This is a genomic window from Massilia agilis, assembly GCF_024756255.1.
Classification (GTDB): Bacteria; Pseudomonadota; Gammaproteobacteria; order Burkholderiales; family Burkholderiaceae_D; genus Telluria; species Telluria agilis.
This window is the reverse complement of record NZ_JANUHB010000004.1, coordinates 281514-336776: the sequence shown is the minus strand read 5'-3', so window position 1 is coordinate 336776 and position 55263 is coordinate 281514. Positions and strand designations below refer to the sequence as shown.

The following is a 55263-nucleotide window of genomic DNA, read 5'->3' as shown; positions in this document are numbered from 1 at the left end:
CAGCAAGCCCAGCAGGGTGTTGGCGGTATCGTCTTCCCACTTCTTCTCGCTGCGGCCGCGCGGCATGAACAGGCTCTGCGCTTCATCCAGGAAGATGATGCAGCGGCCCTTGGCGGCGGCCTTGCGGTACAGCGCGTTGAGCGCTTTCGAGCCGCCACCCACGTAGCCCGATTCCAGCGCCGAACCGGAGGCCGAGATCATCGGGATGTCGAGGCGCTTGGCCAGGTAGCCCACCAGCTTGGTCTTGCCGGTGCCCGCGGGGCCGGTCAGCATCACGTTGAAGGGCTTGTCGATGTTGTGCTGCTGGTAGAGCTCGCGGTTGCGGATCATGTCTTCCAGGTGCAGCACTTCCTGCTTGATGTCGTCCATGCCGATCAGGTCGTCCAGGCTGCCCTTGAGCTTGTCAGGGGTAATCATCGAGGCGCTGGTGCCCATGCCGGGGATGCCGAACTTCAGGCTGTACAGGATCAGCAGCACGATGGCGATGTTCAGGCCGTGCGCCTTGACGAAGTCGAACGCGGCCGAGGCGAAGCCGCCCTCCTCTTCCAGCACTGCCTTGTGCGAGGCCAGGTAGTCATCCTTGGCGATCGAATAGGGAATGGCGTTCTTGAGCAGCACTTCGCGCTCGAGCGACAGGTGCGAGGTGCTCGGCACCTTCACCACGTGCAGCTCGGACGAACCCCTGAATTTAAAGACGTAGCGCGGCGCGTCCGACAGCGGCCGGGCCACCAGCAGGTAGTCGAGGCGGTCCTTTTGCGAGGCCAGCTGGGTAATCTCGGCAATATTCTGGGAATGGATCACCGGGCTCGGATCCTGCGGCACGTTGGACTTGTAGATGAACAAGCCAACGCCGATGCCAAGCAGCACGGCCGTCAGGATGCGGACGTACACGTTCTTGAAGGCAATCTGGAGTCGGGCAAAGTTGGGCATTATCGGTACTCTACAAATGTGGATGCGCGTGATGCGACATTGCAAAACAGCGTTGCCTTCCGTAGGCCTTGGATAAGCTGGAAAGGCGGCGGCGCGGGGCCGCTGGGGCGCGTCAAACTGAGTCGTCTGACATTCTTGTGATGCCCGAAGGCAATGGGGATATGGAGACTATACCCGTAAAGAAAAGCGAGGTGTATACGGCTTTTCCGAAAATATTCTGGCGTGGCGAAATCGGCAAACTTTTCGTTGGCGAGCTGTCAAATTTCGTTATCGCGTCGTCAAAAAAAGCGCGTGGAAATGATCTTTATGCAGGCCGGCGCGGCGTCGTTGGCCAACAATGTGTTGCGTAGATCCACGCGTGTGGCGCGGCGTGCCGGCGGGTTCAATCGGGCGCGACGTGCGCTGGCTTTTTGTTATGCTCTGGCGTGGGTCCGGTAGTGCCGCATCCGCGTGATCCATTCGCTCAGCAGGCAAGGCCTGGCACCAGAAGGGGGAACGACCGTGAACAGATTCGCACTTGCAGCAGCGCTTGCGTTCGGTGTGGGCAGCGCCCACGCCACCGTCGTCGATCTTTTCCCGCAAGAGCCTGCCGCGCAGGCCCAGCCGGTGCGCATGCAGCGCGTGCCCGACCTGGCGCTGGCGCCCGCGGTGCCCACGGTGCTGCCCGCCCCCCGCATGTCCGAGCTGCCCGAGCCAGAGGTATTCGCAATGATGCTGCTTGGCCTGGTGCTGATCGGCTACCGCGCGCGCCGCGACAGCAGCGAAAAATTCAAATAAGAAGCCGTTCGCATCAATTGGCGTGGCTGCTCAGGCGGCAGGTCTTGTCGATGTTGGCGTAGGCCACGCCGCTCTTGAGCGCGCGGGCGATGCACTCCGCCTTTTGCGGCCCCGAGCGCGATCCGAACACGAACGCCAGCGCGACCGCGGCAACGATTCCCGCGACAATCGCCAATCCCTTCAGCAGGTCCTTGTCCATTTTTCCTTCCCGGCATCTTGATGTCCGGGGATTCTAAGGGGCTTCTTGCGCGCACGCACTATGCGCGGCGCATGGGTGTTTCGCCCACGCTACAACTGGGGCCCAGTCTCACGGCACAGGGCGTGCAGTTTGGACAAGGTGGCCCAGTTGCGCGAGGTGGTCTTGTCGCCCAGCAGTTTGCCAACGGCCGCCGCCGCCGCACTGTCCAGCACCCCGTCAGGACACCAGACATAGGCTGCGCGCCGGCCCAGCGCGAGGGCGCCGGGTGCCCACGGCTGCCCGCACAGCGGCTCCAGCAGCGAGCGCAGGCCGGGGTCGGCCAGCACGAAGGCCAGCAGCCGCGACGGGTCGGTAGCCACGCCGACCAGCGGGTTCTCGTCGATCAGCTGGGCCAGCTCGTCGCTGGCCAGCACGGTCACGCGCGAGGCCACGCCCAGGCGCAGCACCAGCTGCTCCTCGATCGCGGCAGCTGCGGCGGCAGGCGTCGCCGGCGCGCCGCTGAAGACCACGTTGCCGCTGTTGAGCACGCTGCGCACGTCGCCGAAGCCCAGGCTGGCGACGAGCTTGCACAGGTCCGCCATCGGGACCCGCTTTGCCCTGCCAACATTAATCCCGCGCAGCAGCGCGATGTAGCGTTTGCCTGCCATGCGGTTAATGGTACTCCAGCCTGGCTCGTGGGGCGAGCATCGGCTTACTTGACCAGGCCTTCGTCGCGCAGCGCCTGCTGCACGGCCGGGCGGGCGCCCACGCGCGCCATGTAGGATTTCAGTGCCGGCCAGTCGTCCAGCGACATGCCGACATAGCCGCACCAGCCCAGCACGGTAAACAAGTAGGCGTCGGCCACCGTGAACTGCGCGCCCATCAGGTAGTCATGGCCGGCGATCTGCTGCTCGATATAGTTCAGGCGGTTGCCCACTGCGGTGCGCGCCGCAGCCTTGGCGTCGTCGCTGGTGCCCGGCATGAACAGCGGGGTGAAACCCTTGTGGACCTCGGCGGCGATGTAGTTCAGCCACTCCATCAGCTGGTAGCGCTCGAAGCTGCCGGCGGCCGGCGCCAGGTGCGACGCCGGCGCCAGGTCGGCGATGTATTGCACGATGGCCGCGCCCTCGGTGAGCACCTTGCCGTCATCCAGCTGCAGGGCGGGCACGTAGCCCTTCGGGCTGATCGTGCGGAAATCTGCGCCGCTCGCGGTCACCTTCTTGCGCACGTCAACTTGCTCGGCCGTGAACGGAATGCCGGCCTCGTTGAGGACGATGCGGGGGGACAGGGAGCAGGCGCCAGGGCTGAAATACAGTTTCATCAGTTCATCCTTCAAGTGAAAACGCGCAGCGCGCGTGCAAGGGGCTCCATGCCGGAGCCGAAGAAATGGCGAGAATACAACAACGCGCCGCTGCGCGCTTGGGGCCGCTCAATTGGCCTCTCTGGACTTTTTCCCACGTCACCATTCTGGCCCCCACTTTGGCGATGCGAGTGATAAGATTGCCTTGAGGTAACTGCGAGGATCAACATGGGCGCTGGATACAAGCTAATCGCGCTGGCCGATGCACGGCCAGGCCAGGTGCTGTCGGACGTGCTGCTCGACCGCGTGGGCCAGGTCCTGCTGCCGAAGGGGGCAGTGCTCAGCGAAGGGAACCTTGCTGCGCTGGAACGACACGGCGTGGCCATGTTGCCGGTGGTGATGGACAAGCTCGGGGCGCCCGACCCGGCACTGGTCAGGGAGCGGCTCGACCGCCTGTTCCGCCACCCTGCCGGCGAGCACGACAGCACGGCGCGCGCGCGGCTGCGGCGCTATGTCGAGGAATACCGGCTTGGATCGGAGGTGGCACCATGAACCAGGACGACCACGATTTCGACAACGCACTCAAGGACCTGCCGACACCGCCGGCGGTCGTGATGGAGCTCTTGACCAGCATCGACCGCGCTGATGCCGACGTGGCAGTGCTGGCCAAGAAGGTGGCCACCGACCAGGCGCTCACCGCCAAGACCTTGCGGCTTGCCAACTCATCGCTGTACAGCCCCGCGGCACCGGTCAACACGATCCAGCAAGCCATCACCTTCCTCGGGTTCCAGACCACGCGCAACCTGATCATTGCAGCCGCGATGACCACCTGCTTTACCACGCGGCGCTGCGCGGGCTTCGACGACAAGCTGTTCTGGCGCCATGGCATCGCGGTGGCAGCCTGCGCGCGCGTGCTGGCGCGCCACCTGCGCGTGAACCAGGACCTCGCTTTCACCACCGGGCTGCTGCACGACATCGGGCGCCTGGTGCTGGTGACGCTGCACCCGCAGCGCTACGCCGAGGTGATCGCCTGGCGCAGCACGCACGACGGCACCGTGCTGGACGCCGAACGCGCGGTGCTGGGCGTGGACCATGTACTGGCCGGCGCCGCGCTGGCCCGCCAATGGCATTTCCCCGAGGCGATCCGCCAGGCGCTGGCAGCCCACCATACGCCCGACAGCCCGGGGGCCGGCGCGCTGGCCGGGCTGATCCACGTGGCGGACGCCGTGGCGCACGCGCTGGACCTGGCCGGCGAACAGAACGAAGTGGTGCCGGCCCTGTCACTGGACGCGTGGAACGCGCTCGGGCTGGATCAAGGGGAATGGCTGCAGGTCTTCCGGGAAACGGAGCTGCAGTTCGAGGAAATTGCCACCATCCTGACGGCGTGACGCCATCGGTGGCATGGGCTGGGCGCGCAGGCAGCGCGCGACGCCGTTCACGGCGCCGTGCGGCTGCCGGGCTGTGCCGCAGGCGTGACAGTTGCGCCTGTCACGCCTGGGGCATTAGTGCGCATAGTTGCCGGACGACGAGGATTGGTCCGACGACGTCGCCTCGGATTCACGCTGCTGCTGTTGCTGTTGCTGGGCCGCAGCGGCAGCGGCCTGCTGGGCAGCCTTTTCTTCAGGCTTCGGGCGGCCCTGGGCGTCGGACAGGCGGTACTTGGTGCGGCGGTCGCCCATCAGGTCGCGCAGGTCGCGGATGCTCATGCCGGTTACCTCGTGCATGCGGATCAGCAGCGATGCCCCCACCGGCAGGCGGTGATGGCGGATCTTGCTGATGACAGGCGGCGCCACCTCGAGCATGCGCGACAGCGCTGCGTCGTTCTTCAGCTGCATTTTGCCCAGCAGGATGTCGAGCAGGTGGTTCGGGTTATAACTTTCCTGTGATGCCAAAGCATGATGTGCCATGATTTACCTCGTCAGTGTGGTTAAATAGTTCCGTTACGAACTTTGTTAAAGACTATCTTTCGTCAACATAAGTTCCCGGAAAACGTTCTTGGCCGATTAAACAGAACAAATCTGATGGCCACCTTAAGAACGTGCCGGATAGCATGCGCCAGCGCTTCCCGCTCCCCCACGACGTGCCTTGTCTTTCGACCAATTATCAGACTCATACGCCTACAGTACAGCCGACCTGAGCACAAAAGATATTGTTCGAAATCAAGCTATCGTTTGGAAAGCTTGTCACAAAAGCATTTCAACATATTGAGACAATTTGTGGCGCACGCAAGAGTTTTCTTGATCTGATTTTGCGCATAAGAATTCTTTCAGAAGCCGTTGATTTACAACAGGAAAGATGCCGCACAAGACGACGGGAATGGTGCAGCGTAGCAGCGCTGGCCCAAAAATCAAGATTTAACAATCTGACCAGTCTGTCAATTCCTGCTGCAAGGGGAAATAGTTGATTCCTTGCGGCATTAAAAATCGGAGCGCCACACGGCTGCGTTTTGGCCCGTGTTTCCGATTTACGGTAAACTGTCCGTCCCCTTGCCAAAGCACTAGCACGCCTTCCACACCAGCACTCCATGCAGAAAAAAGTATTCATCAAGACCTTCGGCTGCCAAATGAACGAGTACGACTCGGACAAGATGGCAGACGTCCTGGGCGCCGCCGATGGCCTGGTGCGCACCGACAAGCCGGAGGACGCCGACGTCATCCTGTTCAACACCTGCTCGGTGCGCGAAAAGGCGCAGGAAAAGGTGTTCTCGGACCTGGGCCGCATCCGCGAACTGAAACGCGACAAGCCCGACCTGGTGATCGGCGTGGGCGGCTGCGTGGCCTCGCAGGAAGGTGCGGCAATCGTCAAGCGCGCGCCGTACGTGGACGTGGTGTTCGGCCCGCAGACGTTGCACCGCCTGCCGCAGCTAATCGCCACGCGCCGCGCCACCGGCGCGGCGCAGGTGGACATCAGCTTTCCCGAGATCGAAAAGTTCGACCACCTGCCGCCCGCCCGGGTCGAAGGCGTGGTGGCCTACGTGTCGATCATGGAAGGCTGCAGCAAGTACTGCAGCTATTGCGTGGTGCCCTACACCCGCGGCGAGGAAGTGTCGCGCCGTTTCGAGGACGTGCTGACCGAAGTGGCGGGCCTGGCCGCGCAGGGCGTCAAGGAGATCACGCTGCTCGGCCAGAACGTGAACGCCTACCGCGGTGCCATGGAGGACGGCCAGGTGGCCGACTTTGCGCTGCTGCTCGAATACGTGGCGGCGGTGCCCGGCATCGAGCGCCTGCGCTTCGTGACCAGCCACCCCAAGGAATTCACCCAGCGCCTGATCGACGCGTACGCGAAGATCCCGCAGCTGGTCAACCACCTGTACCTGCCGGTGCAGCACGGTTCCGACCGCATCCTGCAGGCGATGAAGCGCGGCTATACGGCGCTCGAATACAAGTCGATCATCCGTCGCATGAAGGCGGTGCGCCCGAACATCTCGATCTCGTCGGACTTCATCGTCGGCTTCCCGGGCGAAACCGATGCCGACTTCGAAGCGATGATGAAGCTGGTACAGGACGTGGGCTTTGACAACAGCTTCTCCTTCATCTTCAGCAAGCGCCCGGGCACCCCGGCCGCCAACCTGGAAGACGACACCCCGCACGAGGTCAAGCTCGCGCGCCTGCAGCGCCTGCAGGCCGTGATCGACGAGAACACCCGCAAGACCAGTGCCGCCATGGTCGGCACCGTGCAGCGCCTGATCGTCGAAGGCGTGGCCAAGGCCGGCAATGGCGAACTGACCGGGCGCTCGGAAAACAACCGGGTGGTCGTGTTCGCGCCGGGCGAGGCGGGCGAGTCGCTCACCGGCCAGCTCGTGGACGTGCGCATCACCGAGAGCATGGGCTACACGCTGCGCGGCGAGCTCGTCCCCAACATTGACACGATTGCCAAAGCCAGTTGAAAACACCGACCCCAACACAGCCGTCGTATTTCATTCCCGAGCCGCTCGATAACACGCGCTTGGCCCACCTGTGCGGGCCGCTCGACGAGAACCTGCGCCAGATCTCGGCGGCGCTGGACGTGACCATCTTCCGGCGCGGCGAAAAATTCATCGTCAGCGGCGCCAACGCGGGGCGCGCGGTCGAGCTGCTCGAGCGCTTCTACGCGGTGGCCAACAAGGTCGTGCCGATCGAGGAAGTGCAGCTCGCGCTGGTCGAGCAGCGCTCGGGCCTGAAGCCAGGCGTGCCTGCGGCCGAGCCCGAGGAAGAAGACGAGGAAGGCGAGGAGCCGGCGCCGGAGCATGTCACGCCCACGCTCAAGACCCGCCGCAGCGACCTGCGCGGGCGCACGCCGCACCAGATCCAGTACCTGCGCGCGATTCTTGAACACGACATCAGCTTCGGCATCGGCCCGGCCGGCACCGGCAAGACCTATCTCGCGGTGGCGTGCGCGGTGGACGCGCTCGAGCGCGACGCGGTCAAGCGCATCGTGCTCACGCGCCCGGCCGTGGAAGCGGGCGAGCGGCTCGGCTTTTTGCCGGGCGACCTGACCCAGAAAGTGGACCCGTACCTGCGCCCGCTGTACGACGCGCTGTACGACCTGCTGGGCTTTGACCGCACCCAGAAGCTGTTCGAGAAGCAGGTGATCGAGATCGCGCCGCTGGCCTATATGCGCGGGCGCACGCTCAACCACGCGTTCGTGATCCTGGACGAAGCGCAGAACACGACGGTCGAGCAGATGAAGATGTTCCTGACCCGGATCGGCTTCGGCAGCAAGGCCGTCGTCACCGGCGACGTGACGCAGGTCGACCTGCACAAGACGATGAAGAGCGGCCTGGTCGATGCCATGCACGTGCTCAAGGACGTGCGCGGCATCGCGTTCACGCAGTTCTCGAGCGCGGACGTGGTGCGCCATCCGCTGGTTGCGCGTATCGTGGATGCTTATGCCAAGGCCAGCTCGGTTGACGAGATCGCGGCCTTGCCCAAACCGGTGGCGGTAAAACATGCAAGAAAAAAATCATAAACTGAGCCTGAACGTCCAGTATCCCGACGCGCGCCTGGAGCCGACGGTCACCCGCGCCATGCTGAAGAAGTGGGTGCAGGCCACCCTGCTCGGCCCGGCCGAGCTGACCATCCGTTTTGTCGATGCCGAGGAAGGACTGGCACTGAACCGCGACTACCGCGGCAAGGACTACGCCACCAACGTGCTGACCTTCGCCTACAACGAAGGCGCCGAGCTCGACGACGACGAACCGAGCGAAGCCGACATCATCCTGTGCACCGACGTGCTGATCCGCGAAGCCGAGGAACAGGGCAAGACGGTCGAGGAGCACGCGGCGCACCTGGTGGTGCACGGCGTGCTGCACGCGCAAGGCTTCGACCACGAGCACGACGAGGAAGCGGAAGAGATGGAACAGCTCGAGCGCGACATCCTGGAAGCGCTGGGGTATCCGGATCCGTATCCCGAGAACGACTGAACGGGCACGGCCTGCATCGTAGGGTGGGCAGCTTGCTGCCCACGCGTTCAAGCGGCGGTGCTGCAGACGAGCCGTCCAGCGCAGGCGTGATCTGGACGCGTGGGCGGGAGACCCGCCCACCCTACGGTCCGTTTGCGATCAAGCTTTCTTCAACTGGTCCCCCACCGGCAGCTTCCGAATCCGCTTGCCGGTCGCGGCAAAAATCGCATTGGTCAGCGCCGGCCCCGCGCCCGAGGTGCCCGGCTCGCCGATCCCGCCCGGATCATCGACGCTGTTGACGATGTGAACCTCGATCACCGGCGCCTCGTTGATGCGCATGACGCGGTAGTCGTTGAAGTTCGACTGCTGCACCCTGCCCTTGTCCAGCGTGATCTCGCCCCACAGCGCAGCCGTGAGCCCGAAAATGATGCCGCCTTCCATCTGCGCCACCACCTGGTCCGGGTTGACGGTGTGGCCGCAATCGACCGCGCACACCACCCGGTGCACCTTCACGTCGCCGCCAGGTCCCACCGACACCTCGGCCACCTGCGCCAGGTAGGTCCCGAACGCGAACTGGCACGACACCCCGCGCCCGACGCGCCGCCCGGCGATCTTCGCGACCGGCTTGCCCCAGCCGGCCTTCTGCGCCGCCACATTCAGCACGCCCAGCTTGCGTTTGGAGTCCTTGAGCAGCGCGCGCCGGAACTCGACCGGATCATGCTTGCCCGCGAACGCCAGCTCGTCGATGAAGGTCTCGACCGCCCACACGTTGTGGGTCGGCCCCACGCCGCGCCAGAACGCGGTGGCCACCGGCGGCTCGTGGCGCACGTACTCGACACGGATGTCGGGAATCGCATACTGGATCTCGGCCGCCGCCTCCACCGCGTCCGGGTCCACGCCGTTCTTGACTGCCGGCGGCGCAAAGCGCGACATGATCGACGAGCCGGTGATGCGGTGGAACCAGGCCACCGGCATGCCCTTGTCGTCGAGCTTTGCCGACATGCGGTCCACGTAGTACGGCCGGAACATGTCGTGCTGGACGTCCTCCTCGCGCGTCCACACGACCTTGAGCGGCCCCTTGGCCAGTTTGGCCAGCGCCACCGCCTGCGCCACGTAGTCCACTTCCAGGCGCCGCCCGAAGCCGCCGCCGAGGTAGTGGTTATGCACGCGCACCTTTTCCAGCGGCAGCCCGGTCAGCTTGGCCGCCGCGGCCTGGGCAAAGGCGGGCACCTGGGTGCCGCAGTACACGTCGCAGCCGTCCGGCTTGAGGTCCACCGTGCAGTTCATCGGCTCCATGGTTGCATGCGCAAGGAACGGCACCTCGTAGACGACATCGATGCGCCGGCCATGCTTGTCGCCCAGGCGCTTCAAGGCGTCGCCCTTGTTGGTGGCCACCGCGCCGGCCTGCTCCGACGCCTTCGTCATGTCGGCCACGATGGAAGCGGTGCTCACGTTCACGTTCGGGCCATCGTCCCAGCGCGGCGCGCAGGCGGCCAGTCCCTGCTTGGCGGCCCAGAAGTGGTCGCCCACCACCGCCACCGCGTTGTCGAGCTTGAGCACCTGGCGCACGCCCTTGACCGCGAGCGCCTTCTGCTCGTCCACCCCGGCCAGTTTGCCGCCCGGGACCGGCGCCATGGCCACCGTGGCGACGCCCATGTTAGGCAGGCGCGCGTCGATGCCGAACTGCGCCTGGCCGTTGCACTTGATGTTCGAGTCGAGCCGGTGGTGCGGTCTGCCGAGCAGGGTGAACACGCTGGCGGGCTTCAGGTCCACCTTTTGCGGCAGCGGCAGCTGCGCCGCGGCGTCTGCCACGTCGCCAAAGCCGAGCGACTGTTTGCCGTCCGGGTGCATGATGCGCCCGTCCACCACCTTGCAGCCGCCCGGGTCGGTGTTCCACTGCCTGGCCGCTGCCGCCACCAGCACCGAGCGCACCGTGGCGCCGGCTTCGCGCAGCGGCTTCCATGAGCCGCGCACCGAGGTCGAGCCGCCCGTCACCTGGCCGCCCAGCAGCGGATCGGCATACAGCGCGTTGTTGGCCGGGGCCTGCTCCAGCCTGACCTTGGACGGATCCACGCCCAGCTCTTCGGCCAGCAGCATCGGCATGGCCGTGAAGGTGCCCTGCCCCATCTCGACCTTGGCCACGATGAAGGTGACCAGCCCGTCGCGGTCGATGCGGATGAAGGCGTCGCGCGCCAGGCCCGGCGCCTGGTTGGTGCTGGCGGTGGTGGCCGCGCCTACCGCGCGCTCGGACGGCGGCTCGTTGCGGCTCTCGCCGTCTTTCTTCTGGCAGCCAAACAGCGAAAAGCCGAACAGCATGCCCCCGCCCGCGGCTGCGGACAACTGCATGAAGCGGCGGCGCGACGACGATTGCGGTGTCTTGGTGTCCATGCCGGCCCTCCCTACTTGCCGCCGGCCGCGATCTTGATCGCGTGGCGAATGCGCTGGTAGGTGCCGCAGCGGCAGATGTTGCCGGCCATGGCGCCGTCGATGTCGGCGTCGCTCGGGTGCGGGTTGGACTTGAGCAGGGCAGTGGCCGACATGACCTGGCCGGACTGGCAATAGCCGCACTGGACCACGTCGATCTGGTTCCACGCCGCCTGCACCTTTTGCCCCACCGGGTCGTTGCCGATCGCCTCGATGGTGGTGACCTGCTTGCCGGCCGCGCTTGAGACCGGCGTCACGCACGAGCGCACCGGCTGGCCGTCCAGGTGCACGGTGCAGGCGCCGCACAGGGCAACGCCGCAGCCGAACTTGGTGCCGGTCAGGCCGGCGACGTCGCGCAGGGCCCACAGCAGGGGCATGTCGTCCGGGACGTCCAGGTTGGTGGTGGTGCCGTTGATGTTCAGGGCGGGCATGGCGGCTCCTTCGATGGCAGGTCGCCAACTATAGGCCAAGGCCGCCAGCGGCGGCGCACACCAAGGTACGGCTGGCTCGACGCGCACATGGCAACCTGCCCAAAAAACAGGCAAAACCGCTTTTAGTGTATGCTATCGCCCATCGTAACAACGGCTCTCATGCCAACTATGCCCGAGCACCCTGCGGACGTCCGTTCGGACGCCAAACACCACCGGTCGCTGTTCGAACGGCTGACCGCCCTCATCTCCCCCGAGCCCGAAAACCGCGCCGAGCTGCTCGATGTGCTGCATGACGCCCACGAGCGCAACCTGATCGACGCCGACGCGCTGTCGATGATCGAAGGCGTGTTCCAGGTATCCGACCTGTCGGTGCGCGACATCATGGTGCCGCGCTCGCAAATGGACGTGATCGACATCAGCAAGCCGATCGAGGAATGGATGCCCACCGTGCTGGAAACGGCGCACTCGCGCTTTCCCGCCATCGAGGGCGAGCGCGACAAGGTGGTCGGCATTTTGCTGGCCAAGGACCTGCTGCGCTACTACGCCGAAGAGTCGTTCGACGTGCGCGACATGCTGCGCCCGGCGATCTTTATCCCTGAATCGAAGCGCCTGAACGTGCTGCTGCGCGATTTTCGCGCCAACCACAACCACATGGCCATCGTGGTGGACGAGTACAGCGGCGTGGCCGGGCTGATCACGATCGAGGACGTGCTCGAGCAGATCGTCGGCGACATCGAGGACGAGTACGACTTCGACGAGGAAGAGGACAACATCCTGTCGATCAAGGAAGGCCAGCACGGCCCGCGCTGGCGCGTGAAAGCGCTGACCGAGATCGAGCAGTTCAACGAAGAGATCGGCGCCAGCCTGCCGGCCGACGACGTCGATACCATCGGCGGCCTGGTGGCCAGCCACCTGGGCCGCATGCCGCACAAGGGCGAGGTGTTCGACCTGGACAACCTGCGCTTTGAAGTGCTGCGCGCCGACGCGCGCCAGATCCACGTACTGCTGGTCGAGAAGCTGCCCGTCATCGTCGAACACGAACACGACTGATGCGCTTCCGACGCCAGAACGCCACTTCCCCCAACCCGGCCGCGCGCGGCACCCGACCCAGCCCCAAGGCGCTGGTGGCGGCGGCGCTCGCGGGCGCATCCAGCCTGCTGTCGTTCGCGCCGCTGGGCTGGTGGCCGCTGCAGTTCCTCTCGCTCGCTTACCTGTTCTACCAGGTCGGCGTGGGCAGCTCGGTGCGCCGCGCCACGCTGCTGGGATGGGCGTTCGGCTTTGGCTGGTCGGTGGGCGGCATGCACTGGCTGTACATCGCGCTGAACCGCTTCGGCGGCCTGCCGGCGATCCTGTCGGCGATCGCGATTGCCCTGCTCGGCCTGTACATGGGCCTGTTCGGCGCGTTTGCCGCCGGCGCCGCCGCCTGGCTGCGCAAGCGCTTCACGCTGCAAGTAACGTGGTTCCTGATGGCGGTGCTGCCGGTGACATGGGGCGTGTCGGAATGGCTGCGCGGCTGGGTGTTCACCGGTTTCCCGTGGGCCGCCGCCGGCTACGCGCACAACAGCGCGCCACTGGGCGGCTTCGCCCCCATCGTCGGCGTGTACGGCATCGGCGTGCTGGCCGCGGTGTGTGCCGGCTGCATCGTCATGCTCACCCAGCGCAAGCGCTGGCACGGGGTGGCGCTGTTCGCCGCGCTGATGCTCGCCGGCTGGGGCCTGCGCCAGGTCGACTGGACGCAGCCGGCCGGCAAGCCGATCAGCGTGCGGCTGGTGCAGGGTGACATCGCGCAGGACGAAAAATTCAGCAACGAGCACCTGCTCGGCATCCTCACCCGCTACCGCGACCTGATGACCGCCGCCCCGGCCGACCTGGTGGCCGCGCCCGAAACCGCGATCCCGGTGTTCCCGCACCAGCTGCCGCCGGGCTACCTGGATGACCTGAAGGCCTTCTCCAGCCGCACTGGCAGCTGGCTCATGTTCGGCATTCCGCTGTCGGACGGCCCGGTCACCTACGCCAACAGCGTGGCCGGCATCGGTCCCCAAGGCCAGAGCTACCGCTACGACAAACACCACCTGGTGCCGTTCGGCGAATTCATCCCGACCGGTTTTCGGTGGTTCACCGATTTGATGCAGATCCCGCTGGGCGACTTCACGCGCGGCGCGGCGGTGCAGGCGCCGTTCGCGGTCAAGGACCAGTTCGTGCTGCCCAACGTCTGCTACGAGGACGTGTTCGGCGAAGAGATCGCCAAGCAGCTGCGCGACGCGCCGCAGCCGGCCACCCTGCTGCTGAACGTGTCGAACCTGGCCTGGTATGGCGAGTCGGTGGCGATCCCGCAGCACCTGCAGATCTCGCGCATGCGTTCGCTCGAGACCGGGCGGCCGATGCTGCGCGCGACCAACAACGGCGCCACCGCCGTCATCGACGGCAAGGGCGAGGTGCGCCAGCTCATCCCGTTCTACCAGCAAGGCGTGCTGTCGGCCAAGGTACAGGGCATGACCGGCACCACCCCATATATCCGCTTTGGCAACCTGCTGTTCCTCGCCCTGTCCGGCCTTGCGCTGCTGGGCGCCTGGCTCAGCGGGCGGCGTTATCAGCAGAAAAAGGCTAAAGTTCAGTAAGTTGCCCCAAATCAGGCTCCAGCGGGCCATCAAAAACCGCTAAAATTGGTCATTTAGCAAACCCACCTTGTCGCGGGCCGATGCGCGCGAAGCCTTACAAGATGCTCACATTCCAACAAATCATCCTGACTCTGCAGACCTACTGGGACAAGCAGGGTTGCGCCCTGCTCCAGCCTTACGACATGGAAGTGGGTGCCGGCACCTTCCACACCGCTACTTTCCTGCGCGCGATCGGCCCGGAGCCGTGGCGCGCCGCCTACGTGCAACCGTCGCGCCGCCCCAAGGACGGCCGCTACGGCGAGAACCCGAACCGCCTGCAGCACTACTACCAGTACCAGGTGGTGCTCAAGCCGGCGCCGGAAAACATCCTCGACCTGTACCTCGGCTCGCTCGAGGCGCTGGGCCTGGACCTGAAGAAGAATGACGTGCGCTTCGTCGAGGACGACTGGGAAAGCCCGACCCTGGGCGCCTGGGGCCTGGGCTGGGAGGTCTGGCTCAACGGCATGGAGGTGACCCAGTTCACCTACTTCCAGCAGGTCGGCGGCCTCGACTGCAAGCCGGTGCTGGGCGAGATCACCTACGGCATCGAGCGCCTGGCCATGTACCTGCAGGGCGTGGAAAACGTGTACGACCTGGTGTGGACCGAGTGGGAGGAAAATGGCGAGACGAAACGCCTGACCTACGGCGACGTCTATCACCAGAACGAGGTGGAGCAGTCCACCTACAACTTCGAGCACTCGAACACCGAGCTGCTGTTCCAGGCTTTCGCCAACCACGAGAGCGAAGCCAAGCGCCTGATCGAGCTGCAGCTCACCTTGCCGGCCTACGAACAGATCATGCGCGCATCGCACAGCTTCAACCTGCTGGACGCGCGCGGCGCGATCTCGGTGACCGAGCGCGCGGCCTACATCGGCCGGGTGCGCACCTTGTCGCGCCTGGTCGCGCAGGCCTACTACGACTCGCGCGAGAAGCTCGGCTTCCCGATGCTGCCAGCGGCGGCCAAGACCGCGGCCTGAAGAACGATTAAGAACAGAACCATGAATCAAACACTACTCGTCGAACTGCAGACCGAAGAACTGCCCCCGAAGGCGCTCGTCAAACTGGGCGCCGCTTTTGCCGCCGGTATCGAAAGCGGCCTGAAGGCGCGCGGCTTCCTGGAAAACGACAGCGTGCCAACGCCGTACACCACGCCGCGCCGCCTGGCCGTCTCCATCACCCGCGTGCGTGCCAAGTCGCCGGACAAGACGATCCGCGAAAAGGTGCTGCCGGTCGCAGTGGCCCTGGACAAGGAAGGCAATCCGACGCCGCCGCTGGCCAAGAAGCTGGCCGCGCTGGGCTTCCCCGACCTGACCATCGCCGACCTCGAACGCGCGCAGGACGGCAAGGCCGAGAGCTTCTTCTACACCTACACCGCGCCAGGCATCGAACTGGCCGGCGCGCTGCAGGACGTGCTGCAGGAGACGGTGGCCAAGCTGCCGATCCCGAAGGTGATGAGCTACCAGCGCCCCGACGGCGAGACCGTGCAGTTCGTGCGCCCGGTGCATTCGCTGCTGGCCCTGTTCGGCCAGGACGTGCTGCCGCTGTCGCTGCTGGGCCTGTCGGCCGGCCGCGACACGCTCGGCCACCGCTTCCTGTCGCACGGCGGCCCGATCGCGATCGCCAGCGCCGAAGAGTATGCGCCGGTACTGGAGCGCGAAGGCCGCGTGATCGCCTCCACCGCCGAGCGCAAGGAGTCGATCCGCACCCAGTTGCTGGCCAAGGCCGGCGACGACAAGGTCCTGATGCCGGAATCGCTGCTGGACGAAGTGGCCGCGCTGGTCGAATGGCCGGTGGTGTACGAATGCCGCTTCGAGGATGCCTTCCTGTCGGTGCCGCAGGAATGCCTGATCCTGACGATGCAGACCAACCAGAAGTACTTCGCGCTGACCGACGCCAATGGCAAGCTGCGCTCGCGCTTCCTGATCGTCTCGAACCTGAAGACCGACGACGCCAGCGCCATCATCGGCGGTAACGAGCGCGTGGTGCGCCCGCGCCTGTCCGACGCCAAGTTCTTCTTCGAGCAGGACAAGAAAAAGACGCTGGAATCGCGCCTGCCGCTGCTGGAAAACGTCGTGTACCACAACAAGCTGGGCACGCAGGCCGCGCGCACCGGCCGCGTCACGCGCCTGGCCGGCATGATCGCCAAGCGCCTCGGCTACGACGTGCTGCTGGCCGAGCGCGGCGCACAGCTGGCCAAGGCGGACCTCCTGACCGACATGGTGGGCGAGTTCCCCGAGCTGCAAGGCATCATGGGCACCTACTACGCGCGCCACGACGGCGAGCCGGAAGAAGTGGCGCTGGCCGCGTCCGAACACTACCAGCCGCGCTTTGCCGGCGACGCCCTGCCCTCGACCAACACCGGCACCGCCGTCGCGCTGGCCGACAAGCTCGAGACGCTGGTGGGCATCTGGTCGATCGGCCTGCAACCGACCGGCGAGAAGGACCCGTTCGCGCTGCGCCGCCACGCGCTGGGCGTGATGCGCATGCTGGTGGAAAAACGCCTGCCGCTGGCGGTCTCGGAGCTGCTGCAAGACGCCGCCGCCGTGTTCGAATACCAGAGCGGCTTCAAGGATCCAAGCGTGGAAGTGAAGGAATTCATGCTCGACCGCCTGCGCGGCATGCTGCGCGAGCGCGGCTTCACGCCCAACGAGGTGGAAGCGGTGCTGGCCCAGGACCCGGACCGCGTCGACGACGTGGTGCAGCGCCTGGAAGCGGTGCAGGCGTTCGCCGCGCTGCCGGAGAGCGCCTCGCTGGCCGCGGCCAACAAGCGCATCACCAACATCCTGAAAAAGACCGAGACGCCCAGCGGCGCCGTGCAGGCGAGCCTGCTGCAGGAAGAGGCCGAGAAGAAGCTGGCCGCCGCAATCGAGCGCGTGCGCCCGGACGTGGACGCGGCGTTCGCGCGCGGCGACTTCACCGGCACGCTCAAGACGCTGGCCCAGCTGCGCGACGATGTGGACGCGTTCTTCAACGACGTGATGGTGATGGCCGACGACCTGGCCCTGCGCAACAACCGCCTGGCCCTGCTGTCGCAGCTGCACGGCATGATGAACCGCGTGGCCGACATCTCCAAGCTGGCCGCGTAAGGAAGCGCCATGAAGTTGATCATCCTCGACCGGGACGGCGTCATCAACCACGATTCGCCCGAGTTCATCAAGTCGCCGAGCGAATGGATCCCGATCCCCGGCTCGCTCGAGGCGATCGCTCGGCTCAACCAGGCAGGCTACCGCGTCATCATCGCGTCCAACCAGTCGGGCATCGCGCGTGAGCTGTTCGACATCACCACGCTCAACGCGATCCACCAGAAGATGCACGAGGCCGCGCAGGTGGTGGGCGCGGACATCGACGCGATCTTCTTCTGCCCGCACGCGGCCATCGACAACTGCGACTGCCGCAAGCCCAAGGCCGGCATGTTCGAGGAAATCGCCAAGCGCTTCAAGGTCAGCCTGAAAGGCGTGCCGACGGTGGGCGATTCGCTGCGCGACCTGCAGGCGGGCTTCATCAGCGGCTGCGTGCCCTACCTCGTTTTAACCGGCAAGGGCGAGAAGACCTACGCCACCGGCGGCCTGCCGCCGGGCACGCAGGTGTTCCCGGACCTGGCCGCGGTGGTCAACGCCCTGCTCAAGGCGCCGGCCGCCGCCTGACACCGATTTTATAGAAAGACCCTCCTTGAGACATCCAGTCCTGTTCCTGCGGTCCCTGCTCTTCACGCTCGTGATGCTGGTGGCCACCGTGGTGTGGTCGTGCGTGTGCTTCCTGGCCGCGCCGCTCCCTTACAACAAGCGCTTCTGGGTCACCTCGCGCTGGAACGTTTTCATCATCTGGGCCGCGCGCGCGATCTGCGGTATCCGCTACCAGGTCAAGGGCTACGAGAACCTGCCGGCGCGCCCGGCAATCCTGTTGTCGAAGCACCAGTCGGCGTGGGAGACGATCTTCATGCTGCCCAACATGCGGCGCCCGCTGGTGTACGTGTTCAAAAAAGAGATACTGTATATCCCGTTTTTCGGCTGGGGCATGGCGCTGCTGCGCATGATTCCCATCGACCGCAAGCAGGGCAAGAACGCGTTTGCCCAGGTGGTCCGCCATAGCCGCAGGCGGCTGGCCGACGGCCAGTCGATCATCATGTTCCCGGAAGGGACGCGCATCCCGGTTGGCAAAAAAGGCAAGTACAAGAGCGGTGGCGCACGCTTGGCTGTGGAAACGCAGACTCCGGTTGTGCCAATCGCGCATAATGCAGGTGAATGCTGGCCGCGCGGATCTTTCATCAAGCGGCCAGGGTTGGTGACGGTATCGATTGGCAAACCGATATCGCCGGAAAACCACACTCCTGACAGCCTGATGCATGAGGTCGAAAATTGGATAGAATCGGAAATGCGCGTCATTTCGCCCCACGTCTACAAAGGTGGCTGAGCGAAGTTGGCGCCCTGATCAGAGCATCCTCTCCGCAGCACACCATGACCTCTTCCAAGATCGACGGGCACCAACTGGAACTGTTTGCACAAGATTTTTTCGCTTCACTCGAACCCTCCTCCAAACCGGCCGCGCCGGTGCAGCCGCTATTCAAGGCGCCGCCCGCACCGCCGCGCGTGACCTTCCCGGTGCCGCCGCGCGGCCCCAACGACCCTCCACTGCGCCGCATCGTGCTTGGCGCGCACGCGGTGGAATTCGCGCTGCGCCGCTCGGCGCGCCGCTCGATCGGCTTCATGATCGACGACGACGGCCTGCGCGTGACCGCGCCCAAACGCGTGACGCTGGCCGAGGTGGACAACGCGATCCGCGCCAAACAGCGCTGGATCCTGTCAAAGCTGCACGAACGTGGCGAGCGCCGCGTTCAGCGCCTGCAAAAGCCGCCGCTGGTGTGGGAGGACGGCGCGCAGCTGCCCTACATGGGCGGCGAGCTCACACTGCGCCTTGAGCCAGCGGCGCGCAGCCACTGCCGCTTTGACGAGGACACGCGCGAGCTGTCGCTGGGTGTGGTGCCCGGCTTGTCGGAATGGCAGCTCAAGGAGCGCGTCCGCCTGTGGTACCAGGACGAGGCGCGCCGCGTGTTTGCCGAGCGGCTGGACATGTATGCGGTGCGCATGGAGCTGTCGTACAAGGCGTTCGCGCTGTCGTCGGCCGGCACGCGCTGGGGCTCGTGCACGATCGGCGGCCACATTCGCCTGAACTGGCGGCTCATTCACTACCCGCTCGCGCTGATCGACTACGTGGTGGTGCACGAGCTGGCGCACCTGCGCGAGATGAACCACAGCGCGCGCTTCTGGGAGGTGGTGGGCGCGGTGTACCCGGACTACGACGGCGCGCGCGTGGCGCTGCGCAAGCACTCGCACGAGATGCCGGTGCTGTTCGAGGATTGAACGGCTAGCTTAACCCGCACGTCGTCCCCGCGCAGGCGGGGACCCATGGACCGCTTGAATAGCCAAAGCCGCAATCGGAGCCCGCTCAGCATGGGTCCCCGCCTGCGCGGGGACGACGAGTTCAAGTTCTACTCAGGATTCAGCCTGCAGCGCCTTGCGCCCGTCCGCCAATCGCCGCAGCGCGGCCAGCTGGTTCGCATCCAGGCAACGGAACGGAATGGGCAGCGTGCCGCGACTGAGCACGAACATGATGCCACGCGGGTAGCTGCGCACGGTGATCACGTCGTTCCAGTCGATCAACGTGACGCCGGTACCGGTGTTGCGCAGGATCCCGTGCTCGTCGATGGTGAATTCATACGTGCGGCGCGAACGGCCAAGCAGGATGAAGTGCAGGACCGCGACCGCCGTGCTCTTGACCAGCAGGTACCATCCGGCCGGGAAGCCGACCCGCCGGCGGCGAATGAGAAAGCGCCCGTGCTGCCACATGAAGGCGGCATATTCCCACAAGCGGTAGCGCACCGCGAAATGCAGTTCGCATAAAGGAAGGCTCGGGGATGCCGCCTGCCGCGACGACGGCTCGGAAGCGGCAAACAGCGCTGCCTCGTCGTCGTGCTGGACCAGCGCTCCAGCCGCATCGGCGCTTCCCGCCGACCCTGGGCGATCTGACCACAACATGCGCATCCCCTTCTTTTACCGGACTCAGATGCGCATGGTAGCAAAACCTAATCGATAAGTCGTCGCAAGAATTCAACCGTGCGCACGGTCGCGCCACGATGCCGGTTGGCGAAAGCAAACGCCCGTTCGCCCATCTGTGCGCGCCGTGCCGGATCGGCCAGCAGGGCCGCGCCCTGTGCCAGCAGGTCGGCGCCGTCGCGCACACGCAGCGCCGCGCCCATGGCCACCGCTTCGTCGGTCGCCTGCAGGAAGTTGAATGTGTGCTCGCCCACCAGCACCGGCTTGCCGACGGCCGCGGCCTCGATCAGGTTCTGGCCGCCCAGCGGCAACAGGCTGCCGCCGATGAAGGCGCAGTCGCAGGCCGCGTAGTAGGCGAACATCTCGCCCATCGAGTCGCCCAGCAGCACGTCCGCGTCGACCACGTCGCTCTCGGCCAGCGCCGAGCGGCGCTGCACCGACAGGCCGCGCGCTTCGGCCATGCGCGCCACTTCGTCGAAGCGCTGCGGATGCCTTGGCACGATCGCCAGCAGCATGCCCGCCGGCCGCTCGCGCAGGCCGACCCACGCGTCGAGGATCAGCGCCTCCTCGCCCTCGCGCGTGCTGGCGCACAGCAGCACGGGCCGCTTGCCGATGCGCGCGCGCAGCCACGCGCCTTTTTCCAGCAGCTGCGGCGGCGGTGTCACGTCGAACTTGATGCTGCCGGTGACCTCCACGTCCAGCGCGCCCAGCGCGCGGATACGCTCGGCATCGGCGTCGGTCTGTGCGGCCACGAAAGTGATCGCGCGCGCGGCCTCGCGCATCAGCTCGCCCATGCGCTGGCCGCGCCGCAGCGAGCGCTCCGACAGCCGCGCATTGACCAGAGCCACCGGCACGCCGGCTCTGGCGCAACCGGCAATCAGGTTGGGCCACACTTCGGTCTCCATCAGGATGCACACGCGCGGGCCAAAGTGGCGCAGGAAGCGGCCCACCATGGCGACGGTATCGTAGGGCAGGTACGACTGCACCACGCGCTCGCCGTGGCGCGCGAACAGCGCCTGTCCGGTGGCGCGCCCGGTCGGCGTCATGTGGGTGAGCAGGATGCGGCAGTCCGGCCACTGCGCGAGCAGCGCTTCGACCAGCGGCTCGGCGGCGCGGGTTTCGCCGACCGACACCGCGTGCACCCAGATCGTCAGCTGTTCCGGCAGCGGCTGGCCATACACACCCAGCCGCTCGCCCCAGTGCCGGCGGTAACCGGGCTCCTTGCGCCCGCGCCACCACAGCCGGCCCAGCACCGCCGGCAGCGCCAGCCACCACAGCGCCGAGTAAGTGGAGCGTTTCATGCGCTGGCGAGCAGGGCGCGCGCGGCGGCCACCACGTCGTCGGCCGACGGTGGGGTTCCGGTGTCGCCCAGGTTGACGATGCGCGGCGACCAGTTGCCCTCGGTCTTCCAGCGCGGCGAATCGCAGTAGATCTCCACCGTGGGCCGCACGAAGGCCGCCGCAATGTGGGTCAGGCCGGTATCCACGCCGACCGCGAGCGCGCAATCGCGCGCCAGCTCCACCGCGTCCATCATCGACAGCTTGGGCAGCACGCGCGCGTTGGGCAGGCTGGCGCCGATCTGCTCGGCCTCGTTTTTCTCTTCCTGCGAGCCCCAGGGCAGCAGCACCGGCATGGGCGCGAGCGCGTCCCCGAGCGCGATCCAGTTCGCGGTGGCCCATTTCTTCGCTGCCCGCGCGGTCCCGTGGAAGAACACCGCGTAGTCCTCGCGCGGCATCCATGCGGGGCGCGCCGCCAGGTTCGACGGCGCCGGCAGGCCGAAGTCCGGCGGCGTGTCGATCGCATAGCCCAGCGCATTGGCCGCCACCTCGCGCCCGCGCGCGACCGCGTGCGCGCGCCGCGCGACCTTGACGCTGTCGGTGTGGAAGATCCGCGAGACCGGCTCGTAGCCCGAGCCCTCGGTGCCGTTGGCCAGCCCCACCTTGCGCCCGCCCGGCTTGACGCGCGCGGCGCCCATGATGATGCCGGTCTTGATCAGGCCCTGCGTGTCGAGCACGAGGTCATACGGCTCCTCGCGCAGCGTGCGGAAGAACGCGCGCATCTCGGCGCGCACCTCGGGCTTGAACAGGCCGCGGCGCCAGCGCCGCAGCGCAAACGGGATCACGCGCCGCACGTGCGGGTTCAGGCGCACCAGGCTGACATAGCCTTCCTCGACCACCCAGTCGATCTGTGCATCGGGATAGTGGCGCCGGATGTCGGCCACGACCGGCAGGTTGTGCAGCACGTCGCCCAGGGACGACACCCGCACCAGAAGAATATTCATGCTTGCGTCAGAACGGCAGTTGCGCGTCCGGTTTGGCTGCGAGGATCACGTTGCGGAATTCGGCCTGGATGCGCGCGAGCGCCTCGGGCGACTCGGCCTCGAAGCGCAGCACCACCACGGGCGTGGTGTTGGACGAGCGCGCCAGGCCAAAGCCATCCTGGTATTCGACGCGCATGCCGTCGATGGTGACGATGCGCTCCGAGCTTGGGAAGGTCGCGTCCGCGCGCAGGGTTTCGATGAGGGTAAAGTTCTCGCCCTCCTGCAGGTGCAGGTGCAGCTCGGGCGTGCTGGTGGCGATCGGCAGCGCATTGAGCACGGCCGAGGGATCGCGCTCGCGGGTGAGCAGTTCGAGCATGCGCGCGCCGGCGTACAGGCCGTCGTCGAAGCCGTACCAGCGGTCCTTGAAGAAGATGTGGCCGCTCATCTCGCCGCCCAGCGGGGCGCCGGTCTCGCGCAGCTTGGCCTTGACCAGCGAATGGCCGGTCTTCCACATCAGCGGCTGGCCGCCGTTCTGCTCGATCCACGGGCCCAGGTGGCGCGTGCACTTGACGTCGTACAGGATCTGCGCGCCCGGGTTGCGCGACAACACCTCGGCCGCGAACAGCATCATCTGGCGGTCCGGGTAGATGATCTGGCCATCCTTGGTGACCAGGCCCAGGCGGTCGCCGTCGCCGTCGAAGGCCATGCCGATCTCGGCGTCGCCGCTCGCCAGTTCGCGGATCAAATCCTGCAGGTTCTCGGGATGGGCGGGATCGGGGTGGTGGTTCGGGAAGGTGCCGTCCACCTCGCAGAACAGTTCGACCACCTCGGCGCCCATGGCCCGGAACAGCGCCGGGGCAAACGCGCCGGCCACGCCATTGCCGCAATCGACCGCGACCTTGATCGGGCGCGCCAGCTTGACGTCGCCGACGATGCGCTCGATGTAGGCCTCGCGGATATCGTGCGTGCTGTAGCCGCCCGGCTGCGCCGCGGCGCTGCCGTCGTGGGCGGCGATGCTGTCGTACAGGCCGGTGATGGCCTCGCCATGGATCGCCTCGCCCGCCAGCACCATCTTGAAGCCGTTGTAGTCCGGCGGGTTGTGGCTGCCGGTGACCATGATGCCCGAGCGCGTGTCCAGCACGTTGGTCGCGAAGTACAGCATCGGGGTGGCCACCATGCCCAGGTCGATCACGTCCACGCCGGCGGCGCGCAGGCCGTCCGACAGCGCGGCGGCCAGCTCAGGGCCGGACAGGCGGCCGTCACGGCCGATGGCGACCTTGCGCTCTCCCTTGGCCAGCGCGGCGCGGCCGAAGGCCTGGCCGATCTTGTGCGCGATCCCGGCGTCCAGGGTGCTGCCGACTACGCCCCGGATGTCGTAAGCCTTGAAAATCGTTTTCGAGAGAGCGACCATGTTGTTCCAATACCGTGATGCGAGCGCGCTGCACGGACAAAAGCCGGCACCCACGCCGGGCGTGCTAAACGCCAATGTTGGAGGGATGATAAAACCAAACGGTATTGTAGCGGCAAGCGGACCCTTGGGATAGGTCCGCCACGCTTGCCGCAGCAGGGAACGCGCGGCGCCGCAGCGCCGGCAAGGGAATCAGACGCGCAGCTTGTCGAGCGACTTGCCGCCTTCCACCCATTCCTTGACCCATTTCGGCTGGCGCCCGCGGCCGGTCCACTGCTGGTTTGCATTGTCCGGATGGCGGTAGCGCACGGCGACCGAACCGGATTTGCCACGGCCAGCGGTAATCAGGTCCTTCAGGGGCACGCCGACGCTTTGCGCGATGGCCAGGATCTGCTCGCGCGCTTTTTGCACTTCCTGCTGTTCACGCTTTTTCATTTCCTGCTTGATTTGCTCCTGCAAGTTGCGCAGATCACCAAGGGACATATTAGACAGATCCATCGTCGTTCCTCTGTAGTTGGGGTTGAAACAGTCGAAGTGAAATCTCACCAAATGTCGCAATATACTACATTGGCAATTTATTGCCAGTCCTTCTTGCGCAAAATCAGCCAGCGCGGGGATTTAAACCGAACGATACGCGCATACAGCCACACGTAGCTGATAATAAACAACAAACAGAAGATTATCAGAATTGTCGTATTCCGCCAGAACACCGTGGCCGGGATAACCGCCATCAGCGAAAACAGCCACAGGTAAGGCGACGTGCGGGCGTTGCGTTTCATCAGCGCCCGAGCCTCCCGGGGCCCGACCGTCCATTGCACAATGCGCCGGAAAATCAGGCTGTGCAGGTGTATGCCATCGGGCATGGCCGGCGATTTACCGCGCACGAACATGCGGCGATAGGCGGAAAAGACCGTCTCGAATGCGGGATAAATCAGGAGCAGTGCCGCATACCAGGTCGATACCTGCGGATTGCGCATCACCAGCAACAACGCCAGTTCGCCCAGCATGAAACCGATGAAATAGGCGCCGCCATCGCCGAGGAAAATCAGCCCGACCGGGTAATTCCAGATCAGGAAACCGGCGGTGGCGCCGGCCACCATCAGCGCAGCCACCACGACGAACATGTCGCCCACCTGCATCGCCACGTAAGCCAGCGATACCAGCATGAAGATGGTGACCACGCTGGCCAGGCCGTTAAAGCCGTCGATAATGTTGATTGCGTTGGCGATGCCGGCCACCGCCAGCACCGTGAGGGGCAACATGATCCAGGCGCTGTGCAGGACAAACGAGCCGAACGGCAGGTCGATGCGCCCGATCCTGGCGTCGAGCAGCAGGTAACCGAGCAGCGACGCGGCCATTGTCAGCAGCAGGCGGCGCGAGGGGCGTACCGTCCCGGTATAGTCCTCGGCAATGCCGCCCACAAAAGCGATCAGCGAGCAGGACAACAACGCAAACATCCATTGCGACAGCGCCGGCACGCGCGACACCGAAATGGCCGCACTGATCGCGACCGCGAGGAAAATCGGCAGCCCGCCGATACGGGCGACGGTATGCGTATGGACCTTTTGCACGCCACCGAAATCATTATCCAGCGCCGGTCCGTGCAATCTGGTGTGTTTTACCACGAGCAAGGTCAGCAGGGCCGAAGCCACGAAACTCACGAGAAATGAGAACATGTGTAATTCATGAAGTGCGCAACGGCGCCGGCCAGTTCCCAGGATGTCGCGCCAGGGGAGCGACAGCATCAGCAAGCGCATCTACTTGCGCGATTGCGCCATTTTACCTAATTGCTCAGCCAGGAAGTTTTTGAACAAAACAGTTTAGCGCCGCACCCGCTTTAACAATTGAGCGAAATCGTCCCTTTTAGGCCAATTATTGTTCTAAATTTTGTAGTTAATTATATTCAACAATAGCCCGGTCTTGCATGCACAATTGCAACGCCTCATGCCATGGCGGAATTACCAGGCCGAGGGTCCTTAATTTATCGCAGCACAAGGTGCTATTGCCGGGGCGGCGGACTGGCGACGGATATTCGGCGCTGCCGATTGCCTGGACCTCGCAGCCGATTCCGGCCTCGGCCATGATGGCTTGCGCAAAGCCGTGCCAACTGGTTTGTCCGCCGCAGCTCAGGTGGTAAATGCCGGAATGCGCCTGCCACCAGCCAGGCGCCTGCGCGCGCACCAGCAGTTGGGCAGTGAGCTCGGCAAGGGTCCGGCTCCAGGTGGGCGCGGAAAACTGGTCCGCGACCACGCGCAGCGCGTGGCCTTGCCGGGCCCGTTCAAGCATGGTGCATAAAAAATTGTGGCCGCGCAGGCCGTACACCCAGCTCGTCCTCAAAATCAGGTGCGCCGCGCCGGATGCGGCTACCGCCTGCTCGCCCGCGAGCTTGCTGCGGCCATAAGCGTTCAGCGGGGCCGGCGTGTCCTCTTCCCGGTAGGGGGCCTGCTGGCGGCCGTCGAACACGTAATCGGTCGAATAGTGGACGATGGCCGCGCCCAACGCACGCGCCTCGGCCGCCAGCACGCCCGGCGCCTCGCCATTGACCCAGAGCGCCAGTGCCGGCTCGGACTCGGCCCGCTCGACCGCGGTGTAAGCCGCCGCATTCACGATCAGGCCGGGCTTGAGCTCGCGCACCACCGAGCGCAACTGCGCCAGGTCGGACAGGTCGAGCCCGGACCGGGCCGGGGCGACCACGTTGCCAAGGCCTTGCAGGCTGCGCCGCAGCTCGTAGCCGACCTGGCCGCTGGCGCCCGTCAGCAAAATGTTCACGGGAACACCTCGGCCTGCGCCAACGGGGTGCCGGCCTGGTCCTTGGCCGAGACGATCGGCGCGCCGCGCAAGGGCCAGTCAATGGCCACCGCGGGATCGTTCCAGAGCAGGGTGCGCTCATCGGTGGGCGACCAGTAGCCGGTGGTCTTGTAGAGGCAATCGGCGCGCTCGCTCGTGACCAGGAAGCCGTGGGCAAATCCGGGCGGAATCCAGAGCTGTCGCTGGTTGTCGGCGGACAGCTCGATACAGGCCGCGCGCCCGAATGACGGCGAGCCGCGGCGCAAATCGACCACGACGTCGAAAATCGCACCCGCCACCACACGGATAAGCTTGCCCTGCGCGGCCTGCCCGACCTGGTAGTGCAGGCCGCGCACGACATTGCGCACGGACTGCGAATGGTTGTCCTGTACGAACCGCGGCTGCAGCCCGGTCAGTTCCTCGAAGCGCCGCTCATTGAAACTTTCGTAGAAAAAGCCGCGCTCGTCGCGAAAGACCTGCGGTTCGATGATCAGCACGTCCGCGATGTCACTTGGAGTTATTTTCATCAGAGCACCGTGCCATTCAGGATTTGCAAAAGGTATTTCCCGTATCCGCTGCTTTGCAGGGGCGCGGCCAGTTTCTCGAGCGCCGTGCCATCGATATACCCCTTGCGATAAGCAATTTCTTCCGGCACGCCCACCTTGAGGCCCTGGCGCTTTTCGATCGTGGCGATGAACTGGGCGGCGTCGAGCAGCGATTCGTGGGTGCCGGTGTCGAGCCAGGCCATGCCCCGTCCCATCACCTCGACCTGCAGCTTGCCCTGGTCGAGGTAGGCCCGGTTCACGTCCGTGATTTCGAGTTCGCCCCTTGCAGAAGGACGAATCGACGACGCGATGTCGACCACGCTCGCGTCATAGAAATACAAGCCGGTGACCGCGTAATTGGACTTGGGCTGGCTGGGCTTTTCCTCGATCGAGAGCGCGCGCCGCCCGGGGCCGAATTCAACCACGCCATAACGCTCGGGATCGTGCACGTGGTAGGCGAACACGGTGGCGCCGTCGGGGCGCGCGCTGGCCGCTTCCAGCTGGCGATCCAGGCCATGCCCGTAATAGAGGTTATCGCCCAAAATTAGCGCAGAAGGCGCATCGCCAAGAAAATCGCGGCCAATCAGGAACGCTTGCGCAATGCCTTCCGGCGCGGCCTGCGCGGCGTAGCGCAAACAAATGCCCCACCGGCTGCCATCGCCCAGCAGCTCCTGGAAACGCGGCATATCATGCGGGGTCGAAATGACCAGGATATCGCGGATACCGGCGAGCATCAGCGTTGACAGCGGATAGTAGATCATCGGCTTGTCGTACACCGGCATGAGCTGTTTGGACAAGCTTAGTGTCATCGGATAAAGGCGCGTGCCCGATCCGCCCGCCAGCACGATACCGCGCCGCGCCTGTGGCGTCATGGCTGCTCCTCCCGGCTGGCGTAATTCTGTTCGATCCATGCCTGGTATGCTCCCGATTGCACGTTGGCGACCCAATCCTGGTTCCCGAGGTACCACTGCACGGTCTTGCGCAGGCCGCTTTCAAAGTTCTCCACGGCGCTCCAGCCCAGTTCGCGCCGCACCTTTGCGCTGTCGATCGCATAGCGGCGGTCATGCCCCGGGCGATCGGCAACGTGCGCGACCTGGGCGCGGTAGCCGCCGGCTTTGGGCGCCAATTCGGCCAGCACATCGCAAATGGCAATGACCACCGCGATATTCGTCATTTCGCAGTTGCCGCCAATCGCATACGTTTCGCCGGGCCGGCCGGCTTCGAGCACCCGGCGCAAGGCGGCGCAATGGTCACCGACATACAGCCAGTCGCGCACCTGCAAACCGTCGCCATAGACCGGCAACGGCGCGCCGACCAGCGCATTGGCGATCATCAGGGGAATCAGCTTTTCGGGAAACTGGCGCGGACCGTAATTATTCGAGCAATTGGTGATGATCGCCGGCAGGCCGTACGTCTGGTGCCAGGCCCGCACCAGGTGGTCGGCCGCCGCCTTGGTGGCGGCATACGGGCTGTTCGGCGCATACGGCGAATCTTCGGTGAATGGCGGTGCGTCCGGCTGCAGTGAGCCGTACACTTCGTCGGTCGAAATATGCAGGAATCGGAAAGCTTCGCGTTCGGTGCCGCTCAATTCGCTCCAATACGCGTGCGCTTCGGCCAGCAGGCAAAATGTGCCGGTCACGTTGGTGGCCACGAAATCGCCAGGCGCCACGACCGACCGATCGACATGGCTTTCGGCGGCAAAATGGACGATGGCGCGCGGGCGATGCTCGCGCAGCAGGGCCGCGACCTGTCCGCGGTCGAGAATGTCGGCGCGCACGAAGCGGTGGCGCGCATCGCCCGCCAATGCCGACAAGTTGTCCAGGTTGCCCGCGTACGTCAGCTTGTCGCAGTTGACGACCGGCTCGTCGGACCTGGCCAGCCAGTCCAGCACGAAATTGGAGCCGATGAACCCGGCACCGCCAGTCACCAAAATCATTTAGTATCCTGCCAAAAGGTAAAGGTCAGGCAGCATTTTATGTGAAAGCTGCCGCGCCATGAGAAATCCGGGCCGAAAGCCCGCTCCAAAACGATCCATTAGCATGAAAACTTATGTCATCGGCGACCTGCAAGGTTGCGCGCACGAAGCCCAGGTCCTGCTCGATCATATCGAACAGGATGCCGGGGGTGACGCACGCATCCTGTTCGTGGGCGACCTGATCAACCGCGGCCCCGATTCGCTGGGCGCCCTGCGCCGCATGAAAGAGCTGGCCGAGCGCAGCGGCGGGCAGGTCGAGGCCGTGCTCGGCAACCACGACCTGCACCTGCTGGCGGTGGCGGTCGGCGCGCAAGCGGTCAGCAAATCCGACACGCTGGACGAAATCCTGGCTGCGCCCGATCGCGACGAGCTGGTCGCATGGCTGCGCCAGCGCCCGCTGGCCATGTTCGTGGACGGCCACCTGCTGGTGCACGCGGGCGTGGCGCCGCAGTGGAGCGCGCAGCAGACCATGGCGCTGGCCGGCGAAGTGCAGGCCGTGCTGCGCAGCGAGCGCTGGACCGAGTTCCTTGCGCAGATGTACGGCAACGAGCCGGACCGCTGGGACGACGCCCTCACCGGCCTGCCGCGCCTGCGCTGCATCGTCAACGCGCTCACCCGCGTGCGCCTGTGCCAGCCGGACGGCACGATGGACTTCAAGCACAAGGAAAGCGACATCGGCCCGCCCGGGTCGGGCCTGGTGCCGTGGTTCGAGGTCCCCGGCCGCAAGACGGCGGACGTGACCGTGGTGTTCGGCCACTGGTCGGCGCTGGGGCTGGTGATGCGGCCGAACGTGATCGGCGTGGACAGCGGCTGCGTCTGGGGCGGCAAGCTCTCCGCCGTGTGCCTGGACAACCGCGCGCTGCTGCAAGTGGACTGCCCCGAATACCAGGAGCACGGCGGGAAGAAGAAAGCCGGCGCTTGATGTGACGGGCGCCGGCTCAGGCCCGCAGCGGCGGCGATTCGGCCGCTGCCTCGGCCATGCGCGCGCCCAGCGAGCGCGAGATCGCCTTGCGCGCGGCCTGCGCCAGGTCGCGGCGGTGCTCGCCGACCGAGCTGACCGGCGCCAGGCAGGTAAGCCGCGCGCGCACGGGCGGCCCCGACAGGATCGCGAAGAAGCTGTTCACGAAGGTGGTCTCGCCAACGTAGTCAACCGACGTGTGGTGCGCGCCGCGCTCGTCCACGTACTCGAGTGCATACGGCTGCACCGCGACGCTGGCGTCGATCGCCGCCTCCAGCAGGTTGGCGTGGAACGGCAGGATCACGCCCTGGCGCGAGGTGGTCCCTTCCGGGAAGAAGGCGACGCGCTGGCCCTGCCGCAGCATGCCCACCAGGCCCTTGAAGATGTCGCGCAGTCCGCGCCGGTCGCCGCGCGCGATGAACACGGTGCCGGCGCGCCCGGCCAGCCAGCCAAGCAGCGGCCAGCCGCGGATCTCGGCCTTGGCCACGAAGCGGCACGGGTGCAGCGAGTTGATGACGAAGATGTCCAGCCACGAGACGTGGTTGGCGACGATCAGCGCGTGCGCCAGCGCGGGTGCGCCATGGCCCTGCTCCACCGAGACGCGGCACAGCGCCAGCAGCTGGAGCGACCAGCGCCGGGTCAGGCGTTCGCGCAGCCTTTGCCCCGCCCACGGGAATACGAAGGCGCAGGTGGCAAGGCCCGCTACGAGGTGGAGGGAGGCGCGCGCCAGGCGCCAGGCAAGCTGGATGTTCAAATGTCGACGGTGATAATGCCCGCGCGGGTCCCATGCCGCGCGCTGCTCGGGGCCGATTGTACAGGCATATGCATGTGTCGCGGGAGGGGGTGCGCCGGAAGGGTCCCCGCCCGCGCGGGAACCCCGGCCGCATGACCGGCCTTAGCGCTGGTACGCGATCTGGCCGGCGACGATGGTCGCCTTCACCTGCCCCGACAGCTCGTAGCCCAGGAACGGCGTGTGCTTGCCCTGGCTGGCCAGCGCCGATGCCTTGACGGTCCAGCGGGCCTCGGGGTCGAACACGACGACGTCGGCACTCGCGCCAACCGACAGGTCGCCCGCCTGCAGCCCGGCCACGCGCGCGGCCTGGCTGGTGACCCTGGCGATCGCACGCGACAAGCTGTCCTTGGCGGCGCCGCGTTCGTCTTCGGCCCACTTGAGCATCAGCGACAGCAGCAGTTCCAGGCCGGTGGCGCCGGGCGAAGCCTCGCCGAACGGCAGCAGCTTCTCGTCGTCGTCCACCGGGGTGTGGTCAGAGCAGACCGCGTCCACGGTCCCGTCCAGCACAGCGGCGCGGATCGCATCGCGGTCGCGCTGGCTGCGCAGCGGCGGATCGATGCGCGCGTTGGAGTCGAAGAAGCCGATGTCGGCGTCGGTCATGTGCAGGTGATGCACGCCCACGTCGCAGGTGACCGGCAGTCCTTCCTTCTTGGCCGCGCGCACCAGCTCCAGCCCGGCGGCGGACGACAGGCGGCACAGGTGCACGCGCGCGCCGGTGGCGCGCACCAGCTCGAAGATCGTGTGCAGCGCGATGGTCTCGGCCATCACCGGCACGCCCGACAGGCCCAGGCGCGAGGCCAGCGGCCCGCTGTGCGCCACGCCGCCGCGGCCGATGTGCGCGTCCTGCGGGCGCAGCCATACGGTGTAGCCGAAGGTTTTGGCGTACTGCAGCGCGCGCAGCAGCACCGTGGTGTCCTGCACCGGCACCTCGGCCTGCGAGAAGCCGATGCAGCCGGCCTCGGTCAGTTCCGCCATCTCGGTCAGCGCCAGGCCCTTCAGGCCGACGGTGAGCGCGCCCAGCGGGTGCACGTGCGCCTGGTTCAGGTTGCGCGCGCGGTGCTTGAGCATTTCCACCAGGCCCGGCTCGTCGAGCACGGGGTCGGTGTCGGGCGGGCACACGAGCGTGGTCACGCCGCCCTGCATCGCCGCCTGCATTTCCGATTCCAGCGTGGCCTTGTATTCGTAGCCCGGCTCGCGCAGGCGCGCGGACAGGTCCACCAGGCCAGGGGCCACCACCAGGCCGGTCGCGTCGATGGTGCTGTCGGCGGCAAAGCCCGCGGGCGCGCTGCCCACTGCCGCCACCTTCCCGTCCGCGATGAACAGGTCGGTTACTTTGTCGATGTTGTTCGCCGGGTCGACCACGCGCCCGTTCTTGATATGTAGTTTCATCCGTGGGTTCCCGCCAAAATACTCATCACCGCCATGCGCACCGCAATGCCGAAGGTCACCTGCGGCAGGATCACTGCCTGCGCGCCGTCGGCCACCGCCGAATCGATCTCGACGCCGCGGTTCATCGGGCCCGGGTGCATCACGATCGCGTCCGGCTTGGCCAGCGCCAGGCGCTCGGGCGTCAGGCCGTAGCTCTTGAAGTACTCCTGGGCCGACGGCAGCAGCGCGCCGGACATGCGCTCGTTCTGCAGGCGCAGCATGATGATCACGTCCACGTCCTTCAGGCCCTCGTCCATGTTCGAGTAGCAGCGCACGCCCATCTGTTCCAGCCCGCCCGGCAGCAGCGTGGCCGGGCCGATCGCGCGGATCTCGGGCACGCCCAGCGTGGTGAGCGCATGGATGTCCGAGCGCGCAACGCGGCTGTGCAGGATGTCGCCGACGATCGCCACCGTCAGGTTGGTGAAGTCCTTCTTGTAGTGGCGGATCGTGTACATGTCGAGCAGGCCCTGGGTCGGGTGCGCGTGGCGCCCGTCGCCGGCGTTGACGACGTGGATGTCCTTCTGCCCGTGGTCGTTCAGGTGCTTGGCGATCAGGAACGGCGCGCCCGACTGCGCGTGGCGCACCACGAACATGTCCGCGTGCATGGCCGACAGGTTGTCGATGGTGTCGAGCAGCGACTCGCCCTTGGCAGTGGAAGAGGCCGAGATGTTCAGGTTGATCACGTCGGCCGACAGGCGCTTGGAGGCGATCTCGAAGGTGGTGCGGGTGCGCGTGGAGTTCTCGAAGAACAGGTTGAACACGCTCTTGCCGCGCATGAGCGGCACCTTCTTCACTTCGCGGTCCGAAATGGAGACGAAGCTCGACGCCGTGTCGAGGATGTGGTTGATGATCGGCTTGGGCAGCCCCTCGATGGTCAGGAGGTGCTGCAGCTCGCCGTTTTTATTCAGCTGGGGATTAAACATTGTCGTCTTCGATCGTGAGCGAGAGTTGGCCGTCGGCGTTCTTCAGCAGCGCCAGCGACTGGCCCGGCTTGAGGGTCACGCGCGCGCCGGCGAAATCGGCCGCCACCGGCAGCTCGCGCCCGCCGCGGTCCACCAGCGCCGCCAGCACGATGCGCTGCGGGCGGCCGTAGTCGAACAGCACGTTGATCGCCGCGCGCGTGGTGCGCCCGGTGAACAGCACGTCGTCCACCAGCACGATGGTGGCGCCGTCCACGTTGAACGGGATGTGGGTCGGCTTCACGTCCGGGTGCAGGCCCTTCTTCGCGTAGTCGTCCCGGTAGAACGAGACGTCGATGAAGCCCAGCCGTCCGTTCAGGTCGAGGTCGCGCGCGAGCCGTTCGGCCAGCCACGCGCCACCGGAATGGATGCCGACGATGGCGGCATCGCCGACGCCGGCAAGGCCGTCCCGCACCTGCCCGAGCAGGGTGCGGTACAGCGCTTCGGCGTCGAAGTCGTCACTAGTTTTGGACATGGTCGTCAAAGTATTGTTGCAAAATGATTGCGGCCGCCTTGGCGTCGATGATCTCGCCGCGCTTTGCGGGGATCACTGCCGACGAATAGCGCTCGTCCACGAGCGTGACGGGCAGGCTGAAGCGGCCGTTGAGTTGGTTGGCAAAGCGGCGCGCGCGCAGCGTCATGTCGTGCTCGGCGCCGTCCGGATGACGCGGTTCGCCGACCACCAGGCGCGCCGGGCGCCATTGTTCGATCAGTTCGCCGATGGCCTTGAAACGGGTGGCGTTATCGACAGCGTTGATGACGGAAAGCGGTTGCGCCTGGCCCGTGAGGGTGTTCCCCATCGCGATGCCGATACGCTTGATGCCAAAATCGAAGCCCAGGACGATGTCAACCATTATTACGCATGGCCGGCCTCAGGTGCGAGCATCAGCGGGTCGATTCCCAGGAGTTTGATGGCGGCGTTGTAGCGCTCCTCGATCGGCAGGTCGAACAGCACGCGGGCGTCGGCGTTCACCGTCAGCCAGCCGTTCTTGGCGATTTCTTCCTCGAGCTGGCCGGGGCTCCAGCCGGCGTAGCCGATCGACACCAGCATGCGCTGCGGGCCGTCGCCGTTGGCCACCGCCTCGAGCACATCGATGGAAGTGGTGAATGCCACCTCGTCGGTCACGGCCAGCGAGGACGAGTAGCGCCCGCCCGGCGAATGCAGCACGAAACCGCGGTCGTCCTGGACCGGGCCGCCGAACATGATCGGCGCGCTGCTGACCGTGCTCTTGAGGCCCTCGGACAGCTTCAGGTCGATGCGGTCGAACAGCACGTCCATGGTCATGTCGGTGGGCTTGTTGATCACCACCCCGAGCACGCCCTTGTCGTTGTGCTCGCAGACATAGACTACGGTGCCGCCGAAAATCGGGTCCTGCATCGAGGGCATGGCAATGAGGAAATGGTTGGCCAGGTTCAGGCCCGACGCCGCGGTAACCGAGACCGCCTTGCCAAGCGTATCGATCCGCTCCTGCGGCATCCCGGGCATGGGGAGAGTTGTGCCGACCTTGCTTTTCTTCATACGCTGACTTCCTATGGGCTCACTCTGACAGGCTACCGCTTATCCGTCCTACAACGTTGGATTTTTCGATAGTTTACACTGAATCGCGCCGGCAGCCCCGCAAATGCCGTGCCGCGCGCAGCTAAGGCCCATCGTAGCCAGTAAAATGCCGGGTCGCATTGACCCTGCACATCAAATGATGCCTAAAAGCAAGTCCCTCGTCTGGTTCCGGCGCGACCTGCGCAGCTTCGACCATGCCGCCTTGCACCGTGCGCTGGCGGGCTCGGGCAGCGTGTACTGCGCCTTCGTGTTCGACACCGACATCCTCGCCGGCCTGCCGCCCGACGACCGGCGCGTGCACTTCATCCACGCCAGCCTGCGCGAACTGGACGCCGACCTGCGCCGGCTCGGCGGCGGCCTGATCGTGCGCCACGGCCGCGCCGAGGAGGAGATCCCGCGCTTGGCCGCCGAGCTGGGGGTCGAGACCGTGTTCGCCAACCACGACTACGAGCCGGCCGCCATCGCCCGCGACAACCGGGTGGCGCGCAAGCTGGGTGCGGACGGGCGCCTGTTTGCCACCTCCAAGGACCAGGTGGTGTTCGAACGCAGCGAGGTGCTGACCCTGGGCGGGCAGCCGTTCTCGGTCTTCACGCCATACAAGAACGCCTGGTTGCGCCAGCTTGCCGCCAATCCGGACGCGCTCGCGCCCCACGAGATCGAGCCGCTGGCCGCGCGCCTTGCGCCCGCGCCCGCCGCAAGCGCCCTGCCCGGCCTGGCCGACATCGGCTTTGCGGAGCCGGCGAATCCCGTCGCACCGGCCGGCATGAGCGGCGCCGCGGATCTGTTCGAGCACTTCCTCGACCGCATCGCCAGCTACGGCACGGCGCGCGACTTCCCCGCCGACGACGCCACCTCGCGCTTGTCGGTGCACCTGCGCTTTGGCACCACCTCGATCCGCCACCTGGTACGCACCGCCCGCCAGATGGCCGCGCACGGGGCGGCCGGCGCCGAGGTATGGCTGTCCGAGCTCATCTGGCGCGAGTTCTACGCGATGATCCTGTACCACCACCCGCGCGTGGTGACGCAGTCGTTCAAGAGCGCGTTCGACGCCATCGCCTGGGAACAGGGGCAAGCCGCCGACGCTGCCTTTGCCGCCTGGTGCGAAGGGCGCACCGGCTACCCGCTGGTGGACGCGGCGATGGCCCAGCTCAACCAGACCGGGTTCATGCACAACCGGCTGCGCATGCTCACTGCCAGCTTCCTGACCAAGGACCTGGGCATCGACTGGCGGCGCGGCGAGCGCTATTTTGCCCTCAAGCTGAACGATTACGACCTGGCGTCCAACAACGGCGGCTGGCAGTGGGCCGCCTCGACCGGCTGCGATGCCCAGCCGTGGTTCCGCATCTTCAATCCGCTCACCCAGTCGCGCAAGTTCGACCCGGACGGCAACTTCATCCGGCGCTACCTGCCGCAGCTGGCCGCACTCGACGCGCGCGAGATCCACGCACCAATGCTGGCCGAGCCGATGCTGCTGCTGGCCAAGGGCGTGCAGATGGGGCGCGACTACGCCTGGCCGATCGTCGAGCACGAGCGCGCCCGCAAGCAGACGCTGGCGCGCTTCGAGGCGATCAGGGCGGCAGCCGGCGAAGCGTGAGCTTTGGCGCGGGGCAGCCTGCATAAAATGGCTTGATGGCATTGACGCAGGGCAAAGCGTTTGACGAAAAGCGAGGCGCGCGCCGGATTTTTTGGCGAGCACAGCCATACGGGCTACCTTGTGGAGGAATACGCTACCCCCGCAGGTGATGCCATGCGCCGCCCCGCCCTCTACCTTGCCGGCCTCGTTGTCGTGGCCTGCGCCACCCTTGCCGCATGCACCACGCCGCACCCCGCCGGGCCGCCCGATGCGCGGCAGGCCATCGCGGCCGACATGCGCGACATGCTGGCGGCCTACCGCAAGATCATCGTGCTCACCGCCGGCCAGGACGCGATGCCGCCACCCCAGCGCGAGCTCGTCAACCGGGTCGGCAAGCAGCTCTTCCACGACAACCAGCAGCGGCGCGCGCGCATCGACGCGGCGTTGGCCGAGCTGGTGCACTCCGGCCAGGCCGGGCGTTTCGAGCAGGCCGGCGCGCTGCTGAGCGAGGTCGGGTCCGACCCTGCGCTGCACGACGCCGACCGCCTGGCCTTCCGCGAAACGCTCGCCGCGCTCTACGACGAGGTCGCCGGCGAAGCCGGGCCACAGGCCGTCAGGCTGCACAAGCGGCTCGCGCAAGACCTGCAGGCACTGGACGACATCGAGCGCGCCTACGACAAGGAGCTGCATGCCGCGTTCGACCCGCTTGGCCAGGCCATGATTGCGCCACGGCGCGAAAAGTGGGACAGTTACGTCGCCTGGCTGGCAAGCCGGTACCGGCGCGAGGACATCCTCAAGGAGGCGGGCGTGCAGCTGCCGCCTGCCCAGCCGACGCCGGCCGAGATCTTCGGCACCCGGCTGCCGCCAAAGACCGTCGCGCTGACCTTCGACGACGGCCCGCACCGCGTGTACAGCGAACAGATCGCAGCGATCCTGGCAAAGTACAAAGTGCCGGCGGTGTTCTTCACGGTGGGCCAGAACATCGGCAGCATCGGCAAGGACGGCGCGCCGCACCTGAACGGCGGCGCGGACATCAGCCGCAAGCTGCGCGCCGCCGGCTACGTGCTGGGCAACCACAGCATGACCCACGCCCAGCTGACCAAACTGACCGGCGAGCGCCTGAAAGCCGAGATCCTGGACACCGACCTGCTGCTCAGGACACTCGATCCGCAGCGCTCGATCCTGTTCCGTTTCCCGTACGGCGACCGCAACGCCGAAGGCAAGCGCGTCGTGGCCGACGCCCGCCTGCTGTCGGTGATGTGGAACGTGGATTCGCTCGACTGGTCCGATCCGGTGCCGGCGTCGATTACGCAGCGTGTCATGACCACCCTGCACCAGGAGGGGCGCGGCATCATCCTGTTCCACGACATCCACCAGCAGACGGTAAAGGCGCTGCCGCTCGTGCTCGACAGGCTGGCGGCCGAGGGCTACCGCTTTGCCGGCTGGGACGGCAGCGATTTCACGGTGCCTGCCGGGCGCTAGCGCGGCGCGCACGCTTGCCGGGCGTGCAGGGCGCCGATCGGCACTACACTTGGCGCATCCCGCCGGGCCGGTGCCCGGTACCATCCGGAACAAGGGGCTCTTATGCGAGAGATACCGATCGGAGAACGGCTGCACGAGGAACCGCCGGAGCGCGCGCGCTCGGAACTGCGGGCCGAAATCAAACGGCTGTGGAAGGTGATGACGCTCTACGAGCGCTTCGAGCAGCTGGTGGCGCTCGTGCTGAGCGGGCTGATCGCGGTCGTGATCATCGTCGCCCTGGTCGAACTGGTGCGCGTCGTGACGCGCATGCTGGCCACGGAAACCCTCGACGTGCTCGAGCCGGACACCTTCCAGCTCGTGTTCGGCATGATCATGACTGTGCTGATCGCGCTCGAATTCAAGCACTCGATCGTCAAGGTGGCGCTGCGCAACGAGAGCATCATCCAGGTCAAGACGGTGATCCTGATCGCGCTCATCGCGCTGGCGCGCAAATTCGTGGTGCTGGAAGAGCAAGCCAGTCCGGCCAAGGTGGCCGCGATGGCCGGGGCGCTGCTGGCGCTGGGACTGGTCTACTGGCTGGTGCGTGCGCGCGACGAGTCGGCGGCGCGGCGCCACACGGAAGCGGAAAGCGGCACCGGGGGCGGCAAGCGCTCGCCAGGGCAGGCGAGCGAATGAAGGGTCAGATCGTGGTCATTTCGAAGTCGTCCTTGCGCGCGCCGCACTCGGGACAGGTCCAGTTCATCGGCACGTCGGCCCAGCGCGTGCCGGGCGCGATGCCCTCTTCGGGCGCGCCGGCCTCTTCGTCGTAGACCCAGCCGCAAATCATGCACATCCAGGTCTGGTAGGCCTGCGCGGTTGTTTCGTTACTACTCACGTTGTCGATCCTTCTATCTAGTAAAATGCGGTGAACCAGGTATCTTAATCTACCCGCCGTGCAAAACCAAACCACCCCACTCGTGCTCACCTTCGGCGTGTCCGATCCGGTCGGCGCGCTCGGCATACAGGCCGACCTGGCGGCGTGCGCGGCCCAAGGCTGCCACGCGCTGACGGTCGCAACCAGCATCCTGATCGCCGATTCGGCCCGCGTCGAAGACGTGCAGGAAATCGATCCCGACTGGGTCATGGACCAGGCCAGGGTGCTGCTGGAGGACATGCCGGTCGCCGCGTTCAAGGTCGGCGCCTTGAGCAGCGCTGAGCAAGCCTCGGCCATTGCCGAAATCGTCTCCGACTACAACGATGTCCCGCTGATCCTCGACCCGTTCCTGTCAAGCCTGCCCGACTCCGGACTGCTCGACGAAGACATGGTCTCGGCGATCCGCCAGATCCTGGTGCCGCAAGCGTCGCTGCTGATGGTATCGCAGGTGGAGCTTGCGCGCATGGCCGAGACCTGGCGCGAAGGCAGCGAGGCCGCCGCGCTGGGCGAGAACGTGGCCGAGATCATCGCCAGCGGCTGCGAATACGTGCTGGTCACCAGCGCCAGCACTGCCGCCGGCGCCCCCTGCAACAAGCTGTTCGACCGCGACGGCCTGCGCGCCGAGATCGAATGGCAGGCCTTGCCGGGCCCGTTCATCGGCGCCGGCTCCACGCTGTCGGCCGCGCTGGCCGCGCTGATGGCGCGCGGTCACGAAGCCGCGCCGGCCGTGCGGCTGGCACAGGAATACACCACAGGCGCGCTGGCCCATGCCCAGCGCTTCGGCATGGGCAAACTCGTGCCCAATAAATTCTTCCGCGCCGTGCAGGCTGGCGCGGGCATGACACCCTCGACTTCACAACCGGACCATGACAACTGAACACCAGACTTCGAAGAACGACATCCTGTTCGCCCGCGCCCAGCAGAGCACGCCCGGCGGCGTGAACTCCCCGGTGCGCGCCTTCCGCTCGGTCGGCGGCACCCCGCGCTTCATCACCAAGGCCGAAGGCCCGTACATCTGGGACGCCGACGGCAAGCGCTACATCGACTACGTCGGCTCGTGGGGTCCGGCCATCCTCGGCCATGCGCACCCGCAGGTGATCAAGGCGGTGCAGGACGCGGCCGCCAGCGGCCTGTCGTTCGGCGCGCCGACCGAGGCGGAGATCGACATCGCCGAAGAGATCTGCCGGCTGGTGCCGTCGATCGAGCAGGTGCGCCTGGTCTCGTCCGGCACCGAGGCGACCATGAGCGCGCTGCGCCTGGCGCGCGGCGCCACCGGCCGCGACAAGATCGTCAAGTTCGAGGGCTGCTACCACGGCCACGCCGACTCGCTGCTGGTCAAGGCCGGCAGCGGCCTGCTCACCTTCGGCAACCCGACTTCGGCCGGCGTACCGGAAGACTTCGTCAAGCACACCGTGGTCCTGGACTACAACAACGTGGCCCAGCTCGAGGACGCGTTCGAGTCGATGGGCGACACCATCGCCTGCGTGATCGTGGAAGCGGTGGCCGGCAACATGAACCTGATCCGCGGCACCCCCGAGTTCCTGCGCCGCATGCGCGAGCTGTGCACCGAGTACGGCGCGATCCTGATTTTCGACGAGGTGATGTCGGGCTTCCGGGTTGGCCTGGGCGGTGCGCAGGCGCTGTACGGCATCACGCCCGACCTGACCTGCCTGGGCAAGGTGATCGGCGGCGGCATGCCGGTGGCGGCCTTCGGCGGGCGGGCCGACCTGATGCACAACATGGCGCCGATCGGCCCGGTGTACCAGGCCGGCACGCTGTCGGGCAATCCGGTGGCCGTGGCCGCCGGCATGACCACCCTGAAGCTGGTGCAGGAGCCGGGCTTCTACGAGAAACTGACGGCGCAGGCCGACAAGCTCGTGATCGGGCTGACGAAGGCGGCGCAGGAAGCTGGCGTGGCGTTCTGCGCCGACTCGGTGGGCGGCATGTTCGGCATGTACTTCTCGGCGCACATCCCGTCCAGCTATGGCCAGATGATGGCCGGCGACAAGGCGCGCTTCAACAGCTTCTTCCACGGTATGCTGGAAGAAGGCGTGTATTTTGCCCCGGCCATGTTCGAAGCCGGCTTCGTCTCGGCCACGCACGACGACGCGGTGATCGGCGAGACCGTCGAAGCCGCGCGCCGCGTGTTTGCCCGCATCGCATAACCGAAACGGCGGCCGTTGCGGATTTGACACGATCCGCAACGGCCCCTGCCACAAAGGCCGTGTAAGCTCATCAATATGGTGCCATCATCTCCTGCATCCCCACGGATGCGACAGGAGCGACGATGGCAGCCATCACCGTCGGGCTGCTGCAAGCGGCCGACAGCACCAACAGCGCCGACTATTACGCCGGCATGCTCGACGCGCTCAACGCGTATGCGCTGGCCTACGAGGTCAACACGCGCACCCGCATCGCCCACTTCCTGTCCCAGATCGGCCATGAAAGCGCGTTCCGCAACGCGGTGGAAAACGGCAGCTACTCCGCGCCGCGCATGCGCCAGGTGTTCGGCTGCAAGGGCGGCGCCGCCCGGTACGACGCGGCCCGCGACAACTGCGCGCTGGGCCCGGACGGCAAACCGGCGCAGCTGCGCCCCAAGCTGTGGACCGACGAAGCGGCCTACGCCCACAATCCGCAAAACCTGCTCAGCTATGTGTACGCCCTGCGGCTCGGGAACGGCGACGAAGGCTCGGGCGACGGTTACCGCTACCGCGGGCGCGGCCTGATCCAGCTGACCGGCAAGGACAACTACCGTGCCTTCACCGCCTGCCACAACCAGCGCCAGCCGCAGGACCAGCGCGACTTCGTGGCCACCCCGGATTTGCTCGGCTCCGACCTGGGGTACGGCATCGAGTCGGCGTTCTACTTCTGGCAGGCGAACGACATCAACGCAGTGGCCGACGGCGACGACGTAGCGGCCGTCACGCAAAAGGTCAACGGTGGCCTCAATGGCCTGGACGACCGGAGGGCGCGCTATGAAAGGATCAGGAATGCGATGGAATAAACCCGTGCTCGCGGGGCTGCTGGCGGCAAGCATGGCGCAAGAAGCCAGCGCGCAGTTGTGCACGCCGGACGAGGCGGTGGTGTTCTCGTGCCAGGTGGGCGCAAAGACCGTGTCGCTGTGCCGCCCGCAGGGCGTGCGCGGCCAGCTCGCGTACCGGTTCGGTGGCCGCGATGGTGTCGAGATGTCGTTTCCGCGCGCCGGCGCGCGCGCGGCCGGAACGGGTCCGTTCGGGCTGTCCACCACGCCGCTGTTCGGCGGCGGCGTCACGCGCGTGGTGTTCGATCGCGGCGCCTACCGCTACGAGGTGTACAGCAAGTCGGCCCGCGCCGACGACGCCGAGCGCACGCCGTACACCGAAGATGGCGTGGTCGTGAAGCGTGGCGGGAAGACCATGTGGCACCTGGTCTGCGACGACGGCGGCGCCGGCTTTCGCGAGGAACTGGGCTGGCTGCCGCGCGTTGACGCCGCCACACGTTGAACGCGTGGGCAGGAGAGCCTGCCCACGCGTTCAACCAGCAGATGCACGGCCCGGTAGGCAGCCCCTGATCGGCCATGCTACACTTCGCCCCGACCATGAACAGTCCCCATCCATTCGATCCATCCCTGGCGCGCTGACCGTCGTCTGGCCGCGCCCGGTCGTACTTGCGCAGGCCATCCATGAAGTTCTCGTTCCGCCGCCTCACCGACAACGCGACACTCAAAGCACTCGGCCCCGGGCTGATCACCGGCGCCGCCGACGACGACCCATCCGGCATCGCGACCTACTCGCAGGCGGGCGCGCAATTCGGCTTCAATACGCTCTGGACCCTGGTGCTGACCTACCCGTTCATGGTCGGCATCCAGCTGGTCTCGGCACGCATCGGCCGCGTCACCGGGCGTGGCCTGGCGGCCAACATCCGCCGCGCATACTCGCCCTGGCTGCTGTACGTGATCGTGCTGCTGCTCCTGGTGGCCAACGTGATCAACATCGCCGCCGACATCGCCGCCATGGGCGAAGCGATGCGGCTCGTGACCGGCGCGGGCAGCGCCCACCTGTACGCGCTCGGCTTCGGCCTGGTCTGCCTGGGGCTGCAGGTGTTCCTCCCCTATGGCACCTACGTGCGCTACCTGAAGTGGCTCACGCTCGGCCTGCTCGCCTACGTGGCCACCGCCTTTGCCGTGAACATGCCGTGGACCGAGGTGCTGGCGCGCACGGTCTGGCCGCACTTCACGTTCAACAAGGATTCGGTGGGGCTGATCGTGGCGGTGTTCGGCACCACCATCAGCCCCTACCTGTTCTTCTGGCAGGCCTCGCAGGAAGTCGAGGAGCTGCGCGCCGACCGGGCCGCGCGCGCACTGCGCATCGGCGCCAAGGACGCGGGTGCGCAGCTGAACCGCATCAAGACCGACACGCTGTTCGGCATGGGTTTTTCCAACGTGGTCGCCTACTTCATCATGCTGACCACCGCCGTGACCCTCGGTGCGCACGGCATCACCAATATCCAGACCTCGGCCCAGGCCGCCGAGGCGCTGCGGCCGGTGGCGGGCGAGTTCGCGTTCCTGCTGTTCGCGCTCGGGATCATCGGCACCGGCCTGCTGGCGGTGCCGGTGCTGGCCGGTTCGGCGGCCTACGCGGTCACCGAGAGCTTCCGCTGGCGTAATGGGCTCGACCTGAAGGTGGTCGAGGCGCGCGAGTTCTACGCCATCATCGCGCTGGCCACGATCGGCGGCATCCTGCTCGATTTCGCACCGGTGGACCCGATCAAGGCGCTGGTGCTGTCGGCCCAGATCAACGGCGTGATCGCGGTGCCGATCATGACGGTGATGATGATGCTGGCCCATAACAACAAGATCATGGGCCAGTTCACCCTGTCCACGCGCCACACCGTCATCGGCTGGTTCGGCGTGGCCATCATGCTGGTGGCCGTGGTGGCGATGTTCATGACGATGTGAGCCAAGGCGGCGCAGGCGTTGCGCGGGGATCTCACCAGCTCACATCCCGCGCACGCAATTGCAACTTGAGTAGTATCATTCACTCAACAATTGTCGTTACCAGACCATGGCCCCTGCCCCGTCCCCGATCCTCGATGCCGAACTGGCCGCCTTCATGCAGCGGCCCGGGATCTCGTTCACGGTCGGCTCGTGCGGGGCCGACATGCGTCCCAGCGTGGTGCGCGCGCTCGGGTGCAAGGTATCGGACGACCTCACCGAGGTGACGATCCTGCTGTCCCGGGTGCAGGGCGCGCCGCTGCTGGCGCACGTGGCCGAAACCGGCCGCATCGCCGCGGTGTTCACCTGGCCGGCCACCCACCGCGCGCTGCAGCTCAAGGGCCGTGACGCGCGCCAGGAACCGGCCAGCGCGGACGACGTGGCGCTGGCCGGGCGCTTTCGCGACGGCTTCGTCGCGCACCTGGGCGCGCTCGGCTATTCGCAGGCGCTGATCCGCACCGTGCTGGCCTGCCCGGACGAAGACATCGTCGCGCTGCGCTTCACGCCGCTGGAGGCGTACTCGCAAACGCCCGGTCCCAACGCCGGCCAGGCACTGCAGGTGGCGCGATGAAGGTCGATGCGATCCGCGCCTGCTTCGAGGGCGTCATCCCGGCCACCATGACCACGGTGAGCCTGGACGGCACGCCCAACGTGGCTTACCTGTCGCAAGTGCAGTTCGTGGACAGCGACCACATCGCGCTGTCCTGGCAGTTCTTCAACAAGACGCGCGCCAACCTGCTGGCCAACCCGCACGCGATGCTGGTCGTGATCGACGCGGTGACCGCCGCGCAGTACCGCCTCACCCTCGAATTCCTGCGCACCGAAACCTGCGGCCCGCTGTTCGAGAGCATGAAGGCCAAGATCGCCGGTGTCGCCTCGCACGTGGGCATGAGCGGGGTGTTCAAGCTGCTGGGCGCCGACGTGTTCCGCGTGCACGCGCTCGAGCAGGTGCCGGGCCAGGTGCTGCCGCAGCCGCCGCACCGCAACCTGCTGGCGGCGCTGCGCCGCACCAGCGAGCGCATTGGCCTGGACACCGACCTGGAGTCGCTGCTGGCCGACACCCTGGACTGCCTCGAGCGCGAGTTCGACATCGGCCACTCGATGGCGCTGCTGTACGACCAGGCCGGGCAGCGCCTGTACACCGTGGCCAGCCGCGGCTACGAGGAGTCGGGCGTGGGCTCGGAGATCCCGCTGGGCGACGGCGTGATCGGCGTGGCCGCGCGCGAGCGCACGCCGATCCGCATCGGCCACATGAGCGCCGAATACGCCTACAACCGCGCAATCCGCGACAATGCGGTCGGCGGCGGCATGCACGCGCTCGAAACCGCGATCCCGCTGCCGGGCCTGCCCGAGTCGCGCAGCCAGCTGGCAGTGCCGATGCTCGCGAACCAGCGCCTGATCGGCGTGCTGTACGTGGAAAGCCCGCAGGACCTGCGCTTCACCTACGACGACGAGGACGCGCTGGTGGCGCTGGCCAACCAGCTGGCGATGGCGATCCACACGCTGCAATCAACCGACACCGCGGACGATGCGCCGCGCGCGGGGCACAACGGGGATTGCCCCGGCGGCGGCGAGCCGCTGCTGGTGCGCCACTACCCGGAGAACGACAGCATCTTCCTTGGTGACGACTACCTGATCAAGGGCGTGGCCGGGTCGATCTTCGCGGTGCTGGTGCGCGACGCGCTGGAGCTGGGACGCACCGAGTTTTCCAACCGCGAACTGCGACTCGACCCGCGCATCCGCCTGCCCGACCTGTCGGACAACCTGGAAGCGCGCCTGCTGTTGCTGGCACGGCGCCTGGCCGAGCGCAATACCGGCATACATATAGAAAAGACCGGACGCGGGCGGTTCCGCTTGTGCTCGACGCGGCCGCTGAAGCTGGCTTCTTAAAACTTCGCTCAGCAAACCCTAAAAAAACCTTAAGCGAACAATCGGTGAGATTTCGGGGGACGTGCGTCCCTAGAATGCGTGCCTTTCCCAACCCGATCACGCTTTCAAGGAGCACACCATGCAAACCAGCGCACACACCGCATCGGCGATCCCGATGCCGCACACCACCACCCAACCGGCCGCCGCCCGGTTCTCGCTCGCCGGCGTCATCTGGCTGAAACTGGCGATCCTGTACCTGGTGCTTGGCGTCGTCATGGGCATTGCCATGGGCGCCAGCCGCAACTTCACGCTGATGCCGGTGCACGCCCACGTCAACCTGCTGGGCTGGGCCACGATGGCGCTGGCCGGCCTGGTGTACACCGTGTTCCCGGCCGCAGGCGGCAGCCGCCTGGCCAAGGTTCACTTCTGGCTGGCCAACATCTCGATGCCGGTGATGGTGGTCGCGCTCAGCATGGTCCTGCTGGGCAACCACGCGGTCGAGCCGGTGCTGGCGCTGTCGGAGATCCTGGCGGCGGCTGGCGTGGCGGCGTTCGCGCTGAACCTGTTCCTGAACCTGGGCAAGGATTGATTCGGTAGGGTGGGCTCTTGAGCCCACGCGGTTCATCGCTGGCGGCCAGGCTGCGTACGCGTGGGCACAAGTGCCCACCCTACGGGTTGCGGTGCGAGCCCAGCCCGCCCGCAATCATTTGAGCCAGCCGCGCTTCCTGAAATACCAGAACGGCGCGATCGCACTGGCGATCATCAGCGCCCATGCCCACGGGTAGCCGTAGGTCCACTCCAGTTCCGGCAGGTTCTTGAAGTTCATGCCGTACACGCTGGCGATCAGGGTCGGCGGCAGGAACGCCACCGACGCGACCGAGAAGATCTTGATGATCTTGTTCTGGTTGATGTTGATGAAGCCGACGGTGGCGTCCATCAGGAAGTTGATCTTGTCGAACAGGAAGGACGTGTGCCCGTCCAGCGATTCGATGTCACGCAGGATCTGGCGCGCTTCCTCGAACTGGTCCGAGTTCAGCAGCCGCCCGCGCATCAGGAAGCTGACCGCGCGCCGCGTGTCCATCATGTTGCGGCGGATCCGGCCGTTCAGGTCTTCCTCCTGCGCGATCGCGTTCAGCGCGGCGGCCGCGTCCTGGTCGGTGAATTCCTTCTGCAGCACGCGCTGGCTCACCTGCTCCAGGCTTTCGTAGATGCCCTCGAGCGCGTCGGCCGAGTACTCGGCGTCGGTCGCGTACAGGTCGAGCAGCACGTCCATGTAGTCCTCGATCGACCCCGGGCGCGAGCGCGCGCGCAGGCGCACCAGGCGAAACACCGGCAGGTCGTCGGTGTGCACGGAGAACAGCATCTTGCGCGCCAGGATGAAGGCCACCGTCACCACGCGCGAGGGGCCGTCGTCCTCCTCGAGCAGGAAGTCGGTGCGCAGGTGCAGGTCACCGTTCTCGGCCTCGTAGTAGCGCGCGGACGCCTCGATGTCCGACACTTCGTCCTCGCCCGGCAAAATCACGCCGTAAATGGCCTTGACCCAGGCACGCTCGTCGTCGGTCGGGTCGGTCAGGTCGACCCACACCGGCGCGACGTTCTCGAGGTCCTCGCGCGATGCGATCGGAACCTGGTTCAGTCGGCCATTTTGGAGGACAAATACATTGATCATGCGCGCTTTTCTCGGCCGGTTGCGAAACAGCGCAAGTGTATACGTAAGCCTTGAGGCCGGCCACCCCGAAACAACATTTTCGCCGTCAGCGGAGCTGTTTTTCGATCATTTTGTCGATCGCCGGGTTGGAGGTCGGCTCGCCCTTCTCAGGCGCGACAGGCGGCTTGGGCGCCTCGATGCCGTGGCTGTCATGGATCTCGATGGTCCGGCTGCTCTTGTTATCGTCCTTACAATCGGTATTCGACACCACGGTCTTGCCGTCGATCACGCACTTGCGCAGCGCCACCGGCTGCGCGGTGGCGCCCCGCGCCGCATCCAGCGCCTGCTGTGGCACGCTGCCGGCCGCCCTGGCCCAGGTCTCGGCGAACAGGTTGCGCTCGTAGCGCATCGAGAACAAGGCCGCCATCGCCGCCAGCGCCAGCAAGCCCGCCATGATGACAACTGCTACCAGACTGAGGCCGCGCTGACGGTCGGGCATGCTGTGCTCCTGGTTGATGGTTAGGGCAGGTCGGCGAAATTCATCCTGCGCTGGATGATGCCGGTGCGCCGCGCCAGGTAATTGGTGTCGCGGTGCTTGTCGTAGTAGCGCGGGTTGGGCAGCATCACCGCCAGCCGCGCGGCCTGGGCCGGGCTCAGGTTGGCTGCCGTGGTGTGGAAGTAGTGGCGCGCCGCCGCCTCGGCCCCGAACACGCCCTGGCCGAACTCGACCGAGTTCAGGTAGATCTCGAGGATGCGCTCCTTGCTCATCACCGCCTCGAGCATGTAGGCGATGACCAGCTCCTGCCCTTTGCGCAGGTAGCTGCGCCAGCCCGACAGGAACAGGTTCTTGGCCAGTTGCTGGGTGATGGTGGAGCCGCCGCCCACCACCTTGTGGCGCTTGTTGTTCTTCTCGTAGGCCTTCTCGAGCGCGTCCCAGTCCACGCCATCATGCTCGGTGAAGTTGGCGTCTTCGGACGCGATCACGGCGCGTTTGAGGTTGTTGGAGATGCGGTTGTACGGCACCCACTGCTTTTCCAGCTTTGCGTTGGGATTGATCTTGCGCAGCTCGGCCAGTTGCGCGCGTTGCATGCTGGTGGACGAGGGATTGAACTGGGTCCACCAGCAGATCTGTGCGAAGAAATACAACTGCAACAGCAGCACGGCCAGGAGAGGGCCCAGGAAGATCCACTTCACCCAGCGCCGTCCTGGCTTGCCCGGGGCGGCCTTGCGTGCTTTTGTCATAGTTTGCTGCGCATGTCTTTCAGGAGTTGTTGTGTTTCAGGACGAACGCCGCGCCAGACCGTGAACGCTTCGGCCGCCTGCTCGACCAGCATGCCAAGGCCGTCGCGGGTGGTGGCGCCGTGCGCGGCCGCGAATTCCATGAATACGGTCGGGTTTTTCGCGTACATCATATCGAAAGCCAGGGTATCTTGGCAAAAAGTAACGGCAGGGATGGGCGGGATGGTGCCCCCCAGGCTGGCCGAGGTAGCGTTGATGACCACGTCGAACGGTGCGGCGATGTCCTCGAAATTGCAGGCCGACAGGCTGCAGCCGCCGGCCAGGCTGGCAAATTGCGCCACCAGTTCGTCGGCGGTGGCGCGGGTGCGGTTGGCAACCACCAGCGCGCGCGGGCCTTCTGCCAGGATCGGCAGCATGACGCCGCGGGCGGCGCCGCCGGCGCCCAGCATCAGCACGCGCTTGCCGGCCAGCGCTACCCCCGCGTTGCGCACGATGTCGGCCACCAGGCCGGCGCCGTCGGTGTTGTCGCCGACGATCTCGCCATCGCGGTAGGCCAGCGTGTTCACCGCCCCGGCGGCGCGGGCGCGCTCGGTCAGCCTGGTGGCAATGCGCGCCGCTTCCAGCTTGAATGGGACGGTGACGTTGGAGCCCTTGTAGCCCGCGGCCACCAGCTGCCGGATGGTGTCGGCAAAGCCATCGATGGGTGCCAGGCAGCGCTCGTACGAGATGTCCTGGCCGGTCTGCGCCGCGAACACGGCATGGATTTCGGGGGAACGGCTTTGCGCGATCGGGTTGCCGATCACGCAGTACTTATCGGTCATGCTCCTGCTTCCTTCACTGCTGCATCTGCTTCCAGCTTTTGCTGGTGGGTGAACCTGAACCGGGTGACGACCACCCACACGTCGTTGCGCCCGGTGCTGCGCATGTTGCGCGGGAATTTGCCGAACGGCGCGGCGCGGCGCACGATCGCCAGCGCCGCCTTGTCCAGCGCCGGGTTCCCCGAGCTTTTTTCGACGCGCGGCCCGCCCTCCTTCGTGTACAGCGTGCCATCCTGGAACACGGGAATCGTCATCACCAGGTCGCCGTACAGCTTGCGCCCGTTCTGCTGCGGGAAGTTCAGGGTGCCGACTTCCTCGACCCGCTTTTGCATCTGCTTGTAATACATCGCATAGCCCACCTCACGCGTGGACGGGCCGATGAAGGTCTTCTTCGGGCGCCGGTTCTGGTCCTCGATGCGGTCCGCGATTTCGGCGGTGGCGCGCGAGATCGCCTTGCTGGTTTCGATCATGTCCGCGCCAACGCGGTTCGGGTCGGGCTTGTCCTTTTCCGTGACCGGCGTGGCGCTGTAGGTGGACTTTTGCGCGCGCGCCAGCACATTGCGCTGCACTTCTTCCAGCTCGGCGATGCGGCGCTGCACCGCCTTCAGGCTGTCGCCGTTCTCGACCCGGCGCAGGTCGGGCAGCGGCGACTTGCTGCGGCCCTGCTCGGTCATGCCGCCGCCGTCCAGGTTGGCCTGGGCCAGCGCGTCCGGTTTGGATGGCGCATTGGCATGCTTGGCGTTGACCAGGATGACTTCCAGCCCCGGATCGGCGGGCGCCAACCGGAACGCGTCGGGCGCGGCAAAGCGCACCGCCAGCAGCAGCGCGTGCGCCAGCACCGAAACGGTGATGGCGATCATCAAGGGGCGGTTGTGTTGCGTAAGATTCAACGAGGGTGCGCCGGATGGCTGTTGATGCTGGGAATTCTCTGATTCTACCGTGCAGCGGAGGTGGTGTGGTGGGCGGCAGGCGACTCGATCGCGTTCTTTCGCCTCCCGACTCAAAACCGTCGTCCCCGCGCAGGCGGGGACCCATGCTGAGTTTGCGCTAACGCTGCCTACGCGTTAAGCCGCTGGGCAGGATGCTCGGCATGGGTCCCCGCCTCCGCGGGGACGACGTTGGTTGATCGTGGGGTCACTTCGACGGTTCGGATGCCGGTTCGGCCACGGGCTCGGCCGGAATCTCCGGCTCGATCACGGCCACCACGCCTTCGGCCTCGGCTGCCTCTTCGGCGGCGGCCTGGCCGGTATCCTCTTCCTCGTCGAACGCGATGTCGGCCTCGTCGGCCACGCCCGCCACTTCGAGCAGGCGCGCTTCCAGCGACAGGTCCACCTCATCCCAGCGGATGATGTCCAGCCGCACCTGCGCGCCGCGCGCCGTCTGTGGCATGCCCGGCAGGCGGATGATGAGCGGAATCTCGACCAGGCGCAGCACCTCCTCCTTGAGCACCACCGCGTCCACCACCTTGGCATTTTCCTGCGCCAGCCAGCGCAGGCACCAGTAGCGCTCCATGTTCTGCTGGAAGTCGTTGTAGGCGGCATACGCGGCGTCGAACGCCGACACGATCGAGAACAGCGTCGCGTCGCGCGGCTTGAACGGCGCCACCAGCGGCGCGGTCACGCCGTGCTCGGCACAGGCCAGGATCTGCCACTGGTTGACCAGGTCGGTGTAGCGGCGCAGCGGCGAGGTGCTCCAAGCGTACTGGTCCACGCCCAGCCCCTGGTGCGGGGCCGCGTGGGTGACCATGCGCACCTGCATCTTGGCGTTCCAGCCCGCGCCGCTGCCGGCGCCCTGCGAACGGTAGATGCCCGGCACGCCAGAGTCGTGCAGCAGCTTGCCCCAGGTGCTGTTGGCGAAGATCATCAGCTCGGCCACGATCTTGTCCAGCGGCGCGCCACGCTTGCGGCGCACGATGGTGACCACGTCGTCCTCGACGTAGAAGTTGAAGTCCACGCGGTTGGCCTGCTCGGGCTTCAGGCCGAACGCCTCGCGCTTTTTCATGCGGCCCGCTTCCAGCTGCAGCGCCCATTTCCACAGCAGCGCCAGCTCGGTCTTGTGCGGGTAGTCGCCCTCGCCCGACTCCAGCGTCTGTTCGTTGACCACGTCGTCCAGGTCGTTGTGGCGCAGGTTGCTCTTGATCGGCACGCGCTCGGCGCGGGTGGTGGTCGAGATCACCGACCAGTCGGCCGGGTTGAGCGTGGCGTACAGCGACAGCGCCGGGCAGTTGTTGCCTTCGGCCAGCGTGAACGCTTCCACGACCTCGTCCGGCAGCATCGTGATCTTGTCGCCGGGCATGTACACGGTGGACATGCGGGCGCGCGCGATCTTGTCGATGGCGTCGTCCGGCTTGATGCCCAGGCCCGGCGCGGCGATGTGGATGCCCACCACCACAGTGCCATCGTCCAGATGGCGCACCGAGAGCGCATCGTCGATTTCGGTGGTGGTCACGTCGTCGATCGAGAAGGCCTCCACCTCGGCCAGCGGCAGGTCGGCAGGAGCGGCCGGCACGGCCACCTGCGGGAAGCCGGCGCCGCGCGGGAAGTTCTCGAACAGGAAGCGCGACATGTGCAGGTTCTTGGGCGAGTCGATGCCGCCGGTGGCCAGCATCAGGCGTGCCGGCGTGGTCTGCAGTTCCTCGGCGGCCGTTTCCAGCGCCTTGTATTCGATCGTGTTCTTGTCCGGCTTGAACAGCAGTTGGTGGACCTGCGGCTTCATCGACTCGGGCAGCTTGCCGGCCTTCAGTTCCTCGACGTAGCCAGCCTGCACGATGGCCTGCTGCTTCTTGCGCTCGATGCCGGCCAGCGCCGCGCGCAGCGACTGTTCCGGCGCCGCCTTGTAGCGTCCGCGGCCCTTCTTGTAGAAATAGATCGGCGCGCCGTGCAGCGCCAGCACCAGCCCGGCCGCCTCGGGCGGCAGCGGCGCATGGCCAAAGTACTCGGCGCCCAGCTCGGCAAAGCCGAATTCTTCCTGTCCTGCCACTTCCCAGAGGAATTCGAGGTCGACGTCGGCGGCGATCGCCTTGGCCTGGTCCAGCAGTTCGGCCGGCGACGGCTTGTCGAACTGCAGCAGCACATCCTTGGCCTTGACCTTGGTGCGCTTACCGCTTGGCATTTCGACCTGGTAGGCCTCGCCCTGCTGCTGCAGCACGGCGCCGACCTTGAAGTCTCCCGATTCTTCGAAAAATAGGTTCATCGTTATCGTCGTTTGGTGTTGGGTTCGGCCGCTGGCAGGTTCAGCACAGGGGGCAAGAATACCTCCGTGACCAGCAGCAGGCCTTGATGGCGGCGGTAGACACAGCGCCGCGCGTAGTAAACCTGGTCGCGCAAGGTGCCGCCCAGCGCGGCGTTGGCACGCACGAGCAGCGGGTGGCCAGCGCGGATGCGCGCGAATTCAAGCTGGCCTCGTTTGACCAGCGGATCGTAAAACAGTGTCGTGCCGAGCGACCGTTCGCCCAGGGCGGAAAACAGCGGCCAGTCGGTGGCGGTGCTCGATGCGGTCACGACCGTGTGCGCGAACACCACAGGCTCGCCGTCACAGCGCAGCAGCACCTCGCGTTCCAACACGCGGCCGGGGCGGCGCATGCCGATCGCAAGCGCTTCGTCGGGCAGGCAGATGGCGCCGGCCTGGCGCAGGCGCTGCACCCGGAAGTGGCTGCTCGATGCGACCAGCCGCGCCGTCAGCGAACCGGGTGTGACCAGCCAGTCGCGCATGCGCGCGCTCGCCTGCACGCCATTCGCGTGCGGCAGCCAGCGCGCCTGGCGCAGCGATGCGGTCCTCACTGCAGCGCTTTCTTGCCGCAGAACGCGAGCACCTCGTCCACATACTGCGGAAATTCCGGGATCGCATGGTTGCTGCCTTCGATCACGTGCTGGCGCGCGCCTGCATAGTGGCGCACCATGTCGCGGTAGTCCAGCACCTCGTCGCCGGTGGCGGCCAGCAGGAAATAGCGTTCCGGGCGCGTGATGTGCGCCACGCGCAAGGCGGCAAGCTCGCCAATATATTCCTGCTTGAATTCGAACGGCTCGTCCGAATGCCAGGCCGTGGTCACGCCGACGTGCTTTTCCAGGTCCTTGAGCGGATCGACTGCCGGGTTGAGCAGCACGGCGCGGCAGCCCAGGCGTTCGGCCAGCCAGGTGGCATAGAACCCGCCCAGCGACGAGCCGATGATGGCCAGTTCGTCCGCCGGGTAGCGCTCGACCAGCTTGAGCACCAGCTCCATGGCCGCGCCAGGCGAAGCAGGGAGCTGGGGGCAGATCAGCTCATCCGCCCGGCCCGCCGCCTTCATCTGCTCGAACACCACCCGCGCCTTGAACGAGCGCGGCGAGGATCGGAATCCGTGCAGGTACAGAATCATTTGGCCAGCGCCTCGAGCAGCTTCTGGTGGATGCCGCCAAAGCCGCCATTGCTCATCACCAGGATGTGGTCGCCCGGCTGGGCCGCTGCCACGATCGCCTGCACCATGTAATCGAGCTGGTCAAAGGTGTGCGCGATCGCGCCCATCGGCTTGAGCGCATCGCCCAGTGACCAGCCCAGTGCCTGCTGGCTGCCAAAGCCGAACACCAGGTCCGCGTCCTTCAGGCTGCCCGGCAGCGCGTCCTTCATGGCGCCCAGCTTCATGGTGTTGGAACGCGGCTCCAGCACTGCCAGGATGCGGCCGGTGCTGCCAATTTTCTGGCGCAGGCCGCCAACGGTGGTGGCGATCGCGGTCGGATGGTGGGCAAAGTCGTCGTACACGGTCACGCCATTGACGACGCCGCGCACTTCCATGCGCCGCTTGACGTTCTGGAAGCGCGACAGCGATTCGACCGCCTGGGCGGGCGGCACGCCCACGCTGCGGGCGGCGGCAATCGCGGCCAGCGCGTTGTAGCGGTTGTGCTTGCCGGTCAGGTCCCACTTCACGGTGCCCTGCTTCTCGCCGTTGAACACAACGTCGAAGCTGGCGCCGCCGGGGTGCTCGACCAGCGTCCAGTTCACGCCCTCGGACGCGCCGAAGGTCTCCTTCTCGCTCCAGCAGCCGCGCTTGAGCACGCGCGCGAGCGACGCCTCGTCGCCGTTGGCGATGATGCGGCCCACGCCCGGCACCGTGCGCACCAGGTGGTGGAATTGGGTTTCGATGGCGCCGATGTCGGGGAAGATGTCGGCGTGGTCGTATTCCAGGTTGTTCAGCACCGCCGTCTTGGCGTGGTAGTGCACGAACTTGCTGCGCTTGTCGAAGAAGGCGGTGTCGTACTCGTCGGCCTCGATGACGAAGAAGTCAGATCGGGCCGCGCCAGGCTCCTTGTCGCCGCCCAATCGCGCCGAGATGCCGAAGTTCATCGGCACGCCGCCGATCAGGAAGCCGGGCGCGTAGCCGGCGTCTTCCAGGATCCAGGCCAGCATCGAGGTGGTCGTGGTCTTGCCGTGCGTGCCGGCCACGGCCAGCACCCACTTGTTGCGCAGAATATGGTCGCCAATCCACTGCGGGCCCGACACGTAGGGCAGGCTGCGGTTCAGGATCTCCTCGATCAGCGGATTACCACGAGTCATCACATTGCCGATCACGTACAGGTCGGGGTTGAGCGACACCTGGTCCGGGCTGTAGCCCTGGATCAGCTCGATGCCCTGGGATTCGAGCTGCACGCTCATCGGGGGATAGACATTGGCGTCGCAGCCGGTGACGCGATGGCCCGCCTCCTTGGCCAGGACCGCAAGGCCGCCCATGAAGGTGCCGCAAATACCGAGGATGTGAATATGCATGGGTAGAGGAGAGGAAATGGCGAAACCGCGATTTTACCTGACGCGATGCCATTTTCCGTTCGGGAGTATCATCGAACCCATGAATCCGAGCCAAACCAACGACCCGCAGGCGCTGCGTTCGCAGATCGCGGCCACCGCCGCCCGCATGATCGCCGAGGACGGCGCCGATTACGCCACCGCCCGCCGCAAGGCGGCACGCAAGGTGCTAGGGGTGG

59 protein-coding genes (2 of these 59 running past the window's edge) are annotated in these 55263 nt (G+C 66.2%); 26 read left to right on the top strand and 33 right to left on the bottom strand.

What is annotated here, in order from left to right; genetic code table 11:
* Window positions 1-930, bottom strand: the 5' end (the start) of a protein-coding gene (locus tag NX774_RS18150; protein WP_258823668.1) for an AAA family ATPase. 1038 nt of this gene lie to the left of the window's left edge; 930 of the gene's 1968 nt are visible here — the first part of the coding sequence; its start codon is at window positions 928-930; the stop codon falls past the left edge of the window.
* A gap of 501 nt (window positions 931-1431) precedes the next feature.
* Between NX774_RS18150 and NX774_RS18145 the strand changes: the two genes are divergently transcribed.
* Window positions 1432-1707 (top strand): PEP-CTERM sorting domain-containing protein, encoded by a 276-nt coding sequence (locus NX774_RS18145; RefSeq protein WP_258823667.1) that lies wholly within the window; start codon window positions 1432-1434, stop codon window positions 1705-1707.
* 13 nt (window positions 1708-1720) lie between these two features.
* Here the strand turns inward: NX774_RS18145 and NX774_RS18140 are convergent, their stop codons facing one another.
* The 3 genes from NX774_RS18140 to gstA form a co-directional block, all read right to left on the bottom strand.
* Complete coding sequence (locus NX774_RS18140) at window positions 1721-1906, bottom strand: hypothetical protein (RefSeq protein ID WP_258823666.1); 186 nt, start codon at window positions 1904-1906, stop codon at window positions 1721-1723.
* 89 nt (window positions 1907-1995) lie between these two features.
* The gene (locus tag NX774_RS18135; RefSeq protein WP_258823665.1) at window positions 1996-2553 is read right to left on the bottom strand and encodes a DUF1697 domain-containing protein; all 558 of its coding nucleotides are present in this window, start codon (window positions 2551-2553) and stop codon (window positions 1996-1998) included.
* A 44-nt stretch (window positions 2554-2597) separates the two neighbouring features.
* Window positions 2598-3206 (bottom strand): glutathione transferase GstA, encoded by a 609-nt coding sequence (gstA, locus tag NX774_RS18130; protein ID WP_258823664.1) that lies wholly within the window; start codon window positions 3204-3206, stop codon window positions 2598-2600.
* Between the two features lie 207 nt (window positions 3207-3413).
* Between gstA and NX774_RS18125 the strand changes: the two genes are divergently transcribed.
* Both NX774_RS18125 and NX774_RS18120 read left to right on the top strand, forming a co-directional pair.
* The gene (locus NX774_RS18125) at window positions 3414-3737 is read left to right on the top strand and encodes a hypothetical protein (protein ID WP_258823663.1); all 324 of its coding nucleotides are present in this window, start codon (window positions 3414-3416) and stop codon (window positions 3735-3737) included.
* Entirely contained in the window at window positions 3734-4573 is an 840-nt protein-coding gene (locus NX774_RS18120) for an HDOD domain-containing protein (protein ID WP_258823662.1), read from the top strand. The genes NX774_RS18125 and NX774_RS18120 overlap by 4 nt, the downstream gene beginning before the upstream one ends.
* Before the next feature lie 114 nt (window positions 4574-4687).
* Here NX774_RS18120 and NX774_RS18115 read toward each other — a convergent pair whose 3' ends face one another.
* Window positions 4688-5092 carry a hypothetical protein gene (locus NX774_RS18115; RefSeq protein ID WP_258823661.1) on the bottom strand — a complete coding sequence of 135 codons (405 nt, stop codon included), beginning with the start codon at window positions 5090-5092 and terminating at the stop codon, window positions 4688-4690.
* 617 nt (window positions 5093-5709) lie between these two features.
* On the opposite strand from NX774_RS18115, the gene miaB reads away from it, so the two are divergent.
* Genes miaB through ybeY form a run of 3 tightly spaced genes read left to right on the top strand, consistent with a single transcriptional unit; the run spans window position 5710 to window position 8586 of the window.
* The gene (gene miaB, locus NX774_RS18110; RefSeq protein ID WP_258823660.1) at window positions 5710-7071 is read left to right on the top strand and encodes a tRNA (N6-isopentenyl adenosine(37)-C2)-methylthiotransferase MiaB; all 1362 of its coding nucleotides are present in this window, start codon (window positions 5710-5712) and stop codon (window positions 7069-7071) included.
* Window positions 7068-8132 carry a PhoH family protein gene (locus NX774_RS18105; protein WP_258823659.1) on the top strand — a complete coding sequence of 355 codons (1065 nt, stop codon included), beginning with the start codon at window positions 7068-7070 and terminating at the stop codon, window positions 8130-8132. Before miaB ends, NX774_RS18105 begins: the two co-directional genes overlap by 4 nt.
* Window positions 8113-8586, top strand: a complete 474-nt coding sequence (gene ybeY / locus NX774_RS18100) for an rRNA maturation RNase YbeY (protein WP_258823658.1) — start codon at window positions 8113-8115, stop codon at window positions 8584-8586. Before NX774_RS18105 ends, ybeY begins: the two co-directional genes overlap by 20 nt.
* Before the next feature lie 138 nt (window positions 8587-8724).
* On the opposite strand, the gene NX774_RS18095 is transcribed toward ybeY, so the two are convergent.
* Window positions 8725-10953: a xanthine dehydrogenase family protein molybdopterin-binding subunit gene (locus NX774_RS18095; protein WP_258823657.1), complete on the bottom strand. Its 2229-nt coding sequence runs from the start codon at window positions 10951-10953 to the stop codon at window positions 8725-8727.
* A gap of 11 nt (window positions 10954-10964) precedes the next feature.
* Window positions 10965-11420: a (2Fe-2S)-binding protein gene (locus NX774_RS18090; protein ID WP_258823656.1), complete on the bottom strand. Its 456-nt coding sequence runs from the start codon at window positions 11418-11420 to the stop codon at window positions 10965-10967.
* Between the two features lie 168 nt (window positions 11421-11588).
* Here NX774_RS18090 and NX774_RS18085 point away from each other — a divergent pair, with 168 nt between their 5' ends.
* The 7 genes from NX774_RS18085 to NX774_RS18055 all read left to right on the top strand — a co-directional run bounded on the left by NX774_RS18085 (window position 11589) and on the right by NX774_RS18055 (window position 19434).
* Window positions 11589-12470: a CorC family transporter gene (locus NX774_RS18085; RefSeq protein WP_258823782.1), complete on the top strand. Its 882-nt coding sequence runs from the start codon at window positions 11589-11591 to the stop codon at window positions 12468-12470.
* Window positions 12470-14038, top strand: coding sequence for an apolipoprotein N-acyltransferase (gene lnt, locus NX774_RS18080; protein WP_258823655.1), 1569 nt, complete (start codon window positions 12470-12472; stop codon window positions 14036-14038). Before NX774_RS18085 ends, lnt begins: the two co-directional genes overlap by 1 nt.
* A 101-nt stretch (window positions 14039-14139) precedes the next feature.
* Window positions 14140-15054 carry a glycine--tRNA ligase subunit alpha gene (glyQ, locus tag NX774_RS18075; RefSeq protein WP_258823654.1) on the top strand — a complete coding sequence of 305 codons (915 nt, stop codon included), beginning with the start codon at window positions 14140-14142 and terminating at the stop codon, window positions 15052-15054.
* A 21-nt stretch (window positions 15055-15075) separates the two neighbouring features.
* A complete protein-coding gene (gene glyS / locus NX774_RS18070) occupies window positions 15076-17163 on the top strand; it encodes a glycine--tRNA ligase subunit beta (protein ID WP_258823653.1) in 2088 nt (695 codons plus the stop codon).
* Window positions 17164-17172: 9 nt separating this feature from the next.
* Window positions 17173-17721 carry a D-glycero-beta-D-manno-heptose 1,7-bisphosphate 7-phosphatase gene (gene gmhB, locus NX774_RS18065; RefSeq protein WP_258823652.1) on the top strand — a complete coding sequence of 183 codons (549 nt, stop codon included), beginning with the start codon at window positions 17173-17175 and terminating at the stop codon, window positions 17719-17721.
* Between the two features lie 73 nt (window positions 17722-17794).
* Window positions 17795-18487, top strand: a complete 693-nt coding sequence (locus NX774_RS18060) for a lysophospholipid acyltransferase family protein (RefSeq protein ID WP_370660446.1) — start codon at window positions 17795-17797, stop codon at window positions 18485-18487.
* A 44-nt stretch (window positions 18488-18531) separates the two neighbouring features.
* Window positions 18532-19434, top strand: coding sequence for a M48 family metallopeptidase (locus NX774_RS18055; protein ID WP_258823650.1), 903 nt, complete (start codon window positions 18532-18534; stop codon window positions 19432-19434).
* Between the two features lie 132 nt (window positions 19435-19566).
* Here the strand turns inward: NX774_RS18055 and NX774_RS18050 are convergent, their stop codons facing one another.
* The 10 genes from NX774_RS18050 to rfbB all read right to left on the bottom strand — a co-directional run bounded on the left by NX774_RS18050 (window position 19567) and on the right by rfbB (window position 29063).
* The gene (locus tag NX774_RS18050) at window positions 19567-20109 is read right to left on the bottom strand and encodes a YcxB family protein (protein WP_258823649.1); all 543 of its coding nucleotides are present in this window, start codon (window positions 20107-20109) and stop codon (window positions 19567-19569) included.
* Window positions 20110-20156: 47 nt separating this feature from the next.
* Window positions 20157-21428 carry a lipid IV(A) 3-deoxy-D-manno-octulosonic acid transferase gene (waaA, locus tag NX774_RS18045; protein ID WP_258823648.1) on the bottom strand — a complete coding sequence of 424 codons (1272 nt, stop codon included), beginning with the start codon at window positions 21426-21428 and terminating at the stop codon, window positions 20157-20159.
* The gene (gene waaC, locus NX774_RS18040; protein ID WP_258823647.1) at window positions 21425-22408 is read right to left on the bottom strand and encodes a lipopolysaccharide heptosyltransferase I; all 984 of its coding nucleotides are present in this window, start codon (window positions 22406-22408) and stop codon (window positions 21425-21427) included. Before waaC ends, waaA begins: the two co-directional genes overlap by 4 nt.
* A gap of 7 nt (window positions 22409-22415) precedes the next feature.
* Window positions 22416-23798 (bottom strand): phosphomannomutase/phosphoglucomutase, encoded by a 1383-nt coding sequence (locus NX774_RS18035; RefSeq protein ID WP_258823646.1) that lies wholly within the window; start codon window positions 23796-23798, stop codon window positions 22416-22418.
* 189 nt (window positions 23799-23987) lie between these two features.
* Window positions 23988-24293, bottom strand: a complete 306-nt coding sequence (locus tag NX774_RS18030) for an H-NS histone family protein (RefSeq protein WP_258823645.1) — start codon at window positions 24291-24293, stop codon at window positions 23988-23990.
* Between the two features lie 77 nt (window positions 24294-24370).
* Window positions 24371-25471: a glycosyltransferase family 4 protein gene (locus NX774_RS18025; protein ID WP_258823781.1), complete on the bottom strand. Its 1101-nt coding sequence runs from the start codon at window positions 25469-25471 to the stop codon at window positions 24371-24373.
* A 217-nt stretch (window positions 25472-25688) separates the two neighbouring features.
* The gene (gene rfbD / locus NX774_RS18020) at window positions 25689-26564 is read right to left on the bottom strand and encodes a dTDP-4-dehydrorhamnose reductase (protein ID WP_258823644.1); all 876 of its coding nucleotides are present in this window, start codon (window positions 26562-26564) and stop codon (window positions 25689-25691) included.
* Window positions 26561-27109: a dTDP-4-dehydrorhamnose 3,5-epimerase gene (gene rfbC / locus NX774_RS18015; protein WP_258823643.1), complete on the bottom strand. Its 549-nt coding sequence runs from the start codon at window positions 27107-27109 to the stop codon at window positions 26561-26563. The genes rfbD and rfbC overlap by 4 nt, the downstream gene beginning before the upstream one ends.
* The gene (rfbA, locus tag NX774_RS18010; protein ID WP_258823642.1) at window positions 27109-27999 is read right to left on the bottom strand and encodes a glucose-1-phosphate thymidylyltransferase RfbA; all 891 of its coding nucleotides are present in this window, start codon (window positions 27997-27999) and stop codon (window positions 27109-27111) included. The genes rfbC and rfbA overlap by 1 nt, the downstream gene beginning before the upstream one ends.
* Window positions 27996-29063 carry a dTDP-glucose 4,6-dehydratase gene (gene rfbB, locus NX774_RS18005; RefSeq protein ID WP_258823641.1) on the bottom strand — a complete coding sequence of 356 codons (1068 nt, stop codon included), beginning with the start codon at window positions 29061-29063 and terminating at the stop codon, window positions 27996-27998. The genes rfbA and rfbB overlap by 4 nt, the downstream gene beginning before the upstream one ends.
* Before the next feature lie 103 nt (window positions 29064-29166).
* On the opposite strand from rfbB, the gene NX774_RS18000 reads away from it, so the two are divergent.
* The gene (locus NX774_RS18000) at window positions 29167-30024 is read left to right on the top strand and encodes a symmetrical bis(5'-nucleosyl)-tetraphosphatase (protein ID WP_258823640.1); all 858 of its coding nucleotides are present in this window, start codon (window positions 29167-29169) and stop codon (window positions 30022-30024) included.
* Between the two features lie 16 nt (window positions 30025-30040).
* Here NX774_RS18000 and NX774_RS17995 read toward each other — a convergent pair whose 3' ends face one another.
* From NX774_RS17995 to NX774_RS17970, 6 genes are all read right to left on the bottom strand, one after another.
* On the bottom strand, window positions 30041-30814 hold the full coding sequence (locus NX774_RS17995; RefSeq protein WP_258823639.1) for a lysophospholipid acyltransferase family protein: 774 nt from the start codon (window positions 30812-30814) through the stop codon (window positions 30041-30043).
* Window positions 30815-30955: 141 nt separating this feature from the next.
* Window positions 30956-32242 (bottom strand): dihydroorotase, encoded by a 1287-nt coding sequence (locus NX774_RS17990; RefSeq protein WP_258823638.1) that lies wholly within the window; start codon window positions 32240-32242, stop codon window positions 30956-30958.
* Complete coding sequence (locus NX774_RS17985; RefSeq protein ID WP_258823637.1) at window positions 32239-33204, bottom strand: aspartate carbamoyltransferase catalytic subunit; 966 nt, start codon at window positions 33202-33204, stop codon at window positions 32239-32241. The genes NX774_RS17990 and NX774_RS17985 overlap by 4 nt, the downstream gene beginning before the upstream one ends.
* Window positions 33197-33715 carry a bifunctional pyr operon transcriptional regulator/uracil phosphoribosyltransferase PyrR gene (pyrR, locus tag NX774_RS17980; protein WP_258823636.1) on the bottom strand — a complete coding sequence of 173 codons (519 nt, stop codon included), beginning with the start codon at window positions 33713-33715 and terminating at the stop codon, window positions 33197-33199. Before pyrR ends, NX774_RS17985 begins: the two co-directional genes overlap by 8 nt.
* On the bottom strand, window positions 33702-34094 hold the full coding sequence (ruvX, locus tag NX774_RS17975; protein ID WP_258823635.1) for a Holliday junction resolvase RuvX: 393 nt from the start codon (window positions 34092-34094) through the stop codon (window positions 33702-33704). The genes pyrR and ruvX overlap by 14 nt, the downstream gene beginning before the upstream one ends.
* A gap of 2 nt (window positions 34095-34096) precedes the next feature.
* Window positions 34097-34759: a YqgE/AlgH family protein gene (locus tag NX774_RS17970; RefSeq protein WP_258823634.1), complete on the bottom strand. Its 663-nt coding sequence runs from the start codon at window positions 34757-34759 to the stop codon at window positions 34097-34099.
* Window positions 34760-34937: 178 nt separating this feature from the next.
* On the opposite strand from NX774_RS17970, the gene NX774_RS17965 reads away from it, so the two are divergent.
* From NX774_RS17965 to NX774_RS17955, 3 genes are all read left to right on the top strand, one after another.
* Complete coding sequence (locus NX774_RS17965; protein ID WP_258823780.1) at window positions 34938-36392, top strand: cryptochrome/photolyase family protein; 1455 nt, start codon at window positions 34938-34940, stop codon at window positions 36390-36392.
* Between the two features lie 153 nt (window positions 36393-36545).
* Window positions 36546-37853 carry a polysaccharide deacetylase family protein gene (locus tag NX774_RS17960; RefSeq protein WP_258823633.1) on the top strand — a complete coding sequence of 436 codons (1308 nt, stop codon included), beginning with the start codon at window positions 36546-36548 and terminating at the stop codon, window positions 37851-37853.
* Between the two features lie 129 nt (window positions 37854-37982).
* Entirely contained in the window at window positions 37983-38528 is a 546-nt protein-coding gene (locus tag NX774_RS17955) for a phosphate-starvation-inducible PsiE family protein (protein WP_441294963.1), read from the top strand.
* A gap of 4 nt (window positions 38529-38532) precedes the next feature.
* Here the strand turns inward: NX774_RS17955 and NX774_RS17950 are convergent, their stop codons facing one another.
* Window positions 38533-38685, bottom strand: a complete 153-nt coding sequence (locus NX774_RS17950) for a rubredoxin (RefSeq protein ID WP_258823778.1) — start codon at window positions 38683-38685, stop codon at window positions 38533-38535.
* A 100-nt stretch (window positions 38686-38785) separates the two neighbouring features.
* Between NX774_RS17950 and thiD the strand changes: the two genes are divergently transcribed.
* The 8 genes from thiD (at window position 38786) to NX774_RS17910 (ending at window position 46196) form a co-directional block, all read left to right on the top strand.
* Window positions 38786-39643 carry a bifunctional hydroxymethylpyrimidine kinase/phosphomethylpyrimidine kinase gene (thiD, locus tag NX774_RS17945; RefSeq protein ID WP_258823632.1) on the top strand — a complete coding sequence of 286 codons (858 nt, stop codon included), beginning with the start codon at window positions 38786-38788 and terminating at the stop codon, window positions 39641-39643.
* Window positions 39633-40931: a glutamate-1-semialdehyde 2,1-aminomutase gene (gene hemL, locus NX774_RS17940; protein WP_258823631.1), complete on the top strand. Its 1299-nt coding sequence runs from the start codon at window positions 39633-39635 to the stop codon at window positions 40929-40931. Before thiD ends, hemL begins: the two co-directional genes overlap by 11 nt.
* 122 nt (window positions 40932-41053) lie before the next feature.
* Entirely contained in the window at window positions 41054-41770 is a 717-nt protein-coding gene (locus NX774_RS17935; protein ID WP_258823630.1) for a glycoside hydrolase family 19 protein, read from the top strand.
* Entirely contained in the window at window positions 41757-42248 is a 492-nt protein-coding gene (locus NX774_RS17930; RefSeq protein WP_258823629.1) for a hypothetical protein, read from the top strand. The genes NX774_RS17935 and NX774_RS17930 overlap by 14 nt, the downstream gene beginning before the upstream one ends.
* 179 nt (window positions 42249-42427) lie before the next feature.
* Window positions 42428-43702: an NRAMP family divalent metal transporter gene (locus NX774_RS17925; RefSeq protein ID WP_258823628.1), complete on the top strand. Its 1275-nt coding sequence runs from the start codon at window positions 42428-42430 to the stop codon at window positions 43700-43702.
* 106 nt (window positions 43703-43808) lie between these two features.
* On the top strand, window positions 43809-44309 hold the full coding sequence (locus NX774_RS17920; protein WP_258823627.1) for a pyridoxamine 5'-phosphate oxidase family protein: 501 nt from the start codon (window positions 43809-43811) through the stop codon (window positions 44307-44309).
* Window positions 44306-45628: a GAF domain-containing protein gene (locus NX774_RS17915; protein WP_258823626.1), complete on the top strand. Its 1323-nt coding sequence runs from the start codon at window positions 44306-44308 to the stop codon at window positions 45626-45628. The genes NX774_RS17920 and NX774_RS17915 overlap by 4 nt, the downstream gene beginning before the upstream one ends.
* A 118-nt stretch (window positions 45629-45746) precedes the next feature.
* Window positions 45747-46196, top strand: coding sequence for a heme-copper oxidase family protein (locus NX774_RS17910; RefSeq protein ID WP_258823625.1), 450 nt, complete (start codon window positions 45747-45749; stop codon window positions 46194-46196).
* A gap of 114 nt (window positions 46197-46310) precedes the next feature.
* Here the strand turns inward: NX774_RS17910 and corA are convergent, their stop codons facing one another.
* The 9 genes from corA to mpl all read right to left on the bottom strand — a co-directional run bounded on the left by corA (window position 46311) and on the right by mpl (window position 55048).
* Window positions 46311-47276: a magnesium/cobalt transporter CorA gene (corA, locus tag NX774_RS17905; RefSeq protein WP_258823624.1), complete on the bottom strand. Its 966-nt coding sequence runs from the start codon at window positions 47274-47276 to the stop codon at window positions 46311-46313.
* Window positions 47277-47361: 85 nt separating this feature from the next.
* Window positions 47362-47754, bottom strand: a complete 393-nt coding sequence (locus NX774_RS17900; protein WP_258823623.1) for a DUF4124 domain-containing protein — start codon at window positions 47752-47754, stop codon at window positions 47362-47364.
* 20 nt (window positions 47755-47774) lie between these two features.
* Window positions 47775-48497 (bottom strand): monofunctional biosynthetic peptidoglycan transglycosylase, encoded by a 723-nt coding sequence (gene mtgA / locus NX774_RS17895; protein ID WP_258823622.1) that lies wholly within the window; start codon window positions 48495-48497, stop codon window positions 47775-47777.
* The gene (gene aroE / locus NX774_RS17890) at window positions 48494-49315 is read right to left on the bottom strand and encodes a shikimate dehydrogenase (RefSeq protein ID WP_258823621.1); all 822 of its coding nucleotides are present in this window, start codon (window positions 49313-49315) and stop codon (window positions 48494-48496) included. The genes mtgA and aroE overlap by 4 nt, the downstream gene beginning before the upstream one ends.
* Entirely contained in the window at window positions 49312-50172 is an 861-nt protein-coding gene (locus NX774_RS17885) for a TonB family protein (protein ID WP_258823620.1), read from the bottom strand. The genes aroE and NX774_RS17885 overlap by 4 nt, the downstream gene beginning before the upstream one ends.
* A 274-nt stretch (window positions 50173-50446) precedes the next feature.
* A complete protein-coding gene (locus tag NX774_RS17880) occupies window positions 50447-52504 on the bottom strand; it encodes an RNB domain-containing ribonuclease (protein ID WP_258823619.1) in 2058 nt (685 codons plus the stop codon).
* Between the two features lie 2 nt (window positions 52505-52506).
* Window positions 52507-53091 carry a chorismate--pyruvate lyase family protein gene (locus tag NX774_RS17875; protein ID WP_258823618.1) on the bottom strand — a complete coding sequence of 195 codons (585 nt, stop codon included), beginning with the start codon at window positions 53089-53091 and terminating at the stop codon, window positions 52507-52509.
* Complete coding sequence (locus NX774_RS17870; RefSeq protein WP_258823617.1) at window positions 53088-53666, bottom strand: YqiA/YcfP family alpha/beta fold hydrolase; 579 nt, start codon at window positions 53664-53666, stop codon at window positions 53088-53090. Before NX774_RS17870 ends, NX774_RS17875 begins: the two co-directional genes overlap by 4 nt.
* Window positions 53663-55048 carry a UDP-N-acetylmuramate:L-alanyl-gamma-D-glutamyl-meso-diaminopimelate ligase gene (gene mpl, locus NX774_RS17865; protein ID WP_258823616.1) on the bottom strand — a complete coding sequence of 462 codons (1386 nt, stop codon included), beginning with the start codon at window positions 55046-55048 and terminating at the stop codon, window positions 53663-53665. The genes NX774_RS17870 and mpl overlap by 4 nt, the downstream gene beginning before the upstream one ends.
* 79 nt (window positions 55049-55127) lie before the next feature.
* On the opposite strand from mpl, the gene NX774_RS17860 reads away from it, so the two are divergent.
* Window positions 55128-55263: the 5' portion of a hypothetical protein gene (locus NX774_RS17860; RefSeq protein WP_258823615.1), read on the top strand. Its footprint extends 497 nt past the window's final position; 136 of the gene's 633 nt are visible here — the first part of the coding sequence; the start codon lies at window positions 55128-55130; its stop codon lies beyond the right edge, outside the window.

Coding starts and splice junctions, on each gene's coding strand:
- ruvX (WP_258823635.1), bottom strand. CDS start 34,094: ATGGTTGACATCGTCCTGGGCTTCGATTTTGGCATCAAGCGTATCGGC.
- NX774_RS18050 (WP_258823649.1), bottom strand. CDS start 20,109: ATGTTGTGGTCAGATCGCCCAGGGTCGGCGGGAAGCGCCGATGCGGCT.
- gstA (WP_258823664.1), bottom strand. CDS start 3,206: ATGAAACTGTATTTCAGCCCTGGCGCCTGCTCCCTGTCCCCCCGCATC.
- NX774_RS18000 (WP_258823640.1), top strand. CDS start 29,167: ATGAAAACTTATGTCATCGGCGACCTGCAAGGTTGCGCGCACGAAGCC.
- NX774_RS17900 (WP_258823623.1), bottom strand. CDS start 47,754: ATGCCCGACCGTCAGCGCGGCCTCAGTCTGGTAGCAGTTGTCATCATG.
- NX774_RS17930 (WP_258823629.1), top strand. CDS start 41,757: ATGCGATGGAATAAACCCGTGCTCGCGGGGCTGCTGGCGGCAAGCATG.
- NX774_RS18090 (WP_258823656.1), bottom strand. CDS start 11,420: ATGCCCGCCCTGAACATCAACGGCACCACCACCAACCTGGACGTCCCG.
- NX774_RS18025 (WP_258823781.1), bottom strand. CDS start 25,471: ATGTTCTCATTTCTCGTGAGTTTCGTGGCTTCGGCCCTGCTGACCTTG.
- NX774_RS17920 (WP_258823627.1), top strand. CDS start 43,809: ATGGCCCCTGCCCCGTCCCCGATCCTCGATGCCGAACTGGCCGCCTTC.
- NX774_RS18085 (WP_258823782.1), top strand. CDS start 11,589: ATGCCCGAGCACCCTGCGGACGTCCGTTCGGACGCCAAACACCACCGG.
- NX774_RS17960 (WP_258823633.1), top strand. CDS start 36,546: ATGCGCCGCCCCGCCCTCTACCTTGCCGGCCTCGTTGTCGTGGCCTGC.
- ybeY (WP_258823658.1), top strand. CDS start 8,113: ATGCAAGAAAAAAATCATAAACTGAGCCTGAACGTCCAGTATCCCGAC.
- glyS (WP_258823653.1), top strand. CDS start 15,076: ATGAATCAAACACTACTCGTCGAACTGCAGACCGAAGAACTGCCCCCG.
- corA (WP_258823624.1), bottom strand. CDS start 47,276: ATGATCAATGTATTTGTCCTCCAAAATGGCCGACTGAACCAGGTTCCG.
- NX774_RS17985 (WP_258823637.1), bottom strand. CDS start 33,204: ATGTTTAATCCCCAGCTGAATAAAAACGGCGAGCTGCAGCACCTCCTG.
- NX774_RS18060 (WP_370660446.1), top strand. CDS start 17,795: ATGCTGGTGGCCACCGTGGTGTGGTCGTGCGTGTGCTTCCTGGCCGCG.
- pyrR (WP_258823636.1), bottom strand. CDS start 33,715: ATGTCCAAAACTAGTGACGACTTCGACGCCGAAGCGCTGTACCGCACC.
- NX774_RS18135 (WP_258823665.1), bottom strand. CDS start 2,553: ATGGCAGGCAAACGCTACATCGCGCTGCTGCGCGGGATTAATGTTGGC.
- waaC (WP_258823647.1), bottom strand. CDS start 22,408: ATGAATATTCTTCTGGTGCGGGTGTCGTCCCTGGGCGACGTGCTGCAC.
- NX774_RS17925 (WP_258823628.1), top strand. CDS start 42,428: ATGAAGTTCTCGTTCCGCCGCCTCACCGACAACGCGACACTCAAAGCA.
- waaA (WP_258823648.1), bottom strand. CDS start 21,428: ATGAAACGCTCCACTTACTCGGCGCTGTGGTGGCTGGCGCTGCCGGCG.
- miaB (WP_258823660.1), top strand. CDS start 5,710: ATGCAGAAAAAAGTATTCATCAAGACCTTCGGCTGCCAAATGAACGAG.
- aroE (WP_258823621.1), bottom strand. CDS start 49,315: ATGACCGATAAGTACTGCGTGATCGGCAACCCGATCGCGCAAAGCCGT.
- NX774_RS17885 (WP_258823620.1), bottom strand. CDS start 50,172: ATGATCGCCATCACCGTTTCGGTGCTGGCGCACGCGCTGCTGCTGGCG.
- NX774_RS17935 (WP_258823630.1), top strand. CDS start 41,054: ATGGCAGCCATCACCGTCGGGCTGCTGCAAGCGGCCGACAGCACCAAC.
- mpl (WP_258823616.1), bottom strand. CDS start 55,048: ATGCATATTCACATCCTCGGTATTTGCGGCACCTTCATGGGCGGCCTT.
- NX774_RS17910 (WP_258823625.1), top strand. CDS start 45,747: ATGCAAACCAGCGCACACACCGCATCGGCGATCCCGATGCCGCACACC.
- NX774_RS17950 (WP_258823778.1), bottom strand. CDS start 38,685: ATGTGCATGATTTGCGGCTGGGTCTACGACGAAGAGGCCGGCGCGCCC.
- rfbB (WP_258823641.1), bottom strand. CDS start 29,063: ATGATTTTGGTGACTGGCGGTGCCGGGTTCATCGGCTCCAATTTCGTG.
- rfbC (WP_258823643.1), bottom strand. CDS start 27,109: ATGAAAATAACTCCAAGTGACATCGCGGACGTGCTGATCATCGAACCG.
- lnt (WP_258823655.1), top strand. CDS start 12,470: ATGCGCTTCCGACGCCAGAACGCCACTTCCCCCAACCCGGCCGCGCGC.
- NX774_RS18035 (WP_258823646.1), bottom strand. CDS start 23,798: ATGGTCGCTCTCTCGAAAACGATTTTCAAGGCTTACGACATCCGGGGC.
- rfbA (WP_258823642.1), bottom strand. CDS start 27,999: ATGACGCCACAGGCGCGGCGCGGTATCGTGCTGGCGGGCGGATCGGGC.
- NX774_RS18030 (WP_258823645.1), bottom strand. CDS start 24,293: ATGGATCTGTCTAATATGTCCCTTGGTGATCTGCGCAACTTGCAGGAG.
- NX774_RS18120 (WP_258823662.1), top strand. CDS start 3,734: ATGAACCAGGACGACCACGATTTCGACAACGCACTCAAGGACCTGCCG.
- NX774_RS18125 (WP_258823663.1), top strand. CDS start 3,414: ATGGGCGCTGGATACAAGCTAATCGCGCTGGCCGATGCACGGCCAGGC.
- NX774_RS18055 (WP_258823650.1), top strand. CDS start 18,532: ATGACCTCTTCCAAGATCGACGGGCACCAACTGGAACTGTTTGCACAA.
- NX774_RS17915 (WP_258823626.1), top strand. CDS start 44,306: ATGAAGGTCGATGCGATCCGCGCCTGCTTCGAGGGCGTCATCCCGGCC.
- NX774_RS18115 (WP_258823661.1), bottom strand. CDS start 5,092: ATGGCACATCATGCTTTGGCATCACAGGAAAGTTATAACCCGAACCAC.
- NX774_RS17965 (WP_258823780.1), top strand. CDS start 34,938: ATGCCTAAAAGCAAGTCCCTCGTCTGGTTCCGGCGCGACCTGCGCAGC.
- NX774_RS18140 (WP_258823666.1), bottom strand. CDS start 1,906: ATGGACAAGGACCTGCTGAAGGGATTGGCGATTGTCGCGGGAATCGTT.
- NX774_RS17870 (WP_258823617.1), bottom strand. CDS start 53,666: ATGATTCTGTACCTGCACGGATTCCGATCCTCGCCGCGCTCGTTCAAG.
- mtgA (WP_258823622.1), bottom strand. CDS start 48,497: ATGACAAAAGCACGCAAGGCCGCCCCGGGCAAGCCAGGACGGCGCTGG.
- NX774_RS17880 (WP_258823619.1), bottom strand. CDS start 52,504: ATGAACCTATTTTTCGAAGAATCGGGAGACTTCAAGGTCGGCGCCGTG.
- glyQ (WP_258823654.1), top strand. CDS start 14,140: ATGCTCACATTCCAACAAATCATCCTGACTCTGCAGACCTACTGGGAC.
- gmhB (WP_258823652.1), top strand. CDS start 17,173: ATGAAGTTGATCATCCTCGACCGGGACGGCGTCATCAACCACGATTCG.
- NX774_RS17990 (WP_258823638.1), bottom strand. CDS start 32,242: ATGAAACTACATATCAAGAACGGGCGCGTGGTCGACCCGGCGAACAAC.
- hemL (WP_258823631.1), top strand. CDS start 39,633: ATGACAACTGAACACCAGACTTCGAAGAACGACATCCTGTTCGCCCGC.
- NX774_RS18095 (WP_258823657.1), bottom strand. CDS start 10,953: ATGGACACCAAGACACCGCAATCGTCGTCGCGCCGCCGCTTCATGCAG.
- NX774_RS17970 (WP_258823634.1), bottom strand. CDS start 34,759: ATGAAGAAAAGCAAGGTCGGCACAACTCTCCCCATGCCCGGGATGCCG.